At 40.9% G+C, this 44,084-nt stretch carries 36 protein-coding genes and 2 pseudogenes; 24 read left to right on the forward strand and 14 right to left on the reverse strand.

Translation table 11 applies throughout. The annotated features are described in order from the left end of the window. Positions 1–407: 407 nt before the first annotated feature. Positions 408–743 carry a zinc ribbon domain-containing protein YjdM gene (locus tag VQ643_RS13100; RefSeq protein WP_414200260.1) on the forward strand — a complete coding sequence of 112 codons (336 nt, stop codon included), beginning with the start codon at positions 408–410 and terminating at the stop codon, positions 741–743. A 47-nt stretch (positions 744–790) separates the two neighbouring features. Here the strand turns inward: VQ643_RS13100 and VQ643_RS13105 are convergent, their stop codons facing one another. Next, positions 791–3,067, reverse strand: coding sequence for a TonB-dependent hemoglobin/transferrin/lactoferrin family receptor (locus tag VQ643_RS13105; RefSeq protein WP_414200261.1), 2,277 nt, complete (start codon positions 3,065–3,067; stop codon positions 791–793). 190 nt (positions 3,068–3,257) lie between these two features. Between VQ643_RS13105 and VQ643_RS13110 the strand changes: the two genes are divergently transcribed. The 14 genes from VQ643_RS13110 to VQ643_RS13175 all read left to right on the forward strand — a co-directional run bounded on the left by VQ643_RS13110 (position 3,258) and on the right by VQ643_RS13175 (position 17,636). Then, positions 3,258–4,331, forward strand: coding sequence for a hemin-degrading factor (locus VQ643_RS13110; protein WP_414200262.1), 1,074 nt, complete (start codon positions 3,258–3,260; stop codon positions 4,329–4,331). Positions 4,332–4,333: 2 nt separating this feature from the next. Beyond that, complete coding sequence (locus VQ643_RS13115; RefSeq protein ID WP_414200263.1) at positions 4,334–4,948, forward strand: hypothetical protein; 615 nt, start codon at positions 4,334–4,336, stop codon at positions 4,946–4,948. Beyond that, positions 4,945–5,814, forward strand: a complete 870-nt coding sequence (locus VQ643_RS13120) for a heme/hemin ABC transporter substrate-binding protein (RefSeq protein WP_414200264.1) — start codon at positions 4,945–4,947, stop codon at positions 5,812–5,814. The genes VQ643_RS13115 and VQ643_RS13120 overlap by 4 nt, the downstream gene beginning before the upstream one ends. After that, a complete protein-coding gene (locus VQ643_RS13125; protein ID WP_414200265.1) occupies positions 5,814–6,827 on the forward strand; it encodes a FecCD family ABC transporter permease in 1,014 nt (337 codons plus the stop codon). The genes VQ643_RS13120 and VQ643_RS13125 overlap by 1 nt, the downstream gene beginning before the upstream one ends. A 1-nt stretch (position 6,828) precedes the next feature. Beyond that, a complete protein-coding gene (locus VQ643_RS13130) occupies positions 6,829–7,596 on the forward strand; it encodes a heme ABC transporter ATP-binding protein (RefSeq protein ID WP_414200266.1) in 768 nt (255 codons plus the stop codon). Between the two features lie 13 nt (positions 7,597–7,609). Next, on the forward strand, positions 7,610–8,440 hold the full coding sequence (locus VQ643_RS13135) for a ChaN family lipoprotein (protein ID WP_414200267.1): 831 nt from the start codon (positions 7,610–7,612) through the stop codon (positions 8,438–8,440). A 77-nt stretch (positions 8,441–8,517) separates the two neighbouring features. Next, on the forward strand, positions 8,518–10,332 hold the full coding sequence (locus VQ643_RS13140) for a sensor histidine kinase (RefSeq protein ID WP_414200268.1): 1,815 nt from the start codon (positions 8,518–8,520) through the stop codon (positions 10,330–10,332). Then, the gene (locus VQ643_RS13145; RefSeq protein WP_414200269.1) at positions 10,329–11,705 is read left to right on the forward strand and encodes a sigma-54-dependent transcriptional regulator; all 1,377 of its coding nucleotides are present in this window, start codon (positions 10,329–10,331) and stop codon (positions 11,703–11,705) included. Before VQ643_RS13140 ends, VQ643_RS13145 begins: the two co-directional genes overlap by 4 nt. A gap of 225 nt (positions 11,706–11,930) precedes the next feature. Next, positions 11,931–12,923 carry a C4-dicarboxylate TRAP substrate-binding protein DctP gene (gene dctP / locus VQ643_RS13150; RefSeq protein ID WP_414200270.1) on the forward strand — a complete coding sequence of 331 codons (993 nt, stop codon included), beginning with the start codon at positions 11,931–11,933 and terminating at the stop codon, positions 12,921–12,923. Between the two features lie 75 nt (positions 12,924–12,998). Further along, positions 12,999–13,643, forward strand: a complete 645-nt coding sequence (locus tag VQ643_RS13155; protein ID WP_414200271.1) for a TRAP transporter small permease — start codon at positions 12,999–13,001, stop codon at positions 13,641–13,643. Then, on the forward strand, positions 13,643–14,923 hold the full coding sequence (dctM, locus tag VQ643_RS13160; protein WP_414200272.1) for a C4-dicarboxylate TRAP transporter large permease protein DctM: 1,281 nt from the start codon (positions 13,643–13,645) through the stop codon (positions 14,921–14,923). The genes VQ643_RS13155 and dctM overlap by 1 nt, the downstream gene beginning before the upstream one ends. A gap of 89 nt (positions 14,924–15,012) precedes the next feature. Continuing rightward, entirely contained in the window at positions 15,013–15,654 is a 642-nt protein-coding gene (locus tag VQ643_RS13165) for a hypothetical protein (RefSeq protein WP_414200273.1), read from the forward strand. A gap of 48 nt (positions 15,655–15,702) precedes the next feature. After that, positions 15,703–16,857 carry an iron-containing alcohol dehydrogenase gene (locus tag VQ643_RS13170; RefSeq protein WP_414200274.1) on the forward strand — a complete coding sequence of 385 codons (1,155 nt, stop codon included), beginning with the start codon at positions 15,703–15,705 and terminating at the stop codon, positions 16,855–16,857. A 56-nt stretch (positions 16,858–16,913) separates the two neighbouring features. Then, positions 16,914–17,636, forward strand: a complete 723-nt coding sequence (locus VQ643_RS13175) for a hypothetical protein (protein ID WP_414200276.1) — start codon at positions 16,914–16,916, stop codon at positions 17,634–17,636. A gap of 42 nt (positions 17,637–17,678) precedes the next feature. Here VQ643_RS13175 and VQ643_RS13180 read toward each other — a convergent pair whose 3' ends face one another. The 6 genes and pseudogenes from VQ643_RS13180 to VQ643_RS13205 form a co-directional block, all read right to left on the reverse strand. Then, positions 17,679–18,473: an ABC transporter ATP-binding protein gene (locus tag VQ643_RS13180; RefSeq protein WP_414200277.1), complete on the reverse strand. Its 795-nt coding sequence runs from the start codon at positions 18,471–18,473 to the stop codon at positions 17,679–17,681. 3 nt (positions 18,474–18,476) lie between these two features. Then, entirely contained in the window at positions 18,477–19,373 is an 897-nt protein-coding gene (locus tag VQ643_RS13185) for an ABC transporter permease (protein WP_414200278.1), read from the reverse strand. Between the two features lie 57 nt (positions 19,374–19,430). Continuing rightward, on the reverse strand, positions 19,431–20,399 hold the full coding sequence (locus VQ643_RS13190; protein WP_414200297.1) for an ABC transporter substrate-binding protein: 969 nt from the start codon (positions 20,397–20,399) through the stop codon (positions 19,431–19,433). 97 nt (positions 20,400–20,496) lie between these two features. Further along, positions 20,497–23,346 (reverse strand): valine--tRNA ligase, encoded by a 2,850-nt coding sequence (locus tag VQ643_RS13195; RefSeq protein ID WP_414200279.1) that lies wholly within the window; start codon positions 23,344–23,346, stop codon positions 20,497–20,499. A gap of 220 nt (positions 23,347–23,566) precedes the next feature. Next, positions 23,567–23,917: pseudogene (locus VQ643_RS13200) on the reverse strand (DUF488 domain-containing protein). Between the two features lie 81 nt (positions 23,918–23,998). Beyond that, positions 23,999–24,571: a cold shock domain-containing protein membrane protein gene (locus VQ643_RS13205; RefSeq protein ID WP_414200280.1), complete on the reverse strand. Its 573-nt coding sequence runs from the start codon at positions 24,569–24,571 to the stop codon at positions 23,999–24,001. 230 nt (positions 24,572–24,801) lie between these two features. Between VQ643_RS13205 and VQ643_RS13210 the strand changes: the two genes are divergently transcribed. Genes VQ643_RS13210 through VQ643_RS13230 form a run of 5 tightly spaced genes read left to right on the forward strand, consistent with a single transcriptional unit; the run spans position 24,802 to position 31,902 of the window. Then, on the forward strand, positions 24,802–27,963 hold the full coding sequence (locus VQ643_RS13210) for a DUF2339 domain-containing protein (RefSeq protein WP_414200281.1): 3,162 nt from the start codon (positions 24,802–24,804) through the stop codon (positions 27,961–27,963). Continuing rightward, positions 27,953–29,359, forward strand: coding sequence for a DUF3999 family protein (locus VQ643_RS13215; RefSeq protein ID WP_414200282.1), 1,407 nt, complete (start codon positions 27,953–27,955; stop codon positions 29,357–29,359). Before VQ643_RS13210 ends, VQ643_RS13215 begins: the two co-directional genes overlap by 11 nt. A gap of 13 nt (positions 29,360–29,372) precedes the next feature. Continuing rightward, positions 29,373–29,966 carry a LemA family protein gene (locus VQ643_RS13220; protein ID WP_414200283.1) on the forward strand — a complete coding sequence of 198 codons (594 nt, stop codon included), beginning with the start codon at positions 29,373–29,375 and terminating at the stop codon, positions 29,964–29,966. Further along, positions 29,953–31,227, forward strand: a complete 1,275-nt coding sequence (locus VQ643_RS13225; RefSeq protein WP_414200284.1) for a TPM domain-containing protein — start codon at positions 29,953–29,955, stop codon at positions 31,225–31,227. Before VQ643_RS13220 ends, VQ643_RS13225 begins: the two co-directional genes overlap by 14 nt. A gap of 18 nt (positions 31,228–31,245) precedes the next feature. Then, complete coding sequence (locus VQ643_RS13230; RefSeq protein ID WP_414200285.1) at positions 31,246–31,902, forward strand: hypothetical protein; 657 nt, start codon at positions 31,246–31,248, stop codon at positions 31,900–31,902. A gap of 24 nt (positions 31,903–31,926) precedes the next feature. Here the strand turns inward: VQ643_RS13230 and VQ643_RS13235 are convergent, their stop codons facing one another. Beyond that, entirely contained in the window at positions 31,927–32,526 is a 600-nt protein-coding gene (locus VQ643_RS13235; RefSeq protein ID WP_414200286.1) for a hypothetical protein, read from the reverse strand. A gap of 15 nt (positions 32,527–32,541) precedes the next feature. Continuing rightward, the gene (locus tag VQ643_RS13240; RefSeq protein WP_414200287.1) at positions 32,542–33,129 is read right to left on the reverse strand and encodes a cysteine peptidase family C39 domain-containing protein; all 588 of its coding nucleotides are present in this window, start codon (positions 33,127–33,129) and stop codon (positions 32,542–32,544) included. 126 nt (positions 33,130–33,255) lie between these two features. Between VQ643_RS13240 and VQ643_RS13245 the strand changes: the two genes are divergently transcribed. The 4 genes and pseudogenes from VQ643_RS13245 to VQ643_RS13260 form a co-directional block, all read left to right on the forward strand. Further along, the gene (locus VQ643_RS13245) at positions 33,256–33,894 is read left to right on the forward strand and encodes a hypothetical protein (protein WP_414200288.1); all 639 of its coding nucleotides are present in this window, start codon (positions 33,256–33,258) and stop codon (positions 33,892–33,894) included. 1 nt (position 33,895) lies between these two features. Then, the gene (locus VQ643_RS13250) at positions 33,896–35,560 is read left to right on the forward strand and encodes a hypothetical protein (RefSeq protein ID WP_414200289.1); all 1,665 of its coding nucleotides are present in this window, start codon (positions 33,896–33,898) and stop codon (positions 35,558–35,560) included. 314 nt (positions 35,561–35,874) lie between these two features. After that, complete coding sequence (locus tag VQ643_RS13255; protein WP_414200291.1) at positions 35,875–36,531, forward strand: calcium-binding protein; 657 nt, start codon at positions 35,875–35,877, stop codon at positions 36,529–36,531. A 5-nt stretch (positions 36,532–36,536) separates the two neighbouring features. Then, positions 36,537–36,587: pseudogene (locus VQ643_RS13260) on the forward strand (hypothetical protein); the annotation flags it as partial. A 468-nt stretch (positions 36,588–37,055) separates the two neighbouring features. Here the strand turns inward: VQ643_RS13260 and VQ643_RS13265 are convergent. From VQ643_RS13265 to VQ643_RS13285, 5 genes are all read right to left on the reverse strand, one after another. Beyond that, the gene (locus VQ643_RS13265) at positions 37,056–41,675 is read right to left on the reverse strand and encodes a hypothetical protein (RefSeq protein ID WP_414200293.1); all 4,620 of its coding nucleotides are present in this window, start codon (positions 41,673–41,675) and stop codon (positions 37,056–37,058) included. 233 nt (positions 41,676–41,908) lie between these two features. Beyond that, positions 41,909–42,568: a DUF799 domain-containing protein gene (locus tag VQ643_RS13270; protein ID WP_414200294.1), complete on the reverse strand. Its 660-nt coding sequence runs from the start codon at positions 42,566–42,568 to the stop codon at positions 41,909–41,911. A gap of 10 nt (positions 42,569–42,578) precedes the next feature. Further along, complete coding sequence (locus tag VQ643_RS13275; protein WP_414200295.1) at positions 42,579–42,926, reverse strand: DUF4810 domain-containing protein; 348 nt, start codon at positions 42,924–42,926, stop codon at positions 42,579–42,581. A 13-nt stretch (positions 42,927–42,939) separates the two neighbouring features. Beyond that, complete coding sequence (locus tag VQ643_RS13280) at positions 42,940–43,605, reverse strand: CsgG/HfaB family protein (protein ID WP_414200296.1); 666 nt, start codon at positions 43,603–43,605, stop codon at positions 42,940–42,942. Positions 43,606–43,939: 334 nt separating this feature from the next. Beyond that, positions 43,940–44,084: integrase core domain-containing protein (locus tag VQ643_RS13285; RefSeq protein WP_414200298.1), on the reverse strand; the 145-nt coding region annotated here is incomplete at its 5' end.

The following is a 44,084-nucleotide window of genomic DNA, read 5'->3' on the forward strand; positions in this document are numbered from 1 at the left end:
ATCCCGAACTCAGAAGTGAAACGATGTATCGCCGATGGTAGTGTGGGGTCTCCCCATGTGAGAGTAGGTCACCGTCAAGCGCCTAAAACAAAATCCCAGCTTAGCAATAGGCTGGGATTTTTTTATGCATGAAAAATAGATATGGCGCTAAAAACGCTTGCCCAAAGCCTACTAGCAGCGCGACCTAACACCTTTGCCACTCAAATAATTAAACAGCGTTTATCTACTCTCTAGGCATCGTTCACTTAAAATGCTTGAGTTTTACGTGTTTTAGGTGCTTTGGCTAGAAACGGCTATGCTTGCAATGTTATCTTTTTATGCCTGTTTTAGCTTATAAGGGGATGGCAATTCGCTATTACAGACTAATTAAGGTAAGCTTTGCGCTGATTTTTAGACTGAGGATTGACATGTCTGACTTAACATTATGCCCAGCATGCCAAGGCGATATTACTTATCCAGATCGTGATCACATAGTATGTGCAAGCTGTGGGCATGAATGGCAAGAAAATGAGGCTATTAGTGAAGCTACTGGCCCTGTATATCGTGATGCGAATGGAACAGAGTTAAAAGATGGTGACACTGTTACCTTGATTAAAGACCTGAAAGTTAAAGGCTCATCTACTGTGATTAAGATGGGGACGCGCATTACCAACATACGCTTGGTGGAAGGCGATCACGATGTGGACTGTAAGGTGGATGGACAAAAGCTATTATTAAAGTCCTGCTTTATGAAAAAAGCTTAATTTTAACTAAGCCTGTGTATAAAACAGGCTTAGTTGCGGTAATACTCTTATATTTCAAGAATAAAACTAATGGCGCCATAACGTCCTGTTTGGCTATAAAAAGCTTTATTTAGCTGAGAGGCTTGAGTCGGCGTATTCCCTGTAGCTTCACGTACATCATTCCAATTCCAGTAACGTTTGTCTGTGAGATTATAAATACCTGCATTAACTGATAGATTGTCAGTAAGCTGCCACCAACCAGTTAAATCGACTAAGCCATAGCCAGAACGGCTAATAGGATTGGCTAGCTCTTCTTTGTTGATACGATTTTTTCGTGCGACCAAGGTCCAGCTTAAATCGCTGCCAAACTTTTGCTCTGGATCTATGTATCCAAGAGTGAAGACGCCTTTTAAAGGTTCTACTGAGTTGATGGGTTGATGGGTTCCCTTATCTTGTCCATGGGCGTAACCTAATGTACCGAAGATAGTCCAGCCTTGTGGTAAGCCTAAGTGTGCTAAATCATAGTCACCGCGGGCTTCAATACCTTTAATAATAACGTCATCGCGGTTGATGTTTTGAAATTCAAACAGTAAACCTGGCTTTGTCGCAGGGCGCATTTCTTGATCAATGAAATTTTTGTATTGATTATAAAAAGCTGCAATGCCAAAGCTGCCCTGATCAAATTGACCTCGGAAACCAAGCTCATAACTATGGTTGGTTTCGGCTTTTAGGTTGGTATTGGCAAGGGCACGATAACGACGAATATGATTTTCAAATTCGCCAAATATTTCTACTGCTTGTGGTGCACGAAAGCCATGGGCATATTGAGCGTAAGTGCTGTAATTATCATTAATTTGGTAAGTTATACCAAGTTTAGGTGATATTTTCGAATCACTATAATTGCTGGGATTATGATCCTGTGCGTTGGTGTTTTTATAACGTTGGCTAACCTTGGGTGCCATTTTATAGTGGTCATAACGCAAGCCGGGTATAAAGGTCCAGCGGCCATACTGAATTTGATCTTGCACAAAAATAGCGTATTGAGTCGTAGTAGGGTCTGGGAAGTCACTTTCTGGCTTGTCCGTAGTGACTTTACCAGTGGCTTTACTAATGCTAAAACCATTACGAATATCTTTGTTTTTAGTTCGCTTGTAATCTAATCCATATGTTAGTAAATGTTCTGTTGCTGCTAACTCAAAACGCTTTTGAAACATGCTATTTAGGTGCCAAACACGCTCTTGGTAACGCGCGTCTTTATAGCGCTTAGACCAAATATCTGTGCTTGGTGCTGTAGGCCGCAAGGATAGGTAATCCTCTACGGTTTTTTGCTTGGTCATGCTTTCTTGATAAGACAGCTGGGTTTCAATATGGTCTGCTAAAGCACTGTTAAGATTAAGTTTGTGTAAAAGAGAAATACGTTCACGTCGGCTATTATCTTTAGCTTGTTGTGAGGTGGTCATATTGATGCCGCGAGGGCCACTGTTAGCTATTGCCTGTTGAATATCTTTAGCTGATTTGCGATTGGTAAGAATATTGCTATCAATATCACTATTAAATTTTTCATAGGTCAATTGTAGTCTTTGTTGCTCAGAAATATCCCAACCAAATTTACTTAAAAAAGATTCTCGAGATTTGTCTTGAGGGTTTGTTCGTGATCTTTGTTTGCCAATACCACCATGCTGTCCATCACTTAACGGATTATGTCCTGTGCTTTTCCCCGCTTGGAGCAAAAGGTCAAATTGTTGATAACGGCCAGCAAAAGTACCAGAGCGCTGCCAACTATAGTCAGCGCCATCATAACCAGTTTTAAGCCTAAAAAATGTGTCATTGCCATGAGTTAGATAATCCGCCGCATCTTTGGTGATAAAGCTGACTACACCGCCTATGGCATCACTACCGTAGAGTGAGCTGGCAGGGCCTTTAATAATTTCTACTTGCTTAAGCGTATCTAGATCTACGAAATCACGTTGAGCGCTTAGAAATGGTCCAAATGAGAAATCATTGGCAACGCCAACGCCGTCTACTTGGGTTAATACGCGATTGCCACCAATTCCCCGAATGGTGAAACCTGAATAGCCAAACCGACTTTGGCTGCCGCCCACTGATACGCCAGGCTCATGCCGCACTAGCTCATGAATATTATTTATTAGCTTATGGTTAATATCAGCTTGGTTGATAACAGAGACACTGGTAGATACTTCATTTGTTGCTTGTTCGGTACGTGTGGCAGTAATAGTTACAGGAGAAAAGTGAGTAACTTTAGAGCCTTCAGCAAAACAAGAAATAGGTATTAGTGCAGTGAAAAAATACAACGGCATGAGTTTTATTGGTGATATCGACGGCATAAATCTCCCCTTGATGATCTAAATTATTCAATATCTAAGGGATGCATCATAATAACACTTGATTATCAAACGCAAATGATTCTTAATATCATATGTTTTAGGCTAAGTGTCTTCGTATAAAACCGAGCGAATATCCTTGGTGGATTATTTTCGTTGCAAGCAAGCCCTTATGACAGGCTAAGGAGCGACTATGAATACTGCGCAAACAGTAAAAACTTATACTGGCAATACACTTTATTTAGCGTGGCAGGTATTAGTGCAAAATCAGCCTAGATTACGCGCGCGTGATGCTGCCAAAGTGCTTGAGGTATCTGAAGCTGAGTTACTAGCATCGCGTATAGGTATTGACTGTGTGCGTTTACAGCCAGATTGGGGAAAACTACTGCTTGCGTTAGAAAACTTTGGTGATGTGATGGCGCTAACGCGCAATGAATACTGTGTTCATGAGCGTAAAGGGGTTTACCTAAGTCCACAAATTGCAGCCAATAATAAAATGGGATTAGTTGTTTCTTCTGAGATAGATTTACGTTTTTTTCTCAGTGGCTGGAAAACGGTTTTTGCTTTAACAGAAATAACGAATCAAGGTGAGCGCTATAGTATTCAGTTTTTTGATGATGCTGGTATGGCCGTGCATAAAGTGTATTTGACTTCAAGCAGTAACATTGCCTATTGGCCCGTATTCTTATCAAAATTTACCCATCCTGAGCAAAATAACTGCTTAGAGGTTAATCAGCTTGATACAGAACACAACGAATTAAAAGATGCTCAAGTGGATATTGAAGGGCTGCGAAAACATTGGTCAGAACTTAAAGATACGCATCATTTTTTTGCGATGTTGAAAAAGTTTCAAGTTACACGAACACAGGCTTTGCGCTTAGCCGGTGCAGCATGGGCAGAGCCTTTGTCTAACGATGCCTTACCAAACTTCCTCGAACAGGCGGCACAACAAGAGCAAGATATTATGATTTTCGTAGGCAATGCCCATTGCGTGCAAATTCATTCAGGGAAAATAAACAACCTACGTTGGTATGGCGAATGGTTCAATATTTTGGACGAGCGATTTAATCTGCATTTAAAAGCCAGTGCCATTGCTCAGTTATGGCGCGTAAGAAAACCAACTACGGATGGCATTGTGACTAGCTGGGAAGCCTTTGATAGTAGTGGCGAGCTGATTATACAGATATTTGGCGTGCGCAAACCTGGTATTCCTGAGCTAAGAAACTGGCGCATTTTGGCTGAAAGTTTCCCGGTATTGGAGGTTTAAATATGCCCGTTTGGTTTGCGATGGCAGGCTTTGTCGCTTGGCCACTTACTTTAGTAGCCATAGCTGTAGTTTTGTTAATACTTGAACGGCTGTATGTTTTTTTTCAATTAACGCCTGTTACTGCTGAGTGTACTAATCAGAGTATTGCCGATTGTCATGGATACTGCCGACAAGGCAAATGCCGTATACGCCAACAAGGATGGCATTATGGGTTAAGTCTTTTACAGCAGCATCGCTACTTAGAGGGAAGTGAACGCAAAGAAGTATTAAATACTTGGCTGTTAGAAGAAAAGCATCGCCTGACTAAACATCTAAGTCTATTGAAGCTAGGAGCTGGCATATCATTTTTACTGGGCGTGCTGGCCAGTCTTAGCGCTTTTATTTCAGTGCTTTCTGATCCTTTTGGAGTCAATATGCTGTTATTGGCGCAGGCGCTATATCCCAGTGTTTTTGGCTTAAGTATAGCCATTGTTGCCTTTGCGGCGGGAGCGGGTGGTGGTGTATTTGTTGCGGGCTATCTTGATAGGGTGCGGGTTTTATTGGAGCAGTGTCATCTTGCTTTAGAAGGTTCTTTCTTAAAGTTACTGGATGATGAAGACTTGGAATTGGCGGCATGAAAAGTTTGATCAAAAACTGTACACAATTATTTTTCTTATGTTTTTTAAGCCTACCGGTTTTGGCTGCTACCTCGCAAAGAATTGTTAGCGCCGGCGGTTCGCTAACTGAGTGGGTGGTCGCTTTAGGAGCGCAAAATAGTATTGTTGGGGTAGATACAACAAGTCAGCATCCGGCACAGTTGAAGCAATTACCTAATGTAGGCTATCAAAGACAATTAGCCGCTGAAGGAGTGCTGATGCTATCTCCCAGCCTTTTATTAGGCACTGAGGAGATGGGACCTGCACCTGTGATACAGCAAATGAAGGCTTCTGGCATAAAGGTTGTGCAATTTTCAACTGAGCCTAGCTTGCAAGCGCTGCATAATAATTTAATGCAGCTAGGTACACTGTTAAAACAGGAGAATCGAGCTCAGCAAGCTTTTTTAACCTTTAGCCAGCAACTGCAAAAAGTTACTCAAGCGAGTAACCGTATGAGTCAGCAGCGTCATAAGCCGCGGGTGATTATGGTATTAGCAGCACATAATGGACAGTCATTAATTGCGGGGAAGAATACCGTAGCCGATTGGATGATTGAGCAGGCAGGAGGGCAAAACCTATTTACGCATCAAGGCTATAAACCTGTATCTAATGAAGCTTTGTTGAGCCTTGATCCTCAAGTGATATTGGTTTCAGAGCGTGAGGCTACACCACAGCAGGTTGAAGCAATACTGCTTAAATCGTTACCTATTTTAGCTCAGTCATCTGCAGTAAAAAACCAGCGTCTATTAGCCCTAGATCCGACATTATTAGTAGGAGGCCTAGGGCCTAGACTGCCAAGTAGGTTAGAGCAGCTAGTTGATGAATTTTATCCAGTGGAAAAACAGTAGTGCCTCAACGTTTTTCTTTTTGGCTTGCTCTAGTTGCGTTATTGCTGCTTAGCATAGGGCTATCGCTCAGTTTGGGAGCCACTCAGTTGGCTTTTGTTGATGTGCTAAGTGCTTTAGGGGTTCCTGTGCAAGCAGCACATCCGCAAGCCCAGTTAATTCTTGAACAGATACGCTTGCCACGAATGCTACTGGCCGTGGTTGTAGGAAGTGTGTTAGCCATATCTGGCGTAGCCATGCAGGGGTTGTTTAGAAATCCTTTGGCGGATCCAGGCTTAATAGGTGTAGCTATGGGAGCCTCGCTAGGGGCAGCTATTGCTATTGTCGGTAGTTCGTTTTTAGGCAATTTGCCCGTGTTTATAGCGCCTTATCTCTTATCTGGTTGTGCTTTTTTAGGCGGGTTAGTTACTGTTTTATTGGTTTATCGCATAGGCACTAAAAATGGGCAGACACAAGTAGGCACCATGCTATTAGCTGGCATTGCCTTTACCGCGTTAACAGGGGCCTTGGTGGGCTTATTTTCTTACTTAGCAGATGATGCTCAATTACGCACGTTAAGTTTTTGGAATCTAGGCAGTTTAAGTGGCGCCAGTTATACCCGCTTAATACCTGTGATAGTTGTAGGCTTGGGGGTTTTTATTTGGTTATTAACACAGGCTCAATCACTCAATGCCTTGCTATTAGGTGAGTCTGAAGCAAGGCATCTAGGAATAGATACACAAGGATTAAAGCGCAAACTGATTTTTTGTGTAGCACTGGCAACCGGTACTGTAGTAGCAGCTACAGGTTTAATAGGGTTTATTGGTTTGATAGTGCCGCATCTGATGCGTCTTGTTGTAGGCTCGGATCATCGATATTTACTGCCAGCCAGTGCTTTAGTAGGCGCTAGTTTATTATTGCTAGCCGATGTTCTGGCACGTTTAGCTATGGCGCCTGCGGAAATGCCCATTGGTATTATTACCGCCTTATTAGGGGCACCTTTCTTCCTTTATCTATTAATTAAAAGCCGAGACTAAGATGCTGTCTGCAAAAAATATCAGTGTGCATAAGTCGGGGCGTTGTATTTTACAGCTAGATGCTTGTACGTTAGCCTCGGGTAGGGTGACAGGCGTATTAGGCGCTAATGGAGCTGGGAAAAGTACCTTGTTAGCAACATTGAGTGGTGATTTGCAGCCGAATTTAGGCGAAGTTCTGCTGGCAGAAAAAAGCCTATCTCAGTGGCAGGCAAATAAAAGAGCCCAGCATTTGGCCGTATTGCCACAGCAATCCAGCTTAAGTTTTTCGTTTTCTGTGGCTGAGGTAGTAGCTATGGGACGTCTGCCGCATGCAACTAGTCATTCCCAAAACCAACAATTTATTGAGCAAGCATTAGCTCAAACCCATGCATTACATTTATTGCAGCGAAATTATTTACAGCTTTCTGGCGGTGAGCGTCAACGTGTGCAGCTGGCAAGAGTACTTGTCCAATTAGCGCCTTATAATGAGCAGCGGGTTTTACTGCTAGATGAACCAACATCGGCGCTTGATCCGCTACATCAGCATTGCATAATGCAAAGTGTTCAGCAGTTAGCGCGCTTAGGTTGTGCTGTTTTAGTAGTGCTTCATGATTTGAATTTGGCCGCGCGTTACTGTGATGATTTAGTATTGTTAAATACAGGGCTGTTGCATGCTCAAGGAAGTACAAAGCATGTGCTTACAGCCGAAAATATACAAAGCGTTTTTGGCTTACAGGTCATTATAGGGAGGCATCCTGAGCAGGATTGCCCGCTAGTTATTGCAAAGTAGGGATTAGATTATTATGCGTTTTTTAATACTTTTTATCAGTATTCTAAGTAGTACAGGCTGTGCGTTAAATACGGCTAATAAAGCCAGTATTTGGTCAGTGCAAGAACAGGCGTTTATTAGTCAAGAACAGCTATTTACTGAGCTAGCACAAGCAGAAATTTTGCTCATTGGTGAAAAGCATGACAATGCCTATCATCATACCCAAGAAGTTAAGGTGCTACAGGCATTAGCTGTACAGCGCGCGCAGGCAAGTTTAGTACTAGAAATGCTTAGTTTAGAACAGCAGCCATTGGTCGATACAGTCAAACAAGATCCAACATTAATTGGGCAAGATTTAGCTCGTCATCTCAATTGGAGTGCAGGTTGGGATTGGCAGCAGTATCAAGCGTTAATTAACTACAGCATGCAACAGTCTTATCCTGTGTTGGCTGCTAACTTCTCAAGAGAGCAAATACGTCAGTTATATCGCCAGCCTGAGCAGCTCATTGGTATTAAAAGCACAGCGTTAGATATTACAGATAAGCTCACTCAACAGGTGCAAGAAGCACATTGTAATCAAATACCTGAGAGCCAAATTCCTGCCATGGTAGGGATTCAGCGCAGTAGAGATCGTTTAATGGCGAACACATTAATTAAGGCTGAAAAGCCAACAGCTTTAATTGCAGGTGGTTTTCATGTGCGTAAAGATATAGGTGTGCCACTGCATTTGGCGGATCAAGGTGCAAAGGCGGTGAAGGTGCTGCTGTTTGTTGAAGAAGGGCAAAATATACCAGCTAATGCCGCGGATTACCTTTGGTATACGCCAGCAGCACCTGAGCAGGATTATTGTGCTCAGTTAAATTAGCCTAGCTTTTCATACGAGAAGGATGAGTAACGGCGCTGAATAAGTAATAATAGTCTTTTTAGCGATTAACAGTGGCCATGAACTCACAGCTTTCTTCAACAAAACGTCCACGCTGGCGCAATTTATTGTGGTTAGGGCTGTTGTTCGTCTGTTTATTATGGCCATTGCATCATTTTGTTAGCCGTTATTATCAGCAGACAGTATTTCTTAAAAACCAACAAACCTTAGACTTATATGTGGCTAACGTACAAGGCACACTTGGGCGTTATGAAGTATTACCACAAATTTTAGGAAACTTACCTAGCTTAAAACAGGCACTCTTAAAGACAGATGATGCTACAGCTATTGCTCAAGCCAACCGTACATTAGAGCGTATTCAGCAAGAAACAGGTGCAGATGTTATTTATCTGATGGATCGTAATGGTTTCACTTGGGCAGCCTCAAACTGGAACACAGCAAGACCATTTAGTGGCAATAACTTCGCTTTTCGGCCTTATTTTCGAGAGGCAATTCAAGGCCGGCAAGGGCAGTTTTTTGGTGTAGGTAATATTTCTTTTAAGCGTGGCTATTATTTTGGTAACGCAGTTTATGATGGCGATAAAATGATTGGTGTTTTAGTGGTTAAGGTGGATATTTCCAACACTGAAACGCTATGGGGAAAAACGCCAGAGCAGCTTGTGGTAACAGATGATAATGGCGTCATTATTTTAACCTCCAATGATAAGTGGCGCTTTACCGCCACACATGAATTAAATGATGTAGAACGCAATCGTATTGCTGCTTATCAACCTTATCCGACGTTAGCGCCCAAGTTATGGAACATTAATAGCAAGGATTGGTTAGTACAGACTCAAGAACTTCCCAAAGTAGGTTGGAAGGTATCCATTTACACGCCTATCTCGCAAGTTGAAGCGCCTGTGCGTAGTGCGATGGCGATTGTCACTATTACCTTATTAGCTGTGCTGCTTTGGTTGGGTATCTTAATGCAGCGTCGTCGGCACTATTTAGATCGTATTGCGTTAGATGCGCAAGCTAAGCATGAATTAGAGCAAAACGTATTGCATCGCACCCAAGATTTAGAAGCGCTCAATGCAGTACTGAAAAAAGAAGTGCTCAAACGTGAACAAGCGCAGCAGGAGCTAGTAAAAGCACAAGATGAGTTGGTGCAGGCTAGCAAATTAACTGCGTTAGGCGTCATGTCCGCTAGTATTAGTCATGAGCTAAATCAGCCTTTGGCGGCTATTCGTAACTATGCCGATAACAGCAAAATCTTTTTAGCACATCAACGTTATAGTGATGTGGAAAGCAACTTGGGTTTGATTAGCCAATTAACTGAGCGTATGGCATCTATCATTGCCCATCTACGTGCCTTTGCACGGCGTGACCGCAAGGCTTCAGAGCATGTTGCTTTGCAGTCAGCTTTAGATGATAGCCTGGCTTTGATTGCTAAGCGTCGCCAAGAAATGCATGTGAGTTTGGTGCGCGATATCCCAGATGCGACCTTATGGGTAGAGGCTGGTGAAACACGTTTGCGTCAAGTATTAAGCAATGTACTCAGTAATGCTTTGGATGCGTTAAGTGAAAAATCAGCGCCTCGGCGTATTTTTATTAGCTCCAAAGTAACAGACGAATGGATTTCTTTAATTATTCGTGATAATGGTAATGGCTTTACCCAAGAAGCTTTAGCACAAGCGCGCGAACCATTTTTTACTACTAAAACCAGCGCTCGAGGTTTAGGCTTAGGCTTAGCTATCTGTGATGCAGTGATTCGCGGTTTAGGCGGTGAGCTTATTTTCAGCAATCATAAAGAAGGTGGCGCTATTGTAGAAGTACGTTTAAGAGCCATTCAAGCCAATAGCATGTCGCATTCAACAGAAGATATTTTTTTATGACTTCAGTAAAGCAAGACACTCAGGTTTTATTACTTGATGACGATCCTCATCTGCGTACTGCATTAAGCCAAACCTTTGATTTAGCAGGTTTATCCGTACAGGCTCTAGCCTCTGCTGAGGGATTGTTGGAGCAAGTGTCTCGTGATTGGCCAGGCATTATTGTCAGTGATATACGTATGCCTGGTATGGACGGCTTCGCGTTGTTAAGGCAAATTAAAAGCTTTGATCCTGAATTGCCTGTGCTGCTCATAACAGGGCATGGTGATGTGCCTCTGGCTGTTGAAGCTATGCGTTCAGGTGCCTATGATTTTTTACAAAAACCTTTTGCCCGCGAGCAATTATTAGACAGTATTCATCGTGCCTTAGAGCTACGTCGTTTGGTGCTAGAAAACCGATCTTTACGCTTAGAGTTAGCGGATCGTAGTGAGCTTGGTGCACGTCTTCTGGGGCCATCTAAGCAAATTCAACATTTACGGCAACAGGTTGGAGCGCTAGCTATTACTAATGCAGATGTTCTGGTTTGGGGCGAAACAGGCAGCGGTAAAGAAGTAGTAGCCCGTGCATTACATAGCTTGTCGAGCCGCCGAGATGGGCCTTTTGTGGCAATCAATGCAGGAGCTTTAGCTGAAAATCTTGTTGAAAGTGAACTCTTTGGTCATGAAGTAGGTGCTTTTACTGGCGCCAATAAACGGCGTATTGGTAAATTTGAATATGCTAATGGCGGCACTATCTTTCTGGATGAAATTGAAAGCATGAGCCTTGATGTGCAAGTAAAGATTTTACGTTTACTACAAGAACGAGTGGTTGAGCGTATGGGATCTAATGAGCAGCTGCCTTTAGATATTCGTGTTATCGCGGCGACGAAAGAGGATTTGCGAGAAGCGGCTGACCAAGGGCGCTTTCGTGCAGACCTCTATTATCGTTTAAATGTAGCACAGCTACGTATTCCAGCTTTAAGAGAGCGCAAGGATGACATTCTGCCTTTGTTTCAACACTTTCTTGATAAAGCCTGTGAACGTAACAATTTGCCGCTTAAAGAAATGACTGCCCAGGATAGGCTTGAACTCTTAGCTCATACTTGGCCTGGTAATGTGCGGGAGCTGCAAAATGCCGCTGAGCGTTATGCACTAGGATTGGCTATAACCATTAGTAGTAGTGCAGAAGAAAGCTATACTACAAAAGTCGGATTAAGCGCTCAGGTAGAAGCCTTTGAAAAAGCCATGATTGCTGCTGAGCTAGGTAAGGCCCATACATCCTTGCGTAGTGTGGCTGAGGCGTTAGGAATTCCACGTAAAACTCTGCATGATAAATTACGTAAACATAATTTAGTCTTTGCCGGTTCTGGCGAAAATTCGCCGTTTTCTGATGTTTGATATGGCGAAAACTCGCCAATTAGCGTTGCTGAATAATAATTATATTATTTAGATTAGTCTTATTGGCTGCATTTTAAGTAAATTTAAGTTGTTTTCTCTTTTTTAGCTGTTTTTTATAAGAAAATATCAAGTTGGCACGTATGTTGCGATTTATTTCACAGACTACAAAAAGTCGAATGACTGGAGTCCTTTGGATTCTGCCAACTACTAATAAGAGGAACAACTATGTTCAAGTTGACTGCTAAGGCACTAGCTTGTGCTTTATCATTAAGCGTTGCAGGTTTTGCAATGGCTGATGAGCCAATCGTAATTAAGTTCTCACACGTTGTTGCTGAGCATACTCCCAAAGGACAAGGCGCTTTACTCTTTAAGCAATTAGCTGAAGAACGTTTAGCTGGCAAAGTAAAAGTAGAAGTTTATTCAAACTCCTCTTTATTCGGTGACGGTAAAGAAATGGAAGCACTATTGCTAGGTGATGTGCAAATTATTGCGCCTTCATTAGCAAAGTTTGAGCACTACTCAAAACCAATTCAGATTTTTGATTTGCCTTTCTTGTTTGATGACATGGCCGCTGTTGATCGTTTCCAAAAAGGTCCAGTTGGTAAAGAGTTGCTCACGTCAATGGAAAGCAAGGGGATTACAGGTCTTGGTTATTGGCACAATGGTTTGAAACAACTATCAGCTAACAAAGCCTTGCGCGTACCTAAAGATGCTCGCGGTCTAAAATTCCGTGTACAAGCTTCTGCGGTGTTAGATGAGCAGTTTAAAGCACTGCGCGCTAACCCACGTAAAATGAGTTTTGCTGAAGTGTACCAAGGTTTACAAACAGGCGTTGTAAATGGTGCTGAAAACCCATATTCAAATATTTACTCGCAAAAAATGCACGAAGTGCAAAAGTACATTACTGAGTCTAACCATGGCTTGTTAGATTATATGGTGATTACTAACACTAAATTCTGGAATGGTTTACCTGATGATGTGCGCACTGAATTGGCTAGCATCATGGATGAAGTCACCACCGAAGTGAATAAACAAGCTGATGCGCTAAACCAAGGCGATAAACAACGCATTATTGACAGTGGCCGTAGTGAAATTATCACACTAACTGCAGAGCAGCGCGAAGAATGGCGTGAAGCCATGCGTCCAGTGTGGAAAAAATTTGAAGGCGAAATTGGTGCTGAGCGCATCAAGGCTGCCGAAGCTGCTAATCAGCAATAAGTTGTGTTTAACGCGGATGCAGTTTGCAAAAGCTGTATCCGCGTTTTAGTTCTACCCTCCACGAGGAGAAATCAAATGAACGCCTTGCGCCGCGTTTGGGATCGTTTTGAGGAAGGCTTTATCGTTTTCCTATTAGCAGCAATGACATTAGTGACTTTCGTTTATGTCTTGCTCAATAACTTATATTCAATGTTTTATAAATTTGCAGAATGGACGGCCGAAAGCTCTGAAGGCTTTTCTGAAGCTATGTATAGCATTGGCGATTTTATTTTAGATGGCGCCCAAGCAATGACTTGGAGTAATGCGCTGACTAAAGCACTTTTTGCATGGCTCATTTTCTTTGGTTTGGCCTATGGCGTGCGTACGGCAGGGCATATTGGTGTTGATGCTTTAGTTAAATTAGTACCGCGTCGCTTGCAGCGTTTTATTGGCTTTGTGGCCTGTTTAGTCTGCTTAGGTTATGCCGGGCTAATTGTTGAAGCGAGTTATGAGTGGTTGACAGTGTTAATGACAAATGCAATTGGCGCTGACGATTTAGGGCACTTTGGTGTTATGCAATGGCATATTGCTTTAATTATTCCTGTTGGTTTTGCATTGGTATTTATTCGTTACTTAGAAATTATGTGGCGTATTGTGACGGGCAAACAAATTGGCTTAGGGCTTGCCGATGAAGCGGCAGATGCGCTGCATTTAGCGGATGAAAAAGAGGAGCGTGTGTAATGACTATTTTATTCCTCTTTTTGGCCTTATTTGTTCTGATGTTTATTGGCGTACCTGTAGCTATTTCTTTAGGCTTGGCAGGCTCGCTCACTATTATGTTCTTTAGCCCTGACTCAGTGCGCTCATTAGCGATTAAGCTATTTGAAACAAGTGAACATTACACCTTATTAGCTATTCCGTTTTTCTTATTGGCGGGTGCCTTTATGACCACTGGTGGTGTGGCGCGTCGTTTAATCGACTTTGCTAACGCCTGTGTTGGTCATATCCGTGGCGGCTTAGCTATTGGTGCCGTATTAGCTTGTATGTTGTTTGCTGCACTTTCTGGCTCAAGTCCTGCCACTGTAGCTGCTGTTGGCTCTATTGCTATTGCAGGTATGGTGCGCTCAGGTTATCCACAAGCCTTTGGTGCGGGAATTGTGTGTAACGCAGGTACGCTCGGTATTTTGATTCCTCCATCTGTTGTAATGGTGGTTTATGCTGCCGCGACTGAGCAATCAGTGGGTAGCTTATTTATGGCAGGCGTTGTGCCAGGCTTATTATTGGGCGTGGGCCTAATGGTGGCTATCTATGTTATTGCGGTTAAGAAAAAACTACCGGCCATGCCTCGTGCTAGCTTTCGTCAATGGTTAAGTGCAGCGCGAAAAGCAATCTGGGGCTTATTATTGATGGTGATCATCTTGGGTGGTATTTACTCAGGCATGTTTACCCCAACAGAAGCCGCAGCGGTAGCAGCAGTCTATTCCGCTTTTATTGCGATTTTTGTATACAAAGATATGAAAATCACAGAAGCGCCTAAGGTAATTTTAGAGTCTGCTAAATTAAGCATCATGTTGATGTTTATTATTGCCAACGCCATGTTATTCGCCCATGTGTTAACCACAGAGCAAATTCCACAGCAAATTACCGCTTGGGTATTAGAGTCTGGCTTTGAGCCTTGGATGTTCCTGTTGGTGGTCAATATTGTATTGTTGATTGCCGGTGCTTTCATGGAGCCATCGGCTATTATCCTAATTTTGGCACCTATCTTATTCCCAATTGCAGTGGAATTAGGCATTAACCCTATTCATCTAGGTATTATCATGGTGGTGAATATGGAGATTGGCTTGATTACGCCACCTGTAGGGCTCAATCTGTTCGTTACTTCGGCAGTGACGGGTATGACAGTACCACAAGTTATCAAAGCAGCCATGCCTTGGTTAGCGCTGTTGTTATTGTTCTTAATTTTGATTACCTATATTCCATGGATCTCATTGGCACTGCCAACCTATCTAGGTATGTAGTGAACCTATTAAATTGAGCGAAAGGGCAACGTTAAGTTGCCCTTTTTTATGTAAGCTATGGCTTTACTCATTGGTCATGGTGTCAGTGTATGTCGAACTCTCCTAGCTGGATAGAAACTACAACCTATATTGCTCAACCTGAGTTCGCTTTCTATTTTCTGTTGCGGCCGAGTCTATTTATCGGTAATCCGAATGATCCTAAGCAAGTGGGGAACAGAGATAAATTTTCTGTGCCACTCTATGTCCCATTGAATGATCCGCATCTGTTCATGACAACGCAGACTGCGCTTACACATTTTGATGAGCTAGTGCGTTATTACGAAAATATCATTCACGTAAGCGCCGCTCATAAGTGCAAGTTAATGCCGCATTATTTTTGGGTTAGACCTCTTTTATTAGATAAGACTAACAACCAAACTTTGGTTGGCTTTCCGTGGTATGACACGGTTGGAGAATTAGATTATTTGTGTACACAGCTTCAAAAAAATGAAGAAGGAAGCTGTTTCAATGACGCAGACCAAGGCTGGAGTTTAGAAATAGCGCACTATAACAATAAGCTGTTTGTTCAGGAGAGTGATCCTGATGAAGGTGAAGTTTATTGCTTAGCCAACATGGATCGTGCACCACTACTGGAGCAAGTCACGCTAGTGCAGCAGCAAGCGCATCAATTAGTAAAACGTCTGAGTCAACATTTTGCTAGGGATTATTGGACAAGATATTGGAATTATTAATTTCAGCTTAGGCGATAAAACCGTGTCGTTAACTGTAGGAGTACAAAGATGAGTGCCATTGCAAGTTTTTTTATGCCAGTTGTTTCGCTATTAGGCGAAGGCTGTGTTAAAGAATTACCTGATCGCGTTAAGTCTTTAAAGGCGACTAAGCCACTGCTGATTACTGATAAAGGTATGACAGCTTTAGGCTATAGCCAAAAAATCGTACAACTATTAGAAGACGCTGGCTTTAATTGCGTAGTCTTTGATGAAACAGTACCAAATCCAACAGACGAAAACGTAGTTGCTGGCGCAAAAGTTTATCAAGACAATCATTGTGATATGTTGATTTCACTGGGTGGTGGTAGCGCCCATGATTGCTGTAAAGCTGTCGGCATTATTGTGACCAATGGTGGCGTTATTTCTGACTATGAAGGGTTAGATCAAGTAGTACAGGCATTGCCTCCGTATGTTGCGATCAATACTACAGCTGGCACAGCCAGTGAAATGACGCGCTTTACTATCATTACTAATACATCTAACCACGTAAAAATGGCTATTGTTGACTGGCGAGTAACACCTGATGTTGCTATTAACGATCCTGTCTTGATGATTGATATGCCACCAGCTTTAACCGCCGCTACTGGAATGGATGCCTTAACACATGCCGTTGAAGCCTATGTCTCAACAGCCGCCAACCCCATTACCGATGCCTGTGCCTTGCAAGCTATTCAGCTAATTGGCACTAATTTGCGTAAAGCAGTGGCGCGTGGCGATGACCTCGAAGCTCGTGATGCTATGGCCTATGCTCAGTATCTGGCTGGCATGGCATTTAATAACGCCAGCCTTGGTTATGTACACGCCATGTCGCATCAGTTGGGTGGCATGTATAACTTACCGCATGGCGTATGTAATGCGCTGTTATTGCCGCATGTTTGCGAAGTAAACATGATTGCTCGTCTTGAGCGCTTTGCAGATATCGCTGTAGCTTTAGGTGAAAATATTGAAGGCCTATCAATGCGTGATGCTGCTAAGTTAGCCATCAAATCTATTCGTGCACTTTCTAAAGATGTAGGTATTCCGAAAAACCTCACTGAATTAGGTGTGAAGAAAAAAGATATCGAAGAAATGGTTAAAAATGCACAAAAAGATGTTTGTGCATTAACTAACCCACGTAAGCTAACAGATGAAGAAGTCGCAGCTGTTTATCGATCTGCACTTTAAGAACAAGAACGGCACCTTAGGGTGCCGTTTTATATGCTCAATAAGGTTTGTGAATTATGAAACAGCGATATAGTTATTTATTTAGCACAGGTATGATAATTAACATCCTAATGGCTGTGTTAATAACCTTGAGTCAGATGCATTGGATTATTATTTGTGCTAGTTGGGTGTTAGTTATTGTTAATGTGAGTTATTTTTTATATGCGGGTAAATATCCTAAAGAACTGACTGTTTTAAATGTTATTGCAGGTTTTGTTTTAGGGCCCATTTATGGCTTGTTAGGCATGTTGGGTGTTTTAGCAACTAACAAAGGATTAGGTTTGCAGCAGCTAGAGCTATCGTCAAACGAAGAAGCCAGAGAAATAAAAAACCATTTCTATATTAGAAATATGTATTTTTTATATATTGCTATTGCATTTATTGTATTCGCTGTTATTGGCGTACTTTCTATTCCTAAAGAAGCACATACCTTAGTCACTGCCTTTGCAATTATTTCAATTATTGGCTGGGGACTAGGGTTCTGTATTTTCTTCATTTTAAACATTGGTAAGGTTTATGTAGCAGTAAGTGAAAGTTATCTTTATTTTAAACCAGCCTTGACCTTGCCCTTGCATAAGGTGGCTATTTTAGCATTAGAAAACTTAGAATTTGATAATGACACATACAAATTTACGGCAAACATAACTGGAGAAAAGTTGGTATTTTGTATTCTTCGCAGCAATTTAAACTTTGAAGATCAGGCGGTGGTAGAAAAAATACTCTTGAATTTAAATAAATAACTAATGTTATAGGGCTTAATGTAATTAAGCCCTATTGCGGTGTTAGCCTAAAATCAATGCATCATCCGAGATTTTTTCGCCTCGAACTTTTTCAAACATAATGAGCAAGTCAGGAACATCTAACCCTTCGCGCTCTTTTCCAGCTACATCCAGCACTACTTGCCCTTGGTGCAACATTACGGTTCTGTCGCCTACATCTAAGGCTTGGCGCATGCTGTGAGTCACCATCATGGTTGTTAACTTTTTCTCTGCCACGATTTTTCGGGTTAGCTCAATGACAAAATCTGCGGTGCGCGGATCAAGTGCAGCTGTATGCTCATCCAACAATAGAATGCGTGATGGTTTTAATGACGCCATTAGCAGGCTAATCGCTTGACGTTGTCCGCCAGATAACAAACCAATACGGTCAGTGAGGCGGTTTTCTAAGCCCAACCCTAAAATAGCTAAGTGCTGCCTAAACTCATCACGCATTTGTTTATTACTAGCAGGCGTTAAGCCGCGGCAGCTACCGCGCTGATAAGCCAGTGCCATGTTTTCTTCAATGGTGAGGTCTTCACAGGTGCCTGCCATAGGATCTTGGAAAACACGAGCTACTTTATTGGCTCGTTGCCAGACGCTTTGTTTAGTAACATCTAGGCCATCAATCAAAATATGTCCTTCATCTAAGCTTTGATCGCCTGAAACTGTATTCAAAAAGGTTGATTTTCCGGCGCCATTAGTGCCAATAACAGTTACAAATTGCCCCGTTGGAATTTCTAAAGAAAGATCACGTAGTGCCTGTGTTTCAATTGGCGTACCAGGGTTAAAAGTAAGTTTTAAATTCTTAGCGCTAAGCATGACTTACTTCCTCTTAGCCTTAAAAAAGCGTTTTTTCAGTAATGGAATAACCAGCGCAATAGTCACTAAAATGGCGGTTAATAAGTTGAGGTCTTGTGCTGCTAAGCCAATAAATTCGCTGTTAAGTGCTAAAGCAATAAATAAGCGATAAACAATAGCGCCAAGAATAACCGCTAAGGTAGCAAAAATCAGGCGACGGGCAGGTAAAATACTTTCGCCTACAATCACCGCAGCTAAGCCAATAACAATAGTGCCTATTCCCATAGAGATATCAGCGCCGCCTTGGGTTTGTGCAAATAAGGCGCCAGCCAATGCAACCAAAGCGTTAGAGATTGCCATGCCAAGAATAACCATCCAGCCCGTATTTACGCCCTGTGCACGTGCCATCCGTGGATTAGAGCCTGTAGCACGAATGGCTAAGCCTTGCTTAGTCGAAAAATAAGCGTCAATCAGTAGTTTGATCGCCAGTACTAAGATCACTAAGAGTACAGGGCGCAGAATATAATCATATTCTTCAAGAGCAGTGGGTAGTAATACCGTGAAAATGGTGGGCTCCATAATTAATGGAATATTAGGCCCGCCCATGATGCGCAGGTTAATTGAGTACAGGGCAATCATCATTAGAATGCTTGCCAGTAAATCCATAATTTTTAAATGCACATTAAGTACGGCAGTAATAATGCCAGCGCCAGCACCCGCAAGGGCTGCTAAAAATGTCGCTAGAAAAGGATCCATCCCTGCCGCAATAGACACAGCACCTACAGCTCCGCCTAATGGGAAGCTGCCATCAACCGTTAAGTCAGGAAAACGTAATAAGCGGAACGAAATAAATACACCAAGCGCGACTAAGCTAAAGATTAAACCTAACTCGAGTGCGCCGAATAGGGCAAATAAAGACATGGAAAAACTCAGTTCTAACAGATCAAAAGCGCCAAGTTTACTTGGCGCTAACAGGTATTACTCAATAACTTTTGTCGCAGACTTTAGCAATTCTTCCGAAAGAACAACGCCTTGTTTAGCGGCTGCAGTTTTATTTAAGAACAGTTCTAAGTTCTCACTTGTTTGTGGTTTGATATTGCCCGGTGCTTCGCCGTCCAAGATTTGCACCACAATACGGCCTGTTTGCTCGCCTAGCTGGTAATAATCAACGCCTAGGGCGGCAATAGCGCCACGGCTTACACTACCAGTATCAGACGCAATAATAGGCGTTTTAGTGTCATTTCCCACTTTGGTCAGCGCTTCATAAGCAGACACTACGTTGTTATCTGTACTTGAATAGATAACGTCGACCTTGCCAACTAAGCTGCGAGCGGCTGAACCTACATCGACTGAACGTGGGGCTGCTGCTTCAACAAGCTGCATGCCATGCTCAGGTAGAATTTTGCGCATTTTTTCTACTACTACCACAGAGTTGGCTTCACCTGGGTTATAAACCATGCCAACGCGTTTGGCGTTAGGTACGATTTTTTGAATAAGCTCGATTTGCTTATCTAACTCAAGCAGGTCAGAGGCGCCTGTTACGTTTGTTTTTGAGGCTTCCCAACTCGGAGTTAACTGAGCCTCAACAGGATCAGTTACCGCTGAGAAAACAATAGGTACTCTTTTTGTACCCGCAACCGCAGCTTGTGCAGAGGGGGTGCCAATAGTCACTATGACATCTGGACGATCACCAATAAATTTCCGGGCAATTTGTGCGGCTGTACCTGTGTTGCCTTGGGCGCTTTGGTATTGCCATTTAAGATTTTTGCCAATTTCATAGCCATTTTGGGCAAGCGTATCTTTTACCCCATCACGTACGGCATCCAGTGCTGGGTGCTCGACGATAGCTGTAACTGCAACTGACTTGGTTTCAGCTGCAAAAGTGGTAACACTTGCAGATAAAGCAAGGGTAAGGGCGCTGATTGAGAGCAACGCTTTTTTCGTCATCTTTAGCACGTATGCAATCTCCTAAAAGGCAATAGCCAATAAAAAGCTTCTGCGTAGTTTTCTACGCAGAAGCTAGCACGCCTTCTAGAACCTTGTGCTAGAGACTAGAAATGCGTGCGTGTTGTTGTGCTAACTGTTCCAGAGCTTGTTCAAACTCGGCTTGTTTAGCTTGTTCTTTTTCAATTACATCAGCAGGTGCCTTGGCAACAAAACCTTGATTGGCTAGTTTGCCAGCGACACGCTTTAGCTCACCTTGTAAACGTTGAATTTCTTTATCCAAACGTGCAAGTTCTGCTTTAGTATCAATCAAGCCTGCCATAGGTACTAAAACCTGCATATCGCCCACAAGAGCGGTAGCTGACATGGGTTTTTCTTGATCTACGGTTAACAGTGTAATGCTGTCTAACTTTGCCAATTTAACTAAAGTTGTGCGGTTTTCTTCTAGATACTGAAGATCAGACTCGGTCGCGTTAGCTAAGAATAGTGGCAGCGGTTTGCCTGGGCCAATATTCATTTCAGCACGGATATTACGCACGCCAAGCATCACGCCTTTAAGCCATTCAATACTGGCCTCGGCTGGTGCATCTAGTTTTTCTTCCTGCGCTTGTGGGAACGCTTGCAACATGATAGTTGCGCCTTCTACACCTGCCAATGGAGCAATGCGTTGCCAGATTTCTTCGGTGATAAATGGCATAAATGGATGTGCTAGACGCAAGATGCTTTCTAATACTTTGACTAAGGTACGGCGTGTGCCTCGTGTGCGCTCAAGAGGTGCGTTTTCATCCCAAAGTACTGGTTTAGAAAGCTCTAAATACCAGTCGCAATATTGGTTCCAAACGAACTCGTAGAGTGCTTGGCTGGCAAGGTCAAAGCGGAACTGATCTAATTGACGAGTAACTTCAGCTTCTGTGCGCTGTAATTGGGAAATAATCCAACGATCAGCTACGCTAAGCTCTACAGTACCCGTTAAGCCACAGTCTTGAGCTTCGCATTGCATAATCACATAGCGTGCCGCGTTCCAAATTTTGTTACAGAAATTGCGGTAGCCTTCTACGCGCCCCATATCGAACTTAACATCACGTCCTGTTGAAGCGAGTGAGCAGAAAGTAAAGCGCAGTGCATCAGTACCATAACTGGCAATACCATCAGGAAATTCTGCGCGGGTTTGCTTCTCAATTTTGGCGGCTTTTTGCGGCTGCATCATGCCGCTAGTGCGTTTCTGTACTAAGGTTTCTAGATCAATGCCGTCGACAATATCTAAAGGGTCTAATACGTTACCTTTAGATTTTGACATTTTCTGCCCTAGACCATCGCGCACCAAACCATGCACGTAAACGGTTTTGAACGGAATTTGTGGCGTGCCGTCTGGGTTTTTCACCAAGTGCATGGTGAGCATAATCATGCGCGCCACCCAGAAGAAGATGATGTCAAAACCTGTGACTAACACATCCGTTGGATGGAAGGTTTTTAAGAAATCGGTTTGTTCAGGCCAGCCTAAGGTTGAGAATGTCCATAAGCCAGAGCTGAACCATGTATCCAGTACATCTTCATCTTGGCGTAGTGTGATATCAGCGGTTAGGTTGTGGTTTGAGCGTACTTCGGCTTCATCGCGACCGACATAAACATTACCTGCTTCGTCATACCATGCTGGAATTCGATGTCCCCACCATAATTGACGGCTAATGCACCAGTCTTGAATGTCACGCATCCAGCTGAAATACATATTTTCGTATTGCTTAGGTACAAACTCGATACGACCATCTTCTACGGCAGCAATAGCAGGTTCAGCGAGTGGTTTGGTGGAAACGTACCACTGGTCGGTTAACCAAGGTTCAATAACATCGCCTGAGCGATCACCACGAGGGACTTTTAACGCGTGATCTTCGACTTTCTCAAGTAAGCCTAGTTGGTCAAAGGCTTCAACAATTTGCTTACGTGCGACAAAACGATCTAAACCAGCATATTCAGCAGGGATAGGTGCGTCTAATTGCTCGTTAACGCTGCCATCTACATGGAATACTTGACCTTGCGCTAAAATCGCTGCGTTTTTATCAAGCACGTTGATCAGTGGTAAGCTATGGCGTTTGCCGACTTCGTAGTCATTAAAGTCGTGAGCAGGTGTGATTTTTACACAGCCTGTACCAAATTCAGGATCACAATAGTCGTCTGCAATAACTGGAATGCGACGATTAACTAGCGGTAGTAGAACCTCTTTACCAATTAGGTTTTGGTAGCGCTCATCTTCTGGATGTACTGCAATAGCACTATCGCCCAGCATGGTTTCAGGACGTGTTGTGGCTACCACTAAATAGTCTTTGCCATCAGCTGTTTTAGCGCCATCAGCAAGGGGATAACGCAGGTTCCACAGGAAGCCTTTTTCGTCGTGATTTTCAACTTCTAAGTCAGAAATAGCGGTGTGAAACTTAGGGTCCCAGTTAACTAGGCGCTTACCGCGGTAAATTAAGCCATCTTGGTAGAGGCGTACGAAAGCTTCTTTAACGGCAGTAGATAAACCGTCATCCATAGTGAAGCGTTCGCGAGACCAGTCTACTGAGCTGCCTAAGCGGCGAATTTGGTTGGTAATAGTGCCGCCAGACTGTGCTTTCCATTCCCAGATTTTATCTAAGAAGGCTTCGCGGCCTAGGTCATGACGAGTGACACCATTAGCTGCAAGCTGACGTTCTACTACCATTTGCGTTGCGATGCCAGCGTGGTCAGTACCCACTTGCCAAAGCGTATTGCGATTTTGCATGCGGCGGAAACGAATCAGCGCATCCATAATGGCATTATTGAAACCATGACCCATGTGCAAGCTGCCAGTTACGTTTGGCGGTGGAATCATGATGGTGTAGGGCTTACCAGAGCCTTGCGGGGCAAAGTAGTTATTTTGCTCCCAATGTTGATACCAGGACGTCTCAATAGCCTGCGGCTGATAGGTCTTATCCATGTTCGCGGGGACCCCTAATTACGGCGAATGTGAAAAACACGTTAGTATAGCGTCAAACAATGATTCGCCATAGTCATACTGCATAATAGGCTCAAGCCTGCGCAATTGCTTGGCGTTATTTGTAGTGATTTTTAAGGTGTGTGGCAGAAAAAACTAAAGCCTTATCCTAAACGCTATAATCATTGTTTAATAAGGCGCTACGCTAGCACAAAATAAATCATTAGCGGTTTTGCTGTTGTAGAAACTGTTGTAGTACTATGGCGTGGTTGTGTTCTGGGTCTTTCGCAGCAAAAAGCAAGGTAAGCCTTTGTTTTTGAACTCTCTCTAAAAGGAGATCCTAATATATAAAGTGATTAGCTAGCTCTTGTTAATAACGCAAACTGAACTCGTTAAAACAATTAGGGTTGGCATGAAACCATTGGCGTAAAAGGCTTGATGGTGATATTCCCTTACACCAGTTGTCCACTATTAAGCTGTCTTTTTTGATAGCTCTTGGCCAGAGTCGGTCAATCAGAATGCGGTAACTGTCTTCAGGCGTGGCGTGCTGATAAACACCTTTACACGGAATCATTTTTCATCCTCACAAACAAATGCTCAGATAAAAATAACCGCAGACTCGGCTGCGGTTATTCGGTTATACAAGTAGCATTTTTTAGTTAGGTAAGGCAGCAATCACATCTTCAGCCTGTAAGCCTTTGTCACGCTGCATAACAGTAAACTCAACGCGCTGGCCTTCCACAAGTACGCGATGGCCTTCGCCACGAATGGCACGGAAGTGCACAAAGATGTCATCTCCAGTGTCACGAGAAATAAAACCAAAACCTTTAGAGGTGTTAAACCACTTTACAGTACCCGTTTCGCGGTTAGTTAAATCTTGCGATAAAGGCACACTTTTAGGTGCAACTTTACGTAGGTTTAAAACTAGGTGAAGTACTACACCAGAGGCTAGCAGGGTTAGGCTGAAGTAAGAGGCGGGTGTTCCATCAATATCGGTAGTGCCATTGAGTAAAAAGAAGCCTTGAACAATAGTGGCTAAGATAATCAATAATGAAACTATAGACTGCATTTGACGACGCGCACCCCTTGCCCAGACGGGAAGGATTGGCGCAATCAGTAAGTTAGCCAGTGCGAAGTAAGCTAAAGTAAAGCTTTTGTCTTTGTCTTCAAAAATGAATGTTGCAATTAGTGCAATAGCACCTACTAGTAAATGAACAAGTTTTAGCATGGAAAAATCAACTCGACGTTTAAAAATGAGTAATAAGATTGGATAAGCACTGTGCCCTTTCAAAAAGCGGATAGGACACCAGCACATTAAGTATTAAAGCTTAAAGTAAAATGTAAAACAAATACTGAGTGAGCGCACATTTGTTGTGAATAGACAAAAAACCTTGGTTAGAGCAATCTTTTTTGGGTAATTTGTCATATAGTTGGCGTACTTAATTCAGGGAATGAAGTATGACTATAATGATGGTTCTTAGTGCGCTAGGCGCTCTTGTTTACTTCGCATGGCAAGCCGTGCAAACGCTTAATAGCATACGCCAAGAGCAACAAGGGCTGAGTGCTCAAATGGAACAAATACGTGGGCATTTAATCTATTTGCATAATCATTTACTTCCAGAACCTAGTTCAGAAGAAAGTGTTCGGTCAGCCGAGGTTGTTGCACCAGAAGAAACCAAGGATGATGAACAAATAAGTTTAGATTTGACCTTACCTCCTGATCCTGTGGCGCAAGATTTAGCTCAGCAAGAAACTAGTCATTCATCCACTCTAGATACCGGGGCTTTCATTTTTGCCTCTGAACAAGCTGATTTAGGATTAGCTGCTGCCAACTTAGCACCAGAAAAAGCAGAGCAAAGTTTCGAATTAGACAGGTCATTATCAGTTGTGCAGGGAATAGAACAAAGCTCAGAAACGATTGAAGATCAATCGCTTTTAGTGCAGGAAAGTGAAGCGGAAAAGCTAGAGCCATCAATCAATTTGCCGCTAGAAGTGCTTAAAGACGAGAAAGACATGATTGTTGAGATTGCAGCTGCGAATGCTGATTCTCAGCCTGTAACGCTTGATTCAGTCATGGCTCAACAAGATCAACAAGATCAACAATTATTAGAAGAAACCACAGCAGAGCTGTTAACACCAGAGCCTATTGCGTCTCAAGTAGCATTAGAGCCAATGCCTGAAGTAATAGGTGAAGCGCAGGCCTCTATAAATGAGTCTGTAGAACCGCCAGTGCCAGTCATTGAAGCGTCAAATCCACCAGTAAGCTCTACTCAAGGTGCATTAAGGAATACACCACGCCAAGATGATTATGATAATTGGTTTGATAAAGGTGTGAGTGCGGTATGGAATTGGCTAACAACGGGTAATCCCTTTGCCAAAGTTGGCGTTTTACTATTATTTCTAGGTTTAGGCTATTTAGTACGCTTCACTGCTGAATATGCTGTATTCCCCGTGGAGTTACGCTTTATATTTGCTGGCGCATTGAGTTTTGGTTTACTCGTGATAGGTTGGTTGTTGCGCCATAAAAAGCAGCTATATGCCACTATTTTACAAGGCGGCGGGGTTGGCGGTTTATACCTTACAGTCGTTGGTGCCAGTGTCATTATCAAACTACTCCCTTTGAGCGTGTCACTTGGATTGCTCATAGTGCTTAGCGTCGCAAGTATTATTTTATCGTTATTACAAAATGCGTATAGCTTAGCTCTGCTTGCGACCATTGGTGGCTATCTTGCGCCACTCTTAGTCTCTACGGGCAGTAATAATTATGTTGGTCTGTTTAGTTATTATTTGATTATTAGCTGCGCCGTGTTAGGAATTGCCTATTTTCGTGCATGGCGTGGACTTAATGTGGTGTCCTTCCTGTTCAGTGTTGTCATTGCAGGATTATGGGGTTGGAAGTACTACAAAGTAGATTTTTATCTAGCCAGTCAGGGATTCTTAATTGCTAATTTGCTGTTGTTTGCCTTTTTGTCTCAAGCTTATGTATTTAAACAAGGCGTTAAACCAGCGCGTGCCGATTTGTTACTGGCCTTAGGTGTGCCTATTGCAGGCTTCGTATTACAGTATTTAATGGTGCAAGATAACCGTTTACTGTCAGGCGTTTCAGCACTTAGCTTTGCAGGGTTATATTTGATATTTACTAAACTAGTGTTGTTGCGAAATAAAGTGCTTTATCGTGACCTAATAGTGATAAATGCACTGCTGGTGATAGGCTTTGTAGTTTGCTCTATTCCATTAGCATTGACTGCACAAGCAACAGCGGTAATTTGGACTATTGCGGCAAGCCTTGTTGTGGGTTATGGCTATAAGTATCAAAGCAAGGCTGTAATGCTTTCAGGGTTGAGCTTGCAAGTACTCGTTGGCGTAACCACGATTTACCTGAATCTATATGATTCGAGCATGATGGCATCTCAGTTGTTTTTGATTGATGCAGTAGTGGCATGCTCAGTATTGGTTAGTGCCGTCTTTAGTTTTAAAGCTTCTGAGCGCCAAGGTGTTTTGTACATGTTGGCAAGTATTGCTCTAATAGCCTCTATGTTAACGGCTGTTACTAGCCTATTTAGACTTACTGCATGGTTAGAATTAGCACCAAGCTTTGAATTAAGTCTAATAGGCATCAGCTTCTTCTGTATTCTTTACCAAGTGATGGGGCGATTAAGCGCTTGGCGTCAACTGGAATACTGTGGATGGGCATTACTGCCTATCTCTAGCCTTTATTTAGTTGTATTTATATTGGATAGAGTAAACGCCTATTCCATTCTATCTAATTGGTTTTACTCCTGGATTTATTTTGTACCTGTTGTGTTTGGTATTTACTTGTCTGCTTTATATCGCAAGCAGCTAGCTTATTTTGCTTCGTTTAGTTTTTGGCAAGCAGTTGTGATTGTTGCTCTGGAGTTGGGTTGGCATAGTTATCAGTTAGGTGAGCGCTACCAAGATAGTTGGGTTCCGTTTATGTGGACAGTGGCTTTGGTTGGCTTCATTGGCTTAACTTTGCAAAGCTACCGTTTAGGCATCGCTACCACCAGTTACCAAACGTTAGTGGCAATTAGCAAGCCATTATGGGTGCTGCTACCTCTTGCGCTTATTTTATTTAACCAAATGGCAGGCTTTAAGCATTTAAGCACCTTTATTCCACTGTTTAATCCACTTGAGCAAAGTCTGTGGCTATTATGGATAACTATGTTCTTTATTGTTCGTAGTTACTACAAGGCTAATATGACATATTGGATGATGGCTGGGTTGGCGTGCTTGATGGTAACCGTCAGTGTTATGCGTTCGGTTGCTTACTACCAAGATTTAGCTTGGCAATTCCATACGCTGTGGGCATCCGTAGTTATTCAAACGGCCTTATCTATTATTTGGGCAAGCATTGCTTTTATATTGGTTATTTATGCCCAGCGTCGTAAGCAGCGTTTTGTGTGGAAAGTGGGAGCTGGCATTTTAGCCGTAGTAACCTTGAAATTATTATTAAAAGACGCGTGGGCAATTGATAATGGCTTGTACCGTGCAGTGAGTTTTATTGGGGTTGCACTTATTTTTATTGTGCTGGGTTACTTTGCACCCTTGCCTCCAGTACGTGAGCAAACCACTACAGAGGACGCTGTTCGTGAAGAATAAGTTAATTGGGTTGTGTTATGGGTTATTGATCTTGCTTTGCGCAGGCAATCTTAATGCCATAGCAGCTAAACAACAGGTTGTGAACAATGCAAAACCTATGGATTTCGCTTATGGGCGTTACCTTGAACTCGATACTGAGGTGCAAGAAAATACTCTAGTTCGTTTGCAGCTACCTGTGAGTGTAGTTGATCAACTTGTTTTTAGTGATAAACGTGACTTGCGTATTTTTAATAGTAATGAGCGTGCTTTGCCGATGGCGATTTTATCGAATCAAGGTGTTTATCACTATGAATTAGCTAGAAAACATTCACTGAAACAGCTTCCTATTCATGAGGGAACAGTAGTTTTGCCTACTAATCAGGCGGTGAATGTTAAGCCTGCCATCATGCGTACGGCAGATACGAAAAACTTTAATCTTGAAGCGTATTTCAGTACAGCAGAACAGCGAGGTTATTCTGGAATGCTGCAAAAAATCCAGTTGCAGCGAGATATTAAATTTGCAGATATAGCCGAACTTAGCCTGTTTACTAAAGGAAAATATAGCCAGAAGTGGGAATATAGAGGCAGTAAAAATATAAGCTTAATACCGGCTTCTAATAGTTATGAATTATCGGACTTTATCTCTTATTCTCTGGAGCTTATGGCAGGAGATGATTGGCTCATTTTGTGGAAAGAGCCAGTTGGCATTAGCCAACAGGAGGGCTTTGACGTGCTTTTGGTCGAAAAAAAACGCTTGCCGCCAGTAGCAGCTGAGTATGTGCCTATTGAGTTAGAAAAAGAGCCTTCGGAGGGTTACCAAGCTATTTATAAATTGCCTGGAAAAGGGCAGGATATTGGGCAGTTATTACTTGAAATTGACGAAAAAATGTTGCTATTTGTCAATGTCGAAGTCAGCTTTTCTGGGCATCCTGATGACTGGGTAAGTATAAAATCCTTAGTTTTGGATTCGCGAGATAAAACCCAAGGCACGTTGCTGAATGTAGATCGTAAAAATATTCAACGTATACGCCTTACGGCACCTAAGTCAGCATGGAACAAAGCACCTAAAATTTCTCGGGAATTTTACTCTCCTGTAGTGATATTTAATAGGTCAGGTGATGAGCCGTATTTATTGGCTTGGGGGGCAGCTAATGTGGCTGATGCTAGTTTAAACATGGATGATTTACTCTGTATTAATTGCACTAATACAGCGCCAATAGTAAGCATGGTGAATGCTTATTTAAGCAATAAGGCTGCTGATTTAGCGGGGCAACAAGCAACAGAAATTAAGCAGCCACTGTTTTCAGGTGTTCAACTGAATATCTGGTTTTGGCTGATTATGGTGCTCAGTGGTTGTACTTTGCTCTTTATGTCAGTCAAGCTGATCCGTGAGTCATCGAATAAAACGCAAGAATAATCAAGAGGTTAGTATGAAAAAGTGGGTCTTGGTACTGGTTTTGGCATTGGCTTTGGTTGCTGCATGGGGAGTTCAAAGCTTTAACCAAATCCAAGAATTAGATGAGCACGTTCAAGCGCAAGCCTCTGAAATATTAAACCAATACCAACGCCGTGCAGATTTAATTCCTAACTTGGTAAAAACAGTGCAAGGTTCTGCCAACTTTGAAAGTAAAGTGTTAACAGAAGTCACTGAGTTACGCGGCCAAATTGGGCGCTTAAATATTAATGCTGCCGACTTAAATGATGCCCAAAAACTGCAGGCATTTAATCAAGCGCAAAGCCAACTGGGTGGTGCTATATCACGCTTATTAGCGGTTGCTGAAAGCTATCCTGATGTAAAAAGTACACAAGCCTTTGCTGATTTAATGGTGCAATTAGAAGGCACAGAAAACCGTATTGCTACAGCGCGTGGACGCTATATCCAAAGTGTTCAACGCTATAATAGCTATATTCGAAAAGTCCCAGCGAGTTGGGTAGCAGGCTATGCTGGCGCTGAGATTAAACCTAATTTTTCAGTAGAAAATTCAGCAGAATTAAGTAAGGCGCCTTCCATTGAATTTAATTAAGCACTGGAAACTTTCAGGGTTACTACAGCGCTGGGTATTCTTTTTTTGCCTAATAGGTTTAATACCCAGTTTAGGCTTCGCTCAGGTTGTTATCCCGCAGCTAAGTACGAGTTGGGTGGTTGATTCAGCGGGGCTGTTAACCGCTCAGCAAAATACAAAACTAGACAAGATACTGCTTGATTTTGAGCATTCAACTAATTTGCAACGACCGCAAATGGCGGTGTTTATTGTGCCAAGCTTAGAAGGTGAAAGTATCGAAAGCCTTGCATTACGCACATTTGAAAAATGGCAGTTAGGGCAGAAAGGGATTGATAATGGTGTTTTACTGCTGATTTCGGTTAATGATAAGCGCATGCGTTTCGAAGTTGGATATGGACTTGAAGGCGTATTAACTGACTTACAAACACGACATATTTTAGATCAACAGTTAGCGCCTGCTTTTCGCAAAGGTAATTATTATCAAGGTATTGAGCAAACATTAGAAGCGGCTATTGCGCAAATAAAAAATCCACAAAATATGAGCGACATTGCATCAAATAGCTCCGGGAGGCCAACAAAAGAGCAAGGGCGAAGCTGGGGGGATATTGCTTTTTTTGTGGTTTTTTTTGCTATTGCAGCCGGTGTGATAGGCGTCTTTTTATATACTCTGTTTAATACTTTATGTAGGTTTTTCTTTTCAAGTTTTTCATTGCTTTGGTTATCGAACAGACGTATACAGCGTATGTCAGAAGCCAAATTGGAGCAAAGCCTGGTTCTGGTTTTTAACCTATTAAGTTCAACAAAGAATTTTCCATTTGATAAAAAGCAAAAGCCTGCAAAAACACGAACGGGAGCTAAACCAGCTTCGTTTAAAAAAGATACTGCAGACTTGTTAATGCGTTTTGCCCAGCATAAAAGTAGTGCTACTAATCTGTATCTTTTTTTATGCATGGGGTTGAGAGGGGTTCTTACCGTAGCAAGCTTTATCCCCTTTTTGCTAACGGATTCTATACTTATAGGTGTTTTAGGTTTTTTGGCGGTTAGTTTTGTTATTTTTAGTTTGCGTGCGTTACTTGAGCGCCATATTACAAGTTGGAATTTTTCTTTTACAGAACAAGACCGAAAACTCTATAGATATGTGTTGTTTTTAGTACAGCTTAAGGCAAGTTCAGGCTCAGGATCCTCAGGTGGCGGGTTTTCTAGCAGCAGTTCCTCTAGTAGTTCAGGGCGTAGTGGTGGTGGCGGAAGCAGCGGTGGCGGTGGCTCCTCTAGTAGCTGGTAATATTTAAGGATGAAAGTAATGCAACAACACTTAAGGCTTTTATGCATAGTGATGTGCTTCTGCTTGCCAGTTTGGGCAAATGCAACTGACAAGCTCTTTGGATATAAGGCAATAGCAGAGCAAATACTTGCTGTCTGGCATAGCTTCGCCATTGTATGTGCGCTTTTTATTATTTATCAAATCAGTCTAGGTAAACCGCAGGCTTCTTCATTGTTACGTTTAAATAAACAGTCTATTGATGCGCTGGTGCCTCAAGTGCTACTGATTAAATGCAAAAGCGCATTTTGGCTGTTAGAGGGCAATGTGCGTAGTTATCGGCTAGATTTGGCAAGCCAGCTGCCTGAAATCTCAACCGAAGATGCCATGCTTGAATATGCACGTGATTTCTTACAAGGTTTTAACGCTAAACGAAACCTCATGCTGAATATACTGTTATTGTTGCTTGAACGCACATGGTTGGTAGTCAGTTTTTTTACACTAATGGGGCTAATTCAATTTGGTTGGTACGGCATTGCGCTGGGGCTTATTGTCGCTGCCAGCGTATTTTATGGCGTTTCCCGTTTGCTAAACCAACAGATTAAACAATGGGCGTTTCATCTATCAGCCGAAGATAAAGCCGTTAAAACACTGCTGTTTAGCAGTCAACGAGCAGCGTCAAAACGATCTAGAAAATAGCAATTAGTGGCATTATGGATCTGTCTATTTGGTAAGCACATTGCCTTTGCTGTCTTTAACAAATAACTGATCAGTGCTTTCAAATTGTTCTAATACAGCTGCGCAATTGCGATAGGTTTGCTTTATGAGTTTTTGCTTGTCAGCAATATAAAAGCGACAATGCCAAAAGTTTTCTTGAGCCCTAGGTTTTGTTGCATTAGGAGGCGTTAGTGTTTCTACGGAATACTCTAGACTGGTTGTAGCAGGAGTATTCTCACGAAAAAAGACAAGCTGTGTGCCCTGCAGTAGAGCATCTGATTTGCCATTAAAAGTAGCAGTAATAAACCAATAGGTTTTATTGTTTCTATTGAAGCTATTTATCTCGACTTTATCAACATGTTTAATGTTGAACTGCTCAATTAATTCGGTTGTTATTGGGTTTTTTTTATTATTTATTGCTTCATCTAAATTTTTGCTAATTATATTCATTGTAGAATATGTGTGGCTTGTTATTGCCAACCCTCTATAGTCACAGAAGAAAGTATTATATATAAATAAAAATACTAAAATAATGAGAATACAAGGAATAATAAATCCATAGATTAATACTTTAGGTCTTATTTTTAACAGGTTGTTTAATTGCATAGTTAGGGCTCATGATTAATTTGGGAGATCATTTGCAATCACATCTAATGTTGAAAAACTACGATGAACTAATACTTTATCCATCACTACTTGAAAGAATAATGGTGTTATTAATGCAAATATCTGTATCACAACAGAAATTAACATCACCTCACCAATAATCTTTCTATATTTAACTAATGAAGGGATAAACCATGTAAAATCAAACTTAGCGAGTTGCCCTAATATAGAAGCACGAGAGGAAACACAAATTAAAGTTCCTGAGTATTTTTTAGCAAATTCTTCTTTTTCCAGAACTAAAGGTTTATTTAAAGTCAGGTCTTGAATTAAAAAACGATCGCCGTCCACTTTGGCTAAAATAAAATGCTCACCATCCTCGCGCCAAACTACCGCAGGTAGTGAAACCATATCTAAGCGTTCAATATCTTTTTTAACTACTTTGGCTTTAAGTTCTAAATACTTAGCGGCTAATAACCATGTATTTAAATTGAGATCTAGTTCACCTTCTTCTATAAAACGGTGAGTTATATCGGCCGCATCAACAGAGACGCCATGGTAGTGGGCAATGATAGATAAAGCATGGAGAGAAGTGCTGGGATTCATAGTTATAAATAGTTGAGTTAAGTCATTTTTAGTATAAGCGTGCAACTTGATTTTAGCGCATGTTCAGCTAATGTACAGTTTTATTGGTGGTCATCTTTCTAAGAAATAAACTTTAAAAGGTAAAATATGAATAAATTATATAATTATATAATTATATCTGCTGCTGTTGCGATAACTGCTTATATTTTTTTCCCCGATAGTAGATTTAGTGATGATGTTAATATTTGGGATAAATATAAAGAAAAATGTATTTCAGGGAATGAAAATGATGTTTATAAAGAACTCATGGCTTACTATATAGATGATTTTTTTATATATTATAAAAGTAAGGTACACCTGTCGTTAGATCGGAAGTTCTGTGATGGTCGGAAGGAATGTAGAGTTTTTACGGTTATCGAATCTAAAGAAAACCAGCTGAAAAGTTATCTAGAAAACTCTAAAGAAAGAATAAATGATAAATTCTTCGATGATTTTTTTGTTGAGATTCAAAGAAATAGTATAAATAAAGAGGATTTTAATATATCTAATAATAAATACTCGTATTTAGTTGGGGGCGGTAGGGAAATAGTTTTTTTAAAAGATTGCTGCTCAATTATTGATAGAAATTCTTTATCTGATATAAGAAAAGATATATTTAAATATGAAGGTAGTAATAAGTTTTTATATATAAAATACTATTACAATGAGGGTGATGTGTTTCCCGATAAAAAAACATTTATGAAAGAAGATACAGTGATACCTTTGAATCTATGTAAGGAGATATGAAATGGTTTGCACGAGTTTTAATGAATCTGAATATAAAAAAGTCAAAGAAATTCTTGATATGTACTTTGACGGAGAAAATAGAGTAATAGATGCTAGAGATTATATGGAAAATGGTGCAGGTCGCTTTGTCGATCCTAGTTCATTTAAAGCTGTTAGGGATTTTTTATATGGTGGACTTACTAAAAGTGAAAAAGAAGAGTATAGCGGAACTGATTTTAAAAAAGTTACTAATTATAAACTTCCTGCGGGGGAGTATACTTTTAAGCAGATTTTGGAAAGTGCTGGAGTGAAAACTAAGCCAATGCCTGAACTAGGGCTGTCTCAGTATGATTTTGATGATGGTAAAGGAGACTATATTTCTAGAGCTTTTATCGAAGGTTCAACAAGCTTCACATTAAGCGAAGATACAATTTTCTATGTTCATGCGAATGGACGAAGAGAGGTCAAAGCTAGAGTTATTCCTAGAGATCGAAATTTTGACTTTCAATCTCATGATAAAGATGCAGATAGGCTTAATAAGGCTTTAGAAGCCTTACTTGATCCTAATAAAAAAGGTCATACAGTAAATTTTGAGTATATTAATGAAAATGAAATACCTTTTAAAACATATACTTCAAGAAATTTTATGGAAGTTATAAATAAAAGAAAAAAATATTATGATGACGAGAAAGGTAGATCATTACTTTTTGCTGAACACTATGCAGAGTTAAAATTTTATTTGGATAAATATATAAAAGATAATAACTTAGATAGTGATGAAGCTAAATATATTTTAGAGCTTATAAGAGCTGAGCCACTAGCTGCACCTTTAGCTGTTGGTTCTGAAACTGTATGCAATTCTGTTCGCGACAAATTTAGTGATGCTCAGAATTTCACGCCACGCCGCGACCCACTAACATTAGATTTAAATAATAATGGGATTGAAACACTTGCTTTAGATAAAGGCGTTATTTTTGACTTTAATGGCGATGGCATTAAAACAGGGACAGGTTGGATTGCGCCAAGCGACGGCTTTTTAGTTCTAGATAAAGATGGTAATGGCACTATTGATAATGGTAATGAATTATTTGGTGTAGATACTATTAAGTCGGATGGTACTAAAGCTGTTGATGGTTTTGATGCCTTACGTGATTTAGATTCTAATGGTGATGGCGTCTTTGATCGTAATGATGAGATGTTCTCTAAAGTTAAAGTTTGGCAGGATTTAAACAGTGACGGTATTAGCCAAGCTAATGAACTCAAAACATTAGATGAATTAGGCATTGTCGGTATTAATTTAGATGCCACTAAAACCAATATTGACTCTAATGGCAATATTATTAGTGCTATTGGTACATTTATACGGGAAGATGGTAGTATAGGCGAAGCCAATGCAAACCAAAGCGTGGTTGCTAACTTAGATTTAACAGATAATCCATTTTATCGTGAGTTTACTGATAAGATAGCATTAGATGAACATAGTAAATCTCTACCTGATTTGAAAGGTTCTGGTGCTGTTCGTGACTTACGTGAAGCTACAATGCTTAATCAAAATTTAAAACAGATTTTGACTGAATATGCAGCAGCGAACACTCGTGGTCAGCAATTATCTTTAGTTGATACTATGATTGCTGAGTGGTCTGCTCCTGCGAAGTTTGAAACTTTTGATAAAAAATATCTAAATTAACTATTGATGGTAAATCTTTAGAGTTTAAATTTTCTTGGGAAGTAAATGGCACTCAACCTACAGAATCGGATTTAAAAACAAAACAGTTTTTTGAGCAATTATCTGCTTTAGAAACGTTCAATTCTAAAAATTTTATAGCATATACATGGGTAACTGATAAAGATGGACAGCCATTACTCAGTATTAAAGTAGGCGCTATTGAAAATTTAGTTAAAATTGACAAATCTACTGCTATCCTCACTGAAAAAGATATTGCATTCAACTGGGGGCAAAAAGACTTTTTAACTCAGTCATATCAAGCGCTTAAAAACTCTGTGTATGATGGTCTATTACTAACAACACGCCTAAAAATGTATGTTGACTCAATCGAAACTGTAATTGACCCAAAAACCAATACTGCGTTGGCCGGTTTTAAAGAGTTTAACGCCACATTTGAGTCTCAATTTAGAAGCCAGCCAGTAGAAGCTATTAAAGATATATTAGACCTAGACCGTGTTTTAGGAACAATACTTAATGCATTAGGCTCACAACACCTCACTCTTCTCCAAACATGGCTCACTTCTTCTGCTGGAACACCTATTTACGATCAGTTAGTTAAAGCAGCAAAAGACTTTAACTACGATCTTTCGACCTCAGGTACTGGCTCTTCTGGCAATGATTTACTGGTTAGCACAAAAGAAGGTGATATTTTATCCGGAGGCGCGGGTAATGACCTGATCTTAGGTGGTGATGGCGATGATTTTATCCGTGGTGGCGCAGGTAATGACACGCTTTACGGTGGTAAAGGTAACGATACTTACTTCTTTGAATTAGGTGGTGGTAACGACACCATTATTGAAACCCATGGTGATACAGGCACTGATACTTTACTTTTTGGTGAAGGTATCAGCATTGGTGACATTACTATTGCGAAGGAAGGCAACAATCTTATTTTAAGCCTAAGTAATGGTCGTGATAGTGTCACCATTTAGAGGGTATGGCTGGTAATGACACTCTCATTGCAGGCGATGGTAACGATATTCTTGATGGCGGTACAGGTGACGATATCCTGATAGGAGGACGTGGTAATGACACCTATATTGTAGATAGCGTAGGCGATCAGGTTATCGAAAAAGCAGGAGAGGTTGCATTTCCAGTGCGCAGCTCGCTGGGGCGCCATTTCTCAGCTTTAATATCCCCAAATATACATTAAAACCCTTATAAATACTCGCTTAGGCGGGTATTTTGGCTTTCACATGCCCATACATAACCAATGCAGTGGTTATTTTTCATTGATTTGCGCATTTATTGTCATAGCGAAGAATCTATACAGGATAAAAAATATGTAAGTTACAGATAAAGTATAGAGTGTGTTTAGATATATGGGGAAGGTCACGATAGTTATAAGAACAATCGACTTAGGATATTGAGTATGTTCAGTGCAGATTGAGGTTTTATTGCGTCATTATTTTTAAAGTAATGTTAGCTGGCAAACTTTGCTTGCCAGCTAATTTTATTACTTGCCTATAGCTGAAAAACTCCAGTTTTTAACTGCGTTTTTAGCGTTTTTATCGCCGTATTTGTAAGCAATTTGTAAGTAATCGTAGGCTTTTTGTAAGTCTGCTTGGCTTTTATTGCCAATTAAACCGTTGTAATACATATAAGCTATTTTGTACTTAGCGGCAGCATGATGAAAGCCTTGTTCTAAATCGGTTATTTCATAGTATTGAGCGGCGGTTTGGTAGTTTTTTTCGATTCCAGATTGGCCAAAGTAGAAGAGGTCGCCTGCTAAGTGAGCGGTATTGCTATCCTTAGCTTTTGCGCCTAGGTCAAAATAATACAGGGCTTTTTTAGTATCTTGTTTGGGGCCTTTACGAAGATACATATTTCCAAGCACGTTGTAACCGCGAATGTATCCGTTTTTTCCCGCTAATTCATAGTAATAAATCGCTTTTTCTTCACTCTGAGGTACGCGGTCTCCACGTATGTAATCAACAGCCAGCGAAAAGGCTATGGGGCCATTGCCTTCTTCGGCCTCTTTGGCTTGTTCTGCAATAGCGTCAGCATATTGACCAACAGCGCGATATTGCTTGTATTCTGCGACTTTTTGCTCAACTTGTGATTGTTCTTCTTTGCTTAAGATAGCCTTGATATCCGTAAGCAAAGGATAGGTTTTACCTATTAAAGCGTAATAGTAAGCTTGTTTTGTATCGCCTAGCTTAAAGAGTGCTAGGGGCAATTGTTCTACGTTATCCGTAGGAGAAAGTTCAAGATAGGTTTTGTACCATTGCACTGCTTTAGCGTAGTCAGGCTCTAATCCACAGTCATCTAACATGTAGTTATCAGCCATATTTTGTGCATGCCAAGCAGTTTCTAAATAAGGATCATTTTTGGCTATTAATTGCGTCAAAAGCAAGTCAGCTTGAGCACGATTAGCGTTAGGGTTTTTACAATAGGCTGATTGCAGGTGCTGCGTGAAGAGTAGTTCTTGGGCAGGGGTGTAGTCTTGTTCAGCCGCTTGTTGCAAGTAAACGAGGGCTTGTTCTGGTTCAGACTTATAATAGTAGTTAAATAAGGCTACTAAGGCTTGAGGATGGTGCTGAGCTTGCTTTGTTAATAACGTGAGATATTTTGTTTGATCTGGGGCAGCTAGCACTATGTCTTGCGAGTTTTTTATACCTTGCTGATAAAGCTGTTCTAGCTCTTTAAAAGCGACCTCAGATAGTTCTTTATTGGCGGATGTAAGCGCTTTTTCTAGCTGTGCAACAGCCGTATTGTAGTTTGTGGTTAGCGTACTGTTGTCACTATTATTCAGTGCTTGCAGTGCGAGCTGTATTTGTGAATATTGATCCTGATTATCAGCACCTAAATGGTAATAAGCTTGCATATCTACAGAGCTATCAGCGATATTGGCAAGCGCTTGAATAGCCGTATAGTTCCCAGCGTTTATGCTTTTTTGATACCAATAGCGGGCTAAGTTCTTATCGTTTTTGGCGAGTTTAGCTAACTCAAAATACAAAGCTGCACTATTCGTTTGGTCATGGGTGAGTAAGGACTCATATTGCTGAATGTTCTCTGCAAAATAGCTGCGCTGTGGATGCTTTTTCATCCAAGTTAAGGTCTTTTCTAAAAGGCTGCTAGGCTCTACCAGCCAACGCTTTTGCTCTGAGCTGTAAAGGCCACTGAGCAAAATGTCAGCATACTTTTGTATCGCCCATTTGTGTTGCGCTTCTGCTGCTAGTTCAAGATAGGCTAAGCCTTGATCAACATCCTGTTTAATGCCTCTACCATGAAGATAAGCATTACCGAGTTGGTACTTAGCTAATGTGCTTTCATTGGCAACAGACAAGCTAAGATCCACTGCATCCATATATTCAATAAATTCATCGCCCCAATTAAGGGCTTTTGTATAATACTCGCGCGCTTTGGCACGATCTTCTGCCACTAATGGACTACCCTGTAAATACTGATGCGCCAGTTCGCGTGTGTAGTTTTTGCTACCTAGATCAGCTAATTTATTGTAGTAGGTTAAAATAATCTGTTTATTTTGTTGAATGCGGCTTTCTTCTGAGTAGTAATCAATCAGTTCTTCTAGCGCTGGCTCATAGCCCATAGTTGCACTTAATTTTAAATAGTTTAATGCTTGGTTAGTATTTTTAGGTAGGCCATAGAACCCTTTTTGGTAAGCATGAGCCAGATTGTATAATGAAGTAGGATCAAGTTTTTCAGCACCTGCTTTTAAATCTATTAACCCTTGCTGGTGCTCCTTGGTTTCTCGTACTAAGGATTTTACAAATATGCTGTCCTGATTTTTTATTTGGTTGTAGTAATACAAGGCTTTTTCATAATTTATAGGCGTATCATAATAACCCTTTTGATAGATTTCACCGAGTCTAAGTAAACATTCATCACTGCCTAGCTTAATACATTTTTCATAAATACTAAGGCTGTCGTTGGCCTTTAACCCCGTTAGTTTTTGGAATTTTGACTTATAATAAGGCTTGTCGTTAATGTAAGTTACTTTATTTAAATTTTCCGTTATATATTCATAGGCTTCAGTACTTCCTAACTCAGCTGCTTTTAATATAAGTGTATAGTATTCATTAAGCTCATCTTCTGGAAAAGTATTAACATCTTTTATTTTAGAAATTTTCTGTATTGCATAGAGAAAAGTAATATCAGGATCTTTTCCTACTAATGTGTTAACTAATTCTTTAGCTTCAGAATTATTTTCTGATAGTGACATTTCTAAAATAATCTTTTTTATCTTAGGATGTTTGTTAACCACATTGAAAATAAGGTAATGAGCTTGCTCTTGTTCTTTTTTAGATAGCGTCTCTATAAGCTTAGAGCCAGTAACCCTGTCTTTAGTAGTAAATAGATTAACAAGTAGGGCAACGGCAGTATCCTGGTCTTCGGTCAGCTCTAGCAATGCATTGGCATAGGCTAAGGCTCCTGATCGACTCTGTTGGCTTGCTTTTTTATACAGTGCTAAGGCTTTTTCTTTGTTATTTATAGGGTCCTTTTTTAATAGATAGTTAGCGTAGTAATTTGCATTTTTATAGTCGTCATCTTTTATTTCCTGCTCTAGTATAGAAACTATTTGTTCTTCATCAATATAGGCTGTTAAGTCATATGTGAAATATAATTCAATTAAGCTACTAATATCTGTATAGCGCTCTTTAGCAGTTGGCAAAATTTCAGTATAGATTGCCATGGCTTTTTCTAAATTTTGATCTGTGCCTATTCCAAAACCATATTTTTTCGCAAGTTCAAGTTTAAGATGATCATGATCGTTTAAAGAAGCCGCTTTTTTATTCAGTTCAAATGATTTTTCTAAGCTATAAATAGATAAATTTTTATTTGCATAAACTTCGCTGGCACGCATTAACGCTAGGCTGTTATTAGGGTTGTTTTCTAATAAGGATAGCGTATATTTCTCAAGCGATTGATTGTCTAATCCAGAATGATTTAGTTCTTTAGTGATATCCAGTAATGCCTCTGTATGTTTAGCATCAGCTGCTTTTTTTAAATAAGAACTGGCTAGTTTTTCGTCATATTGTATAGATAAATCAATATATTTGTTGCTGTATATGAGCGACAATCTATAAGCCGCGTCTGGATAATTAGCATCCGCTGACTTTATTAGGTTTTGTGAGTTTTCTTTAGTATTTATATAGTTTAAATACAGTGCTTTTGGTTCTTCATTAGCGACTAGTGGATCAATATAAGTCAATGCTTTTTGTGGATTTGGAAATACAAGTTTTCCATTATTGTAATAGTTAAATAAAGCATAGCGAGCATAGCTGTTGCCCTTCTGCGTAGATGCTTTTTCATAGTAAGCGAGTAGTTGTTTCTTTTGCTCTTGATTGAGTGCCCCATAAATACTTAATACACTCGGCTCTAAAGACGAGGACATTGAAAACAACTGCTTCATTGCTAACTTTTGGTAGCGCTCAGCTAATGCAGCATCTGCTTCAACACCCTGTGCGCCTTCTTTATAGATTTGAGCCAATAGTATGGCAGGCATAGGGAAGTCGTCAGAAAGTATCTGTTTAGCGATATTGGTAGCACTAACAGCGTCATTATCATGCTTATAAGCAATGATAGCTAATCCGAATTTGGCAAGTGGGTCGTCAGATGTTTGTTCAGCTTGTTTAAAATAGCGGCGTGCCTGCTCGATATCTGGCGCTATTTTGTTAAAGTCGCCTGTTAAGTAGGTTCCAGCTAGGAATAGCTGAGCCTCAGTGGCCCCTAAATCAGCTGCCTGTTTTAAGCTGGCTAAACCATTGGCGTCGTCACTGGTGTCTTGAAGTACAGCTTTAAAACGTAAAAAGCCTAAATCATATAAAGCGCTTTTGTTTCCTTGCTGAGCTGCTTGAATGAGCCATTTTTCTGCTTCAAGCTGAGAGGCTTGTGGCGCTTTTTCAGCTAAGTGCATCGATGCCAAACTAAAAGCCGCTTGAGCGTCATGTTCTGCTCTTTGTTTAAAGAACTCATAGGCTTGAAGATAATTTTCTTGCTCATATAAGTCATAGCCCGCTTGTAAAGGCAGCGCATTGTTTTGATGAAATTGAAAGAAATATAAAAATACAGCTAAAACAATGATAGCTACACCGGAAAGTAAAAAGCGCATAACTCTGTCCTAATAAACTAGCGGCAGTTGTAGAAAGTTACCTTTCATTGTTTCATATTCGATTTGGCTTTATAAGGCCATGCTCTAAATCTAGACTATCTATAGCTTTATTTTGATTTATATCACCTATTTTCTATCTGAAAATATATGAATTAGCCTGATTTTTTAAATTAAATTTCAATGCTTTAGATAAAGTAAAGCCTGTGTTTTAGCAAAACACAGGCTTGTATTTCTTATTGCTCTATAGATTCTGGCGCGCGCGGACCATAGAGTAGGCCGCCATTCGCGTGAGGTGCTAATAAGCGGTTTGCAGCTATGTTAGCCATACCAATTGAAGGGTCGCTAATGGTTGTATTGATCACTTGATTAACCACGGCTGTGATAAGTTTAGCGGTTAAGTTACCACTATTATCACTGCCTTCCTGATTGCTCGCTGTGGCATTACCTTTCCAGAGTGTTTCACCTGTGCGTAAGTCAATTAGCGTGCCCTCTACAGAAACGCGAACTTCACTTTGGATGATTTGATAAGACACGCCATAGTTTGTCACTGTAAGGTACAAAGCGGTATCAGCACCAAATATTTCGCGGAGTTTGGCAGGGCTAATACTATGAATATCGCCTGCTTCTGTTAAGCCATTTTCACGAAACGTTTGTGCTACTACGGCAACAGGAAAGACATAATAACCACCTTCTGCCAAAGGATAGCTAACTTGTGAAAGTACGCCATAGCTTGCTTCTACTGAGGGGGAATGATTTTGTGGTGGCAGTACAAGAATAGATTTAGGATTACTATTTTTAAATGCAGAGTAATCGACTTGCTCAGCTTGCTGTGAAGCACAACCTGTGAGTAATGCTAGGAAGCTAATTAAGCCTAGTATTTGAATAAGACGCATAAGTATGTCCTTATTTAACATTGCGCAATAAAAAGTCCATATATTGAGCAGACTCTGGATAAAGCGTTTTCTCTGTTTTGAACTGCTGCACCATTTGGTCCATTTTGCCTATTTCAGCATAGAGCATGCCTAAATGTGCATGGTACCCAGGTGGTACTTGTGCATTTTTTGAATTCGCTATGTTCAGTCCTTTTTCTAATTGCTCAATTTGTGCTTCAGGGCTTGATTTATTAGTAAAACGCTCATAGACCTGAACTTGATAGCCTTCCCATTGATAGAGGTTAGGCCTAGGTGTGCCACAGGCGGTGAGGAGCATTGCTGCTAAGGCAACAATGCTGGTTTTAGTAAAAATAGTCATAGTCATCCTTGTGTTATGGGCGCCATGCACCTGCTTCTAGAGCAGAAACTAGGTTGTTCACTGCTTCGCGTACAGCAAGATCAAGGACTTTTCCATTTAAGGTAGAGTCATAGCTTGCAGTACCACCAAAACCAATAATCTCACGATTAGATAAACTGTATTCCCCAGCCCCTTGTACTGAGTAAACCACTTCGGAAGTGCGAATATCGACAATATTTAAGTTAACTTTAGCGTAGGCAACTTGTTGTTTACCGCGCCCTAGAATACCAAACAGCTGATGGTCGCCTACTTCTTTGCGGCCAAATTCAGTCACATCACCTGTTACTACGTAGTTAGCGCCTTTAATTTGCTGAGTAGTGTTAGAAAATCCAGCTTCTTGTTTGATTTCCTGTAGATTGTCACGATCAAGCACATTAAAACGGTTAGTTTGTTGCAAGTGTGTTATTAAAATAGTTTTAGCTTGACCGCCTAAACGGTCAACGCCGTCTGAAAACACGCCACGCATATAGCTAGAGCGATTATCAAATTTGCCTACTGCAAGTTTAGAACGTTGGCCTTGGTATTGGGTGTTATAACTATTTACTTTTTGCACTTCAACTACACGAGAGCCTTCCGTAGCACAGCCTGAAGCTAAAAGAACGCTGCTAGTGATAGCGAAAGCAGTAATGATTTTTTTCATGTGTTCACTCCAATGAATAGCACGAATGCTTTGTATAAATCATGTCCTATACAAAACTACAAATGCTTGAAAATAGTATTGTCGATAATAAGAAGGTATTTGCACAGATGGCAAAATAGTCAACGTATTGTGCGTGATTATAAGTGTATTTAAATAAAAAACTTTGTGGTTTATCTAAAATTTTATTCTTTATCTTTATTAATTATATTCTTTCTACTAAGTGTTTATGCAATAAACCCATTAATAGGCTAGATAATGTTATTTGTTCTTTGGTGATATTAGAATGAAAGGCTATTGTAATCCCCCCATTTTCCACAGTGCTCATTTGTAGAATTTAAGCTGCCTGTAATAACTGCCTTGGCGGTACTCCTCCGATAGCAGTGTGAGGGCGTTCGTTGTTATAACTCCAAAGCCATTGTGTAGCAAGTTCTTGAGCCTGTTCAATGCTGTCAAAGATGTTTAAATCTAACCATTCATGA

It is taken from the genome of Pseudomonas sp. F1_0610, assembly GCF_047470865.1.
Taxonomy (GTDB): Bacteria; Pseudomonadota; Gammaproteobacteria; order Pseudomonadales; family Pseudomonadaceae; genus JAZDRH01.

What these genes read in the sequence shown, in the direction of transcription:
- VQ643_RS13180 (WP_414200277.1), bottom strand. Translation starts at nt 18,473, where the DNA reads ATGCTTAGCGCTAAGAATTTAAAACTTACTTTTAACCCTGGTACGCCA.
- VQ643_RS13245 (WP_414200288.1), top strand. Translation starts at nt 33,256, where the DNA reads ATGAATAAATTATATAATTATATAATTATATCTGCTGCTGTTGCGATA.
- VQ643_RS13170 (WP_414200274.1), top strand. Translation starts at nt 15,703, where the DNA reads ATGAGTGCCATTGCAAGTTTTTTTATGCCAGTTGTTTCGCTATTAGGC.
- VQ643_RS13165 (WP_414200273.1), top strand. Translation starts at nt 15,013, where the DNA reads ATGTCGAACTCTCCTAGCTGGATAGAAACTACAACCTATATTGCTCAA.
- VQ643_RS13185 (WP_414200278.1), bottom strand. Translation starts at nt 19,373, where the DNA reads ATGTCTTTATTTGCCCTATTCGGCGCACTCGAGTTAGGTTTAATCTTT.
- VQ643_RS13110 (WP_414200262.1), top strand. Translation starts at nt 3,258, where the DNA reads ATGAATACTGCGCAAACAGTAAAAACTTATACTGGCAATACACTTTAT.
- dctM (WP_414200272.1), top strand. Translation starts at nt 13,643, where the DNA reads ATGACTATTTTATTCCTCTTTTTGGCCTTATTTGTTCTGATGTTTATT.
- VQ643_RS13135 (WP_414200267.1), top strand. Translation starts at nt 7,610, where the DNA reads ATGCGTTTTTTAATACTTTTTATCAGTATTCTAAGTAGTACAGGCTGT.
- VQ643_RS13195 (WP_414200279.1), bottom strand. Translation starts at nt 23,346, where the DNA reads ATGGATAAGACCTATCAGCCGCAGGCTATTGAGACGTCCTGGTATCAA.
- VQ643_RS13120 (WP_414200264.1), top strand. Translation starts at nt 4,945, where the DNA reads ATGAAAAGTTTGATCAAAAACTGTACACAATTATTTTTCTTATGTTTT.
- VQ643_RS13270 (WP_414200294.1), bottom strand. Translation starts at nt 42,568, where the DNA reads ATGCGTCTTATTCAAATACTAGGCTTAATTAGCTTCCTAGCATTACTC.
- VQ643_RS13205 (WP_414200280.1), bottom strand. Translation starts at nt 24,571, where the DNA reads ATGCTAAAACTTGTTCATTTACTAGTAGGTGCTATTGCACTAATTGCA.
- VQ643_RS13220 (WP_414200283.1), top strand. Translation starts at nt 29,373, where the DNA reads ATGAAAAAGTGGGTCTTGGTACTGGTTTTGGCATTGGCTTTGGTTGCT.
- VQ643_RS13250 (WP_414200289.1), top strand. Translation starts at nt 33,896, where the DNA reads ATGGTTTGCACGAGTTTTAATGAATCTGAATATAAAAAAGTCAAAGAA.
- VQ643_RS13105 (WP_414200261.1), bottom strand. Translation starts at nt 3,067, where the DNA reads ATGCCGTCGATATCACCAATAAAACTCATGCCGTTGTATTTTTTCACT.
- VQ643_RS13190 (WP_414200297.1), bottom strand. Translation starts at nt 20,399, where the DNA reads ATGACGAAAAAAGCGTTGCTCTCAATCAGCGCCCTTACCCTTGCTTTA.
- VQ643_RS13265 (WP_414200293.1), bottom strand. Translation starts at nt 41,675, where the DNA reads ATGCGCTTTTTACTTTCCGGTGTAGCTATCATTGTTTTAGCTGTATTT.
- VQ643_RS13145 (WP_414200269.1), top strand. Translation starts at nt 10,329, where the DNA reads ATGACTTCAGTAAAGCAAGACACTCAGGTTTTATTACTTGATGACGAT.
- VQ643_RS13115 (WP_414200263.1), top strand. Translation starts at nt 4,334, where the DNA reads ATGCCCGTTTGGTTTGCGATGGCAGGCTTTGTCGCTTGGCCACTTACT.
- VQ643_RS13230 (WP_414200285.1), top strand. Translation starts at nt 31,246, where the DNA reads ATGCAACAACACTTAAGGCTTTTATGCATAGTGATGTGCTTCTGCTTG.
- VQ643_RS13235 (WP_414200286.1), bottom strand. Translation starts at nt 32,526, where the DNA reads ATGCAATTAAACAACCTGTTAAAAATAAGACCTAAAGTATTAATCTAT.
- VQ643_RS13240 (WP_414200287.1), bottom strand. Translation starts at nt 33,129, where the DNA reads ATGAATCCCAGCACTTCTCTCCATGCTTTATCTATCATTGCCCACTAC.
- VQ643_RS13155 (WP_414200271.1), top strand. Translation starts at nt 12,999, where the DNA reads ATGAACGCCTTGCGCCGCGTTTGGGATCGTTTTGAGGAAGGCTTTATC.
- VQ643_RS13275 (WP_414200295.1), bottom strand. Translation starts at nt 42,926, where the DNA reads ATGACTATTTTTACTAAAACCAGCATTGTTGCCTTAGCAGCAATGCTC.
- VQ643_RS13210 (WP_414200281.1), top strand. Translation starts at nt 24,802, where the DNA reads ATGACTATAATGATGGTTCTTAGTGCGCTAGGCGCTCTTGTTTACTTC.
- VQ643_RS13175 (WP_414200276.1), top strand. Translation starts at nt 16,914, where the DNA reads ATGAAACAGCGATATAGTTATTTATTTAGCACAGGTATGATAATTAAC.
- VQ643_RS13130 (WP_414200266.1), top strand. Translation starts at nt 6,829, where the DNA reads ATGCTGTCTGCAAAAAATATCAGTGTGCATAAGTCGGGGCGTTGTATT.
- VQ643_RS13280 (WP_414200296.1), bottom strand. Translation starts at nt 43,605, where the DNA reads ATGAAAAAAATCATTACTGCTTTCGCTATCACTAGCAGCGTTCTTTTA.
- VQ643_RS13140 (WP_414200268.1), top strand. Translation starts at nt 8,518, where the DNA reads ATGAACTCACAGCTTTCTTCAACAAAACGTCCACGCTGGCGCAATTTA.
- dctP (WP_414200270.1), top strand. Translation starts at nt 11,931, where the DNA reads ATGTTCAAGTTGACTGCTAAGGCACTAGCTTGTGCTTTATCATTAAGC.
- VQ643_RS13100 (WP_414200260.1), top strand. Translation starts at nt 408, where the DNA reads ATGTCTGACTTAACATTATGCCCAGCATGCCAAGGCGATATTACTTAT.